The 56,182-nt window shown below is 58.8% G+C and carries 52 protein-coding genes, 4 tRNA genes and 1 pseudogene (2 of these 57 running past the window's edge); 18 read left to right on the top strand and 39 right to left on the bottom strand.

What is annotated here, in order from left to right:
- On the bottom strand, positions 1-665 hold the 5' portion of the coding sequence (locus AC3ISI_RS09625; RefSeq protein WP_489336651.1) for a catalase family peroxidase. It extends 421 nt beyond the left edge of the window; the window shows 665 of its 1,086 coding nt (coding positions 1-665); it begins with the start codon at positions 663-665; its stop codon lies off the left edge, out of view.
- A 158-nt stretch (positions 666-823) separates the two neighbouring features.
- On the opposite strand from AC3ISI_RS09625, the gene AC3ISI_RS09620 reads away from it, so the two are divergent.
- From AC3ISI_RS09620 to AC3ISI_RS09605, 4 genes are all read left to right on the top strand, one after another.
- The gene (locus AC3ISI_RS09620) at positions 824-1,330 is read left to right on the top strand and encodes an RNA polymerase sigma factor (RefSeq protein WP_489336650.1); all 507 of its coding nucleotides are present in this window, start codon (positions 824-826) and stop codon (positions 1,328-1,330) included.
- Positions 1,327-2,079, top strand: coding sequence for an anti-sigma factor family protein (locus AC3ISI_RS09615; RefSeq protein WP_489336649.1), 753 nt, complete (start codon positions 1,327-1,329; stop codon positions 2,077-2,079). Before AC3ISI_RS09620 ends, AC3ISI_RS09615 begins: the two co-directional genes overlap by 4 nt.
- A gap of 278 nt (positions 2,080-2,357) precedes the next feature.
- The gene (gene zapE / locus AC3ISI_RS09610; RefSeq protein WP_489336648.1) at positions 2,358-3,488 is read left to right on the top strand and encodes a cell division protein ZapE; all 1,131 of its coding nucleotides are present in this window, start codon (positions 2,358-2,360) and stop codon (positions 3,486-3,488) included.
- An 80-nt stretch (positions 3,489-3,568) separates the two neighbouring features.
- On the top strand, positions 3,569-4,882 hold the full coding sequence (locus AC3ISI_RS09605) for a leucine-rich repeat-containing protein kinase family protein (RefSeq protein ID WP_489336647.1): 1,314 nt from the start codon (positions 3,569-3,571) through the stop codon (positions 4,880-4,882).
- A 138-nt stretch (positions 4,883-5,020) separates the two neighbouring features.
- Here the strand turns inward: AC3ISI_RS09605 and AC3ISI_RS09600 are convergent, their stop codons facing one another.
- A complete protein-coding gene (locus tag AC3ISI_RS09600) occupies positions 5,021-5,728 on the bottom strand; it encodes a YebC/PmpR family DNA-binding transcriptional regulator (protein WP_489336645.1) in 708 nt (235 codons plus the stop codon).
- A gap of 233 nt (positions 5,729-5,961) precedes the next feature.
- Between AC3ISI_RS09600 and AC3ISI_RS09595 the strand changes: the two genes are divergently transcribed.
- Positions 5,962-7,362, top strand: coding sequence for a type VI secretion system Vgr family protein (locus tag AC3ISI_RS09595; RefSeq protein WP_489336644.1), 1,401 nt, complete (start codon positions 5,962-5,964; stop codon positions 7,360-7,362).
- Here the strand turns inward: AC3ISI_RS09595 and AC3ISI_RS09590 are convergent.
- Complete coding sequence (locus AC3ISI_RS09590; RefSeq protein WP_489336643.1) at positions 7,352-8,215, bottom strand: LysR substrate-binding domain-containing protein; 864 nt, start codon at positions 8,213-8,215, stop codon at positions 7,352-7,354. The two genes, AC3ISI_RS09595 and AC3ISI_RS09590, sit on opposite strands and share 11 nt — an antisense overlap.
- Before the next feature lie 109 nt (positions 8,216-8,324).
- On the opposite strand from AC3ISI_RS09590, the gene AC3ISI_RS09585 reads away from it, so the two are divergent.
- The 3 genes from AC3ISI_RS09585 to AC3ISI_RS09575 all read left to right on the top strand — a co-directional run bounded on the left by AC3ISI_RS09585 (position 8,325) and on the right by AC3ISI_RS09575 (position 11,144).
- Entirely contained in the window at positions 8,325-9,434 is a 1,110-nt protein-coding gene (locus AC3ISI_RS09585; RefSeq protein WP_489336641.1) for a 2-aminoethylphosphonate--pyruvate transaminase, read from the top strand.
- Between the two features lie 145 nt (positions 9,435-9,579).
- A complete protein-coding gene (gene phnX / locus AC3ISI_RS09580) occupies positions 9,580-10,407 on the top strand; it encodes a phosphonoacetaldehyde hydrolase (protein ID WP_489336640.1) in 828 nt (275 codons plus the stop codon).
- Between the two features lie 188 nt (positions 10,408-10,595).
- A complete protein-coding gene (locus tag AC3ISI_RS09575; RefSeq protein ID WP_489336639.1) occupies positions 10,596-11,144 on the top strand; it encodes a cytochrome b in 549 nt (182 codons plus the stop codon).
- 15 nt (positions 11,145-11,159) lie between these two features.
- Here the strand turns inward: AC3ISI_RS09575 and AC3ISI_RS09570 are convergent, their stop codons facing one another.
- The 9 genes from AC3ISI_RS09570 to AC3ISI_RS09530 form a co-directional block, all read right to left on the bottom strand.
- Positions 11,160-12,077 carry a 1-aminocyclopropane-1-carboxylate deaminase/D-cysteine desulfhydrase gene (locus AC3ISI_RS09570; protein WP_489336638.1) on the bottom strand — a complete coding sequence of 306 codons (918 nt, stop codon included), beginning with the start codon at positions 12,075-12,077 and terminating at the stop codon, positions 11,160-11,162.
- A 153-nt stretch (positions 12,078-12,230) separates the two neighbouring features.
- Complete coding sequence (locus AC3ISI_RS09565; protein ID WP_489336637.1) at positions 12,231-14,270, bottom strand: oxidoreductase; 2,040 nt, start codon at positions 14,268-14,270, stop codon at positions 12,231-12,233.
- A 267-nt stretch (positions 14,271-14,537) separates the two neighbouring features.
- Positions 14,538-15,854, bottom strand: a complete 1,317-nt coding sequence (locus AC3ISI_RS09560) for an MFS transporter (protein WP_489336636.1) — start codon at positions 15,852-15,854, stop codon at positions 14,538-14,540.
- Between the two features lie 90 nt (positions 15,855-15,944).
- On the bottom strand, positions 15,945-17,162 hold the full coding sequence (locus tag AC3ISI_RS09555; RefSeq protein WP_489336635.1) for a fumarylacetoacetate hydrolase family protein: 1,218 nt from the start codon (positions 17,160-17,162) through the stop codon (positions 15,945-15,947).
- A gap of 32 nt (positions 17,163-17,194) precedes the next feature.
- Positions 17,195-18,250 (bottom strand): Ldh family oxidoreductase, encoded by a 1,056-nt coding sequence (locus tag AC3ISI_RS09550; RefSeq protein ID WP_489336634.1) that lies wholly within the window; start codon positions 18,248-18,250, stop codon positions 17,195-17,197.
- Between the two features lie 15 nt (positions 18,251-18,265).
- Positions 18,266-19,846 (bottom strand): aldehyde dehydrogenase (NADP(+)), encoded by a 1,581-nt coding sequence (locus tag AC3ISI_RS09545; RefSeq protein WP_489336633.1) that lies wholly within the window; start codon positions 19,844-19,846, stop codon positions 18,266-18,268.
- A 36-nt stretch (positions 19,847-19,882) separates the two neighbouring features.
- Entirely contained in the window at positions 19,883-21,430 is a 1,548-nt protein-coding gene (locus AC3ISI_RS09540; RefSeq protein ID WP_489336631.1) for a UxaA family hydrolase, read from the bottom strand.
- A 164-nt stretch (positions 21,431-21,594) separates the two neighbouring features.
- Complete coding sequence (locus AC3ISI_RS09535; RefSeq protein ID WP_489336630.1) at positions 21,595-22,557, bottom strand: LysR family transcriptional regulator; 963 nt, start codon at positions 22,555-22,557, stop codon at positions 21,595-21,597.
- 71 nt (positions 22,558-22,628) lie between these two features.
- Complete coding sequence (locus AC3ISI_RS09530) at positions 22,629-23,576, bottom strand: LysR family transcriptional regulator (RefSeq protein ID WP_489336629.1); 948 nt, start codon at positions 23,574-23,576, stop codon at positions 22,629-22,631.
- A gap of 101 nt (positions 23,577-23,677) precedes the next feature.
- On the opposite strand from AC3ISI_RS09530, the gene AC3ISI_RS09525 reads away from it, so the two are divergent.
- On the top strand, positions 23,678-24,994 hold the full coding sequence (locus AC3ISI_RS09525; protein ID WP_489336628.1) for an L-fuconate dehydratase: 1,317 nt from the start codon (positions 23,678-23,680) through the stop codon (positions 24,992-24,994).
- Positions 24,995-25,062: 68 nt separating this feature from the next.
- Here AC3ISI_RS09525 and AC3ISI_RS09520 read toward each other — a convergent pair whose 3' ends face one another.
- From AC3ISI_RS09520 to AC3ISI_RS09500, 5 genes are all read right to left on the bottom strand, one after another.
- A complete protein-coding gene (locus tag AC3ISI_RS09520; RefSeq protein WP_489336627.1) occupies positions 25,063-25,830 on the bottom strand; it encodes an ABC transporter ATP-binding protein in 768 nt (255 codons plus the stop codon).
- A gap of 19 nt (positions 25,831-25,849) precedes the next feature.
- Positions 25,850-26,563, bottom strand: a complete 714-nt coding sequence (locus AC3ISI_RS09515) for an ABC transporter permease (RefSeq protein WP_489336626.1) — start codon at positions 26,561-26,563, stop codon at positions 25,850-25,852.
- A complete protein-coding gene (locus AC3ISI_RS09510; RefSeq protein WP_489336625.1) occupies positions 26,560-27,249 on the bottom strand; it encodes an ABC transporter permease in 690 nt (229 codons plus the stop codon). The genes AC3ISI_RS09515 and AC3ISI_RS09510 overlap by 4 nt, the downstream gene beginning before the upstream one ends.
- 93 nt (positions 27,250-27,342) lie before the next feature.
- Positions 27,343-28,131 carry an ABC transporter substrate-binding protein gene (locus AC3ISI_RS09505; protein WP_489336624.1) on the bottom strand — a complete coding sequence of 263 codons (789 nt, stop codon included), beginning with the start codon at positions 28,129-28,131 and terminating at the stop codon, positions 27,343-27,345.
- Between the two features lie 65 nt (positions 28,132-28,196).
- A complete protein-coding gene (locus tag AC3ISI_RS09500) occupies positions 28,197-29,366 on the bottom strand; it encodes a M20 aminoacylase family protein (protein ID WP_489336622.1) in 1,170 nt (389 codons plus the stop codon).
- Positions 29,367-29,487: 121 nt separating this feature from the next.
- Between AC3ISI_RS09500 and AC3ISI_RS09495 the strand changes: the two genes are divergently transcribed.
- The 3 genes from AC3ISI_RS09495 to AC3ISI_RS09485 all read left to right on the top strand — a co-directional run bounded on the left by AC3ISI_RS09495 (position 29,488) and on the right by AC3ISI_RS09485 (position 32,823).
- The gene (locus AC3ISI_RS09495) at positions 29,488-30,441 is read left to right on the top strand and encodes a LysR family transcriptional regulator (protein ID WP_489336620.1); all 954 of its coding nucleotides are present in this window, start codon (positions 29,488-29,490) and stop codon (positions 30,439-30,441) included.
- Between the two features lie 207 nt (positions 30,442-30,648).
- Positions 30,649-31,779 (top strand): carbon-nitrogen hydrolase family protein, encoded by a 1,131-nt coding sequence (locus AC3ISI_RS09490; RefSeq protein ID WP_489336619.1) that lies wholly within the window; start codon positions 30,649-30,651, stop codon positions 31,777-31,779.
- A 3-nt stretch (positions 31,780-31,782) separates the two neighbouring features.
- On the top strand, positions 31,783-32,823 hold the full coding sequence (locus AC3ISI_RS09485) for an AraC family transcriptional regulator (protein WP_489336617.1): 1,041 nt from the start codon (positions 31,783-31,785) through the stop codon (positions 32,821-32,823).
- 3 nt (positions 32,824-32,826) lie between these two features.
- Here AC3ISI_RS09485 and AC3ISI_RS09480 read toward each other — a convergent pair whose 3' ends face one another.
- From AC3ISI_RS09480 to AC3ISI_RS09425, 12 genes are all read right to left on the bottom strand, one after another.
- Positions 32,827-32,973 carry a hypothetical protein gene (locus AC3ISI_RS09480; protein WP_489336616.1) on the bottom strand — a complete coding sequence of 49 codons (147 nt, stop codon included), beginning with the start codon at positions 32,971-32,973 and terminating at the stop codon, positions 32,827-32,829.
- Positions 32,974-33,165: 192 nt separating this feature from the next.
- Positions 33,166-34,005, bottom strand: a complete 840-nt coding sequence (locus tag AC3ISI_RS09475) for a DUF2242 domain-containing protein (protein WP_489336615.1) — start codon at positions 34,003-34,005, stop codon at positions 33,166-33,168.
- A gap of 228 nt (positions 34,006-34,233) precedes the next feature.
- Positions 34,234-36,105, bottom strand: coding sequence for a SurA N-terminal domain-containing protein (locus AC3ISI_RS09470; RefSeq protein WP_489336613.1), 1,872 nt, complete (start codon positions 36,103-36,105; stop codon positions 34,234-34,236).
- A 233-nt stretch (positions 36,106-36,338) separates the two neighbouring features.
- Positions 36,339-36,611, bottom strand: a complete 273-nt coding sequence (locus AC3ISI_RS09465; RefSeq protein WP_002552737.1) for an HU family DNA-binding protein — start codon at positions 36,609-36,611, stop codon at positions 36,339-36,341.
- Between the two features lie 154 nt (positions 36,612-36,765).
- Positions 36,766-39,162 carry an endopeptidase La gene (gene lon, locus AC3ISI_RS09460; protein WP_489336612.1) on the bottom strand — a complete coding sequence of 799 codons (2,397 nt, stop codon included), beginning with the start codon at positions 39,160-39,162 and terminating at the stop codon, positions 36,766-36,768.
- Between the two features lie 161 nt (positions 39,163-39,323).
- Positions 39,324-40,607 carry an ATP-dependent Clp protease ATP-binding subunit ClpX gene (clpX, locus tag AC3ISI_RS09455; RefSeq protein ID WP_007946893.1) on the bottom strand — a complete coding sequence of 428 codons (1,284 nt, stop codon included), beginning with the start codon at positions 40,605-40,607 and terminating at the stop codon, positions 39,324-39,326.
- A gap of 114 nt (positions 40,608-40,721) precedes the next feature.
- Positions 40,722-41,357, bottom strand: a complete 636-nt coding sequence (gene clpP, locus AC3ISI_RS09450) for an ATP-dependent Clp endopeptidase proteolytic subunit ClpP (protein WP_007970761.1) — start codon at positions 41,355-41,357, stop codon at positions 40,722-40,724.
- Positions 41,358-41,450: 93 nt separating this feature from the next.
- Positions 41,451-42,761: a trigger factor gene (gene tig / locus AC3ISI_RS09445; protein ID WP_489336611.1), complete on the bottom strand. Its 1,311-nt coding sequence runs from the start codon at positions 42,759-42,761 to the stop codon at positions 41,451-41,453.
- A gap of 400 nt (positions 42,762-43,161) precedes the next feature.
- Positions 43,162-43,237: transfer RNA gene (locus AC3ISI_RS09440), tRNA-His, on the bottom strand.
- 76 nt (positions 43,238-43,313) lie between these two features.
- A tRNA-Leu gene (locus tag AC3ISI_RS09435) sits at positions 43,314-43,398 on the bottom strand.
- Positions 43,399-43,453: 55 nt separating this feature from the next.
- Positions 43,454-43,529, bottom strand: a tRNA-His gene (locus tag AC3ISI_RS09430).
- Between the two features lie 32 nt (positions 43,530-43,561).
- Positions 43,562-43,638: transfer RNA gene (locus AC3ISI_RS09425), tRNA-Arg, on the bottom strand.
- Positions 43,639-43,912: 274 nt separating this feature from the next.
- On the opposite strand from AC3ISI_RS09425, the gene folD reads away from it, so the two are divergent.
- Together folD and pbpG are read left to right on the top strand one after the other, a co-directional pair.
- The gene (gene folD / locus AC3ISI_RS09420) at positions 43,913-44,767 is read left to right on the top strand and encodes a bifunctional methylenetetrahydrofolate dehydrogenase/methenyltetrahydrofolate cyclohydrolase FolD (protein WP_489336610.1); all 855 of its coding nucleotides are present in this window, start codon (positions 43,913-43,915) and stop codon (positions 44,765-44,767) included.
- 236 nt (positions 44,768-45,003) lie between these two features.
- Entirely contained in the window at positions 45,004-45,945 is a 942-nt protein-coding gene (gene pbpG, locus AC3ISI_RS09415; RefSeq protein ID WP_489336609.1) for a D-alanyl-D-alanine endopeptidase, read from the top strand.
- A gap of 53 nt (positions 45,946-45,998) precedes the next feature.
- Here pbpG and AC3ISI_RS09410 read toward each other — a convergent pair whose 3' ends face one another.
- From AC3ISI_RS09410 to AC3ISI_RS09400, 3 genes and pseudogenes are all read right to left on the bottom strand, one after another.
- Positions 45,999-46,214, bottom strand: a complete 216-nt coding sequence (locus AC3ISI_RS09410) for a hypothetical protein (RefSeq protein WP_489336608.1) — start codon at positions 46,212-46,214, stop codon at positions 45,999-46,001.
- 16 nt (positions 46,215-46,230) lie between these two features.
- Positions 46,231-46,437, bottom strand: a complete 207-nt coding sequence (locus AC3ISI_RS09405; RefSeq protein WP_489336607.1) for a DUF6021 family protein — start codon at positions 46,435-46,437, stop codon at positions 46,231-46,233.
- A 95-nt stretch (positions 46,438-46,532) separates the two neighbouring features.
- Positions 46,533-47,257: pseudogene (locus AC3ISI_RS09400) on the bottom strand (cysteine peptidase family C39 domain-containing protein).
- Positions 47,258-47,423: 166 nt separating this feature from the next.
- Here AC3ISI_RS09400 and AC3ISI_RS09395 point away from each other — a divergent pair.
- A complete protein-coding gene (locus AC3ISI_RS09395) occupies positions 47,424-47,594 on the top strand; it encodes a hypothetical protein (protein ID WP_489336605.1) in 171 nt (56 codons plus the stop codon).
- 74 nt (positions 47,595-47,668) lie between these two features.
- On the opposite strand, the gene AC3ISI_RS09390 is transcribed toward AC3ISI_RS09395, so the two are convergent.
- The gene (locus tag AC3ISI_RS09390) at positions 47,669-48,418 is read right to left on the bottom strand and encodes a TerC family protein (protein WP_489336604.1); all 750 of its coding nucleotides are present in this window, start codon (positions 48,416-48,418) and stop codon (positions 47,669-47,671) included.
- Positions 48,419-48,444: 26 nt separating this feature from the next.
- Complete coding sequence (locus AC3ISI_RS09385; RefSeq protein WP_489336603.1) at positions 48,445-48,687, bottom strand: hypothetical protein; 243 nt, start codon at positions 48,685-48,687, stop codon at positions 48,445-48,447.
- Positions 48,688-48,822: 135 nt separating this feature from the next.
- On the opposite strand from AC3ISI_RS09385, the gene nhaR reads away from it, so the two are divergent.
- Positions 48,823-49,722, top strand: a complete 900-nt coding sequence (nhaR, locus tag AC3ISI_RS09380) for a transcriptional activator NhaR (RefSeq protein ID WP_489336602.1) — start codon at positions 48,823-48,825, stop codon at positions 49,720-49,722.
- Between the two features lie 3 nt (positions 49,723-49,725).
- Here the strand turns inward: nhaR and AC3ISI_RS09375 are convergent, their stop codons facing one another.
- On the bottom strand, positions 49,726-50,880 hold the full coding sequence (locus AC3ISI_RS09375) for an MFS transporter (protein ID WP_489336601.1): 1,155 nt from the start codon (positions 50,878-50,880) through the stop codon (positions 49,726-49,728).
- A gap of 277 nt (positions 50,881-51,157) precedes the next feature.
- Between AC3ISI_RS09375 and sstT the strand changes: the two genes are divergently transcribed.
- Positions 51,158-52,390 (top strand): serine/threonine transporter SstT, encoded by a 1,233-nt coding sequence (sstT, locus tag AC3ISI_RS09370; protein ID WP_489336600.1) that lies wholly within the window; start codon positions 51,158-51,160, stop codon positions 52,388-52,390.
- Between the two features lie 193 nt (positions 52,391-52,583).
- Here the strand turns inward: sstT and AC3ISI_RS09365 are convergent, their stop codons facing one another.
- The 4 genes from AC3ISI_RS09365 to AC3ISI_RS09350 form a co-directional block, all read right to left on the bottom strand.
- Positions 52,584-53,093, bottom strand: a complete 510-nt coding sequence (locus AC3ISI_RS09365; RefSeq protein WP_489336598.1) for a DUF1993 domain-containing protein — start codon at positions 53,091-53,093, stop codon at positions 52,584-52,586.
- Between the two features lie 79 nt (positions 53,094-53,172).
- On the bottom strand, positions 53,173-54,582 hold the full coding sequence (locus tag AC3ISI_RS09360) for an ArnT family glycosyltransferase (protein ID WP_489336597.1): 1,410 nt from the start codon (positions 54,580-54,582) through the stop codon (positions 53,173-53,175).
- 3 nt (positions 54,583-54,585) lie between these two features.
- Positions 54,586-54,864: a lipid-A-disaccharide synthase N-terminal domain-containing protein gene (locus AC3ISI_RS09355; protein WP_489336596.1), complete on the bottom strand. Its 279-nt coding sequence runs from the start codon at positions 54,862-54,864 to the stop codon at positions 54,586-54,588.
- On the bottom strand, positions 54,861-55,601 hold the full coding sequence (locus AC3ISI_RS09350) for a glycosyltransferase family 2 protein (RefSeq protein WP_489336595.1): 741 nt from the start codon (positions 55,599-55,601) through the stop codon (positions 54,861-54,863). The genes AC3ISI_RS09355 and AC3ISI_RS09350 overlap by 4 nt, the downstream gene beginning before the upstream one ends.
- Positions 55,602-55,916: 315 nt before the next feature.
- Between AC3ISI_RS09350 and AC3ISI_RS09345 the strand changes: the two genes are divergently transcribed.
- Positions 55,917-56,182, top strand: the start of a protein-coding gene (locus AC3ISI_RS09345; RefSeq protein WP_489336594.1) for a YceH family protein. 382 nt of this gene lie beyond the right edge of the window; 266 of the gene's 648 nt are visible here — the first part of the coding sequence; the start codon lies at positions 55,917-55,919; its stop codon lies off the right edge, out of view.

The raw sequence follows: 56,182 nt of genomic DNA, 5'->3' as shown, positions 1-56,182 counted from the left end.
TGACCGGCGGCGTTCACCAAGTAAAACGCGTTGACGCTGTTGTAAGTCTCCGTCGCATAGCTGGCCGACGGCTTGGCGGTTTTTATCCAGGCCAGGAACGGCGCAGATTCCGGATGCGAACCGAAGAATGCCGGGACTGCTGCCGGGTTAGGTTTACCGGTGGCAGGATCCGGTGACTGGGCTTGTTGAAATTGATAGAACGCTTCAGGGGTGCCCACCGGGAACACCGGCATGCTGTTCATCCCCGTGCGCCATTGCTGGCCGTTGGCCTGGGTAAAACGCAACGCCATGCTGCGAATCGGCACGGCGCTGTCCGGTGCATAAGGGTTGCCGGCGGGCAACGCGAATCGCCCGACCACCGGGGTCTGGGCTTCGCTGAACACCTGCGCACTGGAATAACTGCGTGCTTCAGCGGTGCTTTCGAAATGCCCAATCACGCACACACCTTTTGCGTGATTACGGCGGAAGCCCGGGTGTACGCCGTTGTTCTTTTCCAGCACATTGATCAGCGCTTTTGGTGTCAGGCGCTGTGGGTCGAGTGTGCCGTTGACGTAGGCAAAGGCACCGGCCAGCGCGGCGACCACCACCGCAATGCCAGTCAAGCGCAGCGTCAGGCTTGCGGCACTCAGCGGTGGCCGGGTGGGCGGTGATGAGCGATCTACCATGAATAACTCCAGGGCCATCGGCCACAAGTGAGAAGAATCAAGCAGACGTACCCCACAGTGCTTTATTCCATCGCCCGGTGTTTATTTTTGCAGGCGTGGAATAACCTCGAATGCCGGGCGTCTTCCTAGTCCAAAGCGTAGTGACTAGTCAGAAACACATGAACGATATCGACGAACAACTCAGAGAAATCATTCCCAGATTGCGGCGTTTCGCCGTTTCGCTGACGCGCAATCCCAGCAGCGCCGACGATCTGGTGCAGTCAAGCCTGGAGCGAGCGCTGTCGAGTTGGGGTGACAAACGCCCCGAGGGCGACTTGCGCGCCTGGTTGTTTTCGATTCTGTACCGGCAGTTTCTGGATGCCCATCGCCGCACCCGGCGTTATGCGCGAATGCTCGAATTTTTTACCGGGCGCGACGACGCACAGCCGTCGGTCGAACGCACGGTGATTGCCCAATCGACGTTGCACGCCTTCGATCAGCTCACCACCGAACAGCGCGCGCTGCTGCTCTGGGTGTCGGTGGAAGGTTTGAGTTATAAAGAGGTCGCCGAGATTCTCGACGTCCCCACCGGCACCGTGATGTCCCGCCTGTCCCGCGCCCGCCAGGCCTTGCGCCAGCTCAGCGACGGCGAAATCACCAGCCCTTCTTTGCGGATACTCAAATGATCAGCATGCCCCCGAGCGAGCGTGACCTGCACGCTTACGTCGATCACCAACTCGACGACGCCGACCGACGCCTGGTCGAGACCTATCTGGCCAGCCACCCGCAAATGGCCGCGCAAGTGCGCGCCTGGCAGCAGGACGCCCAACAACTGCGCGCTGCGCTGAGCGGCGCCCTGCAACAACCCGTCAATCAGGAGCTTGACCCGGCGCTGATTCGCCAGCGCCTTAAACACCAATCCCGTCGCCATCTGGCCAGCGCTGCCGTGCTGTTGATTGCCGTCAGCGTCGGTGGGTTGAGCGGCTGGCAAGCGCGCGAGATGACCCTGCCCGGCGCCCCGCCGCCGATGACCGATGCCATACAGGCTTATCGCCTGATCGCCCAGCAAGGCATCCTGCCGGCCGACTATAAAGTCAGCGCCGACGGCGACATGCAGAGTTGGCTCGATCGGTATTTCACCCGCGCCAATCGCCTGCCAGACCTGTCGGGCGCAGGCTTCAAACCGGTTAGCGGTCGTTTGCTCAGCACCGAACAAGGGCCTGCGGCGATGGTGGTCTACGAGGATCAGGGCGGGCACAAGATCAGCTTCTACGTGCGCCCACCGGGACCGAAAAACAATTTGCTGCCACGAGGCAGTCGCAGCGATGGCGAGTTGCAGGCCGAGTACTGGTCCGGCAGCGGCTACAACTATGCGATGGTCAGCCCGAGCGACACACCGGCGGCTCAGATGCTCAAACAAACTGCACAGTTTTGACCGCCCCCCCCTGTGGGAGCGAGCCTGCTCGCGAAAACGGTCTGCCTGTCGACATCAATGTTGGATGTGCCGGCCTCTTCGCGAGCAGGCTCGCTCCCACAAGGGGTTCGGCGATCATTTCGAGAATGTGTTCAGCCTTGCCCAAACACCTGCGAAGGCCGACACCCCAATCAACCCGCCTCACCCGTCGACAGGACTGGAAGGGAAATTACCCAACTGGTTACACTACGCCGCCGCTGCTCGGGGAGCCGGCCTGACGATTTCTGGATGTTTTGACCATGGCCGCTCGACCGCCCAACCGTTCGCGACTGACACCACGCTTGCCTTCCATTCGCAGCCTTTTGCGTAAAGCGCTTGCGGTGCCGGCCAGCGGCATGACTGCGGGTAAAGTCGTCCATGAATACTTCCGCCAAAAGGCCCATGCCCAGGGCTACACCCTCAGCCACAGCCAGCAGCGAGTGATCGATTGCATGGCACAGCACGCCACAGCGCTGCTTGGCGAGTCCGCGAAAGCCCTCCCCGGTCTTTACCTGCATGGTGCGGTTGGACGCGGCAAGAGCTGGTTGCTCGACGGCTTCTTCCAGGCAATCCCGATCGAGGAAAAACAGCGGCTGCACTTCCACGAGTTCTTTGCCCGACTGCATCAGGGTATGTTCTCCCATCGCGATCAGCCCGATGCGCTGGCAGTCACCCTCGATGAACTGCTGAGCGATTGCCGAGTGCTGTGTTTCGACGAGTTTCACGTCCATGACATCGGCGATGCGATGCTCATCACACGGTTGTTCAAGGCGCTGTTTCGTCGCGGCATTCTGCTATTGGTGACGTCCAATTATCCTCCGGAAGGGTTACTACCCAACCCGCTTTACCATGCGCGCTTCAAACCGGTGATCGAGCTGATCCACGCCCGCATGCGCGTGATGGAGGTCGGCGGCCCGCATGACTACCGCAGTCAGATGAGAACGCATGCACAGCAGGTGTTTACGCAAGGGCGGTATGTCTGGCCGGGTAGCGTGACGCAACGCCAGGCGTTGAGCCTGCCAGAACGCGATGCCCCGCCTTTGCAACTGCCGGTCGGCACCCGGCATTTTCAAGCGAGGCATTGTGAAGAGCGGACCATCGGCTTCACCTTTGGCGATCTGTGCGAACACCCCACGGCGGTCATGGACTATCTGGAGCTGTGTCGGCGCTTCGATCACTGGATCATCGACGAACTGCCCAACCTGGCCGACTGTTCGATCGCCGCGCAGCAGCGTTTTATCAATTTGATCGACGTTTTATACGATCAGGATAAGCACCTGACGCTGCTCGGCCAACAATCGTTGCGTGAAAGCCTGGGGGGCGATGCCATCGATCTGGCGCGTACGCGCAGCCGTTTGGGGCAGTTGCTGGAAGTACGCTTACCGGTCTGACAGGCGAGCCTGCTTTACCGCTATGATGTCGCCCATTTCCAGGCCCCCGCGCCTTCCCTTGATCAATAGCGAACCCGCACATGGATACCCTTGCCCAATTGCGCGCCGGTCAACTGACTGGCATCACCCGCCTGGACCTGGCTTGCGGCCTGACAGAGTTCCCCCAGGAAATCTTCGACCTGGCAGACTCGCTGGAAGTGCTCAACCTCAGCGGCAACGCCTTGCGCAGCCTGCCGGATGACCTGCATCGCCTGACCCGCTTGCGGGTGCTGTTCTGCTCGGACAACCTGTTCACCGAACTGCCGGCGTGCCTGGGCCAATGCACCGCGCTGACGATGATCGGCTTCAAGGCCAATGCCATCGAAACCGTCCCTGCTGCCGCGCTACCACCGTTGCTGCGTTGGTTGATCCTGACCGACAACCGCATCGCTGAACTGCCCACTGAACTGGGCGACCGACCGTACCTGCAAAAACTCATGCTCGCCGGCAACCGCTTGCAGCGTCTGCCCCGCAGCCTGAGTCAGTGCCATCGGCTCGAACTGATTCGCATCGCTGCCAATCAGCTCAGCGAACTGCCCGAATGGCTGCTGGCCTTGCCCAGCCTGACCTGGCTGGCGTACGCCGGTAACCCGCTGGAAAACGAAGCCGATGCGGCTGCGCTGCAAGCCACGGCCCAGATTCCCTGGGATGAACTGCGTCTGGAGCAGCAACTGGGCGAAGGTGCTTCGGGGGTAATTCATCGAGCCACCTGGGAACAACCAGAGCAATCGGCCGTGCCGGTCGCGGTCAAGCTCTACAAGGGCGAAATGACCAGCGATGGCTCCCCCCTGCACGAAATGAACGCCTGCATCACCGCTGGCCTCCACCCGAGCCTGATCCGGGTCGAGGGCCGAATCGTCGATCATCCCGACCAGCAGGCCGGGCTGGTCATGCAACTGATCGATCCGAGTTATCGCAACCTGGCCGCGCTGCCGAGCCTGGCGTCCTGCACCCGCGATATCTACGCCGATGACACTCGGTTCAGCGCCGGCGTGGCCTTGCGCATCGCCCATGGCGTCGCCTCGGCAGCCAAACACTTGCACCGCCAGGGCATCACCCACGGCGACCTCTATGGCCACAATATCCTGTGGAACGAGCACGGTGATTGCCTGCTGGGGGATTTTGGCGCGGCGTCTTTCCACGCAACCGGCGACAGCCCGCAAAGCCGAGCGCTGCAACGGATCGAGGTCCGGGCGTTTGGTGTGTTGCTGGGGGAGCTGCTGGAGCGCATCGACTCGGGATTGAGCGATGTCGCGCGCGAAGAGCTGGAAGTGTTGCAGGAGCGCTGCTGTCACCCAGAAGTGCTGAAGCGACCGGGGTTTGGCGAGATTTTGCGGGAACTGCAAGATCGGTGACCGCTGCGCGGTCATTCGCTGGCAAGTCGAATCGTCGCGCCGCAGCTCCTGCATTCAACTGCAGGAGCTGCGTTGCGACGATTCGACTTGCCAGCGAAGGCGGTCTATCAGACGACAAATTCGTCCCAGCTGGAATGCTTAACCCGCCAGACCCACAAACATATCTTGCACATCATCATGGTTGTCGAGGCCTTCCAGGAACGCTTCAACTTCAGCCATCTGCTCGTCGCTCAAACCGCTGACCGGGTTCTTCGGCTGGTAGCCCAGTTTCGCCGACAACACTGTGAAACCTTGCTCTGGCAGTGCTTTCTGCACCGCATCCAGGTCCGCAGGCTCGGTCAGGAACAGGGTCGTGCCCTCTTCTTCACCTGGCTCGAAATCCTGAGCACCCGCTTCAATGGCGGCCATTTCCGGATCGGCGTCCGGGCTGTCCGGGGACGCCTCGATCATGCCGACATGGTTGAAGTCCCACGACACCGAACCGGAAGCGCCCAATTGGCCCTTGCGGAATGCCACGCGGATTTCAGCCACGGTGCGGTTGATGTTGTCGGTCACGCATTCAACGATCAGCGGCACCTGGTGCGGTGCGAAACCTTCGTAAGTCACGCGATGGTATTGCACGGTTTCGCCGAGCTGGCCGGAGCCTTTCTTGATCGCGCGTTCGAGGGTTTCGCGGGGCATCGAAGCTTTTTTAGCTTGTTCAACCACCAGACGCAGGTGTGCGTTGGTGGCGGTATCGGCGCCGTTGCGCGCAGCAATGGTGATTTCTTTCACCAGTTTGCCGAAAATCTTGCCCTTGGCGTTGGATGCCGCTTCTTTGTGTTTAACCTTCCACTGTGCGCCCATTACTCACTCTCTTGATCTGTGGCGCCGAGACATCTATTGGCCGACGCGTTGCGCAAGTTTATACGGCCTAAAGTTGGCAATCGACCAAAAAATGCCGACTGACTCACCGGCATCCCGGATCGACATTTTCGCCAGCACTCGTAGGGCGATTCTGAAACCCCGATTTACGGTAACCACTGAGGCCTTTGGTTTCGTACCCTTCGCGTCCGTACTCCATGGCAGAAGCGCGCTCGATGCACAACGACAAGGAAAGTCTCTACACCCTGACCCTCCTCGACAGCGAATTGAGCCTGCAGGTCCTGCAGTTCAGTGGCACTGAAGGCCTGAACCAGCCCTATCGATTCGACATTGAAGTGATTGGCCTGGCGCCAGCGATGAACCTCGACCCTCTGCTACAACAACCGGCTTATCTGAGCATGGGCGATGGCACCGGCATTCACGGCATTCTTTACAGCGCTGGCCGTGAACATCGCGGCCCGCATCGCATCGGCTACCACCTGGTACTGGTGCCATACCTTCAAAACCTCGACCACCACCCTTGCCGTCGGGTGTTTCATGGCCTCAGCGTGCCGGAAATTCTGCGTCAATTGTTCCAGGAATATGCGCTGCCCGATGCCAGCTATCGCCTGGAACTTGCCACCGCGCACTACCCGCCCCGAGCGTTTTGCATTCAATACGAAGAGACCGGCCTGATGTTGATGCAGCGACTCTGCGAAGAAGAAGGCATCCACTTTCACTTCGAACATCGGCACGACGGGCATGTGCTGGTGCTGGCTGATGACACTCAGAAATTCCCCCAGGAGCCGCTCCTGCTGCCCTTTCAGGCCGATACGAGTCACGAGACTTTATTGCCGGTCATCCATGAGCTGTTCCAGCGTCATGGCGCGCGCACCCGACCTGAACGCCGAATCGCCCACCATCGCGGTCCTCAAGCCACCGGTGACGGCGCAGCCAACCACACCTTCACCAAAACATTCGCTACGACCACACGCTCTACCCCCGAGCAAGCACACCGCGAGCAGCTCAGTCGTCGGGGACTGGAACGGCTGCGCTGCCAGCATCGGCAGATTGAAGGTCGAAGCAATCAACCTGACTTGCGCAGTGGAAGCATCGTACAAGTGACGGAGCACCCACTGTCAGGCTTCAACGATCAGTGGCTGATCACCGATGTCCAACACCAGGGGCAACAGCCTTCAATCCTCGCCGACCAGCGTCCACGGCGTTACAGCAATCAGTTCACCGCCATTCCATGGTCAACGGAATTCAGGCCCGTGCTCACACAGCCCCGTCTGAGCATTCCGGGCTATCAGAAGGCATTAGTGCTGGGCGCGGCCGGGAAACCGGCAGCGCTGGATGAGCAAAATCGAATACAGGTACGGCTGTGGCCAGCGCTGGAAGACGACGCGGATAACTCCACCGGCCTGTGGCTTCCCGTGGCCCTCGCCACGGCGGACGGTCGGTTTGATCCCTCCTGGCTGCCCATCGCCGGCACTGAGGTGCTCATCAGCTTTCTCGACAGCGACCCGGACCGCCCGGTGTTGTGTGCCGCCGCCGGCAGCCCGCCAAAGCCTCCAGCCGCTTACCCATCACGCGGTGATGGGCGTTTGTTGCTCGATTGGCTGATCAATCGCTAGGCGCCAGATCAAAAAACGCCTGAATCAGGCGCAAATCCCTGCGCCGTTCCATGCACCCGATCATGTGTCGGTTAACCAGCCCCTCGCCAATAATCGGCACCGCCACCACTCGTGGGTCATGGCTGACTTCCACCGACGACACCACACCCACCCCCAGTTCGACCGCCACGGCCTCGGTCACCGCTTCCCGACTGTCCAGCTCCAGCAACACCCGTGGATTGACTAATGCCGCCGTGCAGGCGTCGTCGAAGGTGCGTCGGGTAATCGAACTCGGTTCACGCATCACCATGATCACTTGATCCAGCTCCTTGAGCTTTACGCCTTTTGATGCCTTGGCCCAAGGATGACTGTCAGGCACCAACGCACAAATCCGCGATTCGCTCAGCGCCTGCAAATGCAAGCCTTTGCGCGGCTGAACTTCGGTCAGCACCGCCACGTCGGCATGTTCGGACAATAACGCCGCCAGGGTTTCCTGGGCATTGCCCAGCCGCAGGTTCACAGTGATCCCCGGATAGCGTGCCCGCAAACTGGCCAACATCGGCATCACCAGGTGTGGTCCGTCTGCCGCCACTTCCAGGCGCCCGGTCAGCAACTGCCGGTTCGCTTCGAGCATTACTTGCGCCTCTTCCGCCAGGCCGAACATGGCTCGGGTAATCGCGGCCAGTTGGGTGCCTTCTTCCGTCAGTTCCACTCGTCGTGCGGTACGGCGCAACAAGGTGATTTGGTAATGCTCCTCCAGGGACTTGATATGCCCGGTTACCGCCGGCTGACTGATGAACAACCGCGCAGCGGCGCGGGTGAAGCTGCCTTCGCGGGCCACCGCATCAAAGGCGCGAAGCTGGAACAGGTTCATGAATAACTCTCACTGATGGCTGGCATAACAACAAACAATTTGATTGATAGCACGGCAAATTGCAATTTATGCCCCGTAACTTCATCCCATCGATTGCGAGGACACGAGAATGAGCACTGCCGAACCCATCCTGCTCACCCCCGGCCCACTGACAACATCGGCCCGCACCCGCCAGGCAATGATGGTCGATTGGGGTTCATGGGATGACCGTTTCAACCAACTGACGGCCAGCCTTTGCGAACAGCTGCTGGCCATCCTCAACGGCGGTGACAGCCACCACTGCGTGCCTCTGCAAGGCAGCGGCACTTTCGCGGTCGAAGCGGCCATCGGCACGTTGGTGCCCCGCGACGGCAAAGTGCTCGTTTTAATCAACGGCGCCTACGGCAAACGACTGGCGAAGATCTGCGAAGTGCTCGGTCGCTCTTTCAGCACTTTCGAGACCGCTGAAGACGAACCGACCACCGCTGCCGACGTCGACCGCCTGCTGCACGCCGACCCCTGCCTTACTCACGTCGCACTGATTCACTGCGAAACCAGCACCGGAATCCTTAACCCGCTGCCAGAAATCGCCGACGTCGTTGCGCAACACGGCAAACGCCTGATCATCGACGCCATGAGTTCCTTTGGAGCCCTGCCGATTGATGCGCAACAGGTGCCGTTCGATGCCCTGATCGCTGCGTCGGGCAAATGCCTGGAAGGTGTACCAGGGATGGGGTTCGTCTTCGCCCGCAAAGAGTCCCTGGCCAATGCCGCCGGCAACTCGCACTCCTTGGCGATGGACCTGTTCGACCAGCACACCTACATGGCCAGGACCGGCCAATGGCGCTTCACTCCGCCAACCCACGTGGTCGCGGCGCTGCACGAAGCCTTGCTGCAATACAACGAAGAAGGTGGCTTGCCGGCGCGGTACCAACGCTACGCCGACAACTGCAACGTGCTGCTCGATGAGATGGCCAGGCTCGGCCTGCGCAGCTTTCTGCCCGCCTCGATTCAGGCGCCGATCATCGTCACGTTCCATGCACCGAAAGACCCGCGCTACCAATTCAAAGCGTTCTACGAGCGGGTCAAGGCCAGGGGTTTCATCCTCTACCCCGGCAAATTGACCCAGGTTGAAACCTTCCGCATCGGCTGCATTGGCCACGTCAATCAGGCCGAGATGCGCGCAGCTGTGGCGGCGATCGCCGACGTGCTGCGCGAGATGGAAGTGTTAGCGATCTAAACAACACCAAAAATCCCCTTGTAGGAGTGAGCCTGCTCGCGATGTGGCCATGTCAGTCAACGAAGATGCTGAATGAACAGCCGCCATCGCGAGCAGGCTCACTCCTACATTTGAATGGCATTGCCAACTCAGGAATTTTATCGACATGAACTACGCAAACCCAACCCAACTGCAAGGCGCTATCCTCGACTGGGCCGGCACCGTCGTCGATTTCGGCTCCTTCGCCCCCACCCAGATTTTCGTCGAAGCCTTCGCCGAATTCGACGTCCAGGTCTCCATCGAAGAAGCCCGTGGGCCGATGGGCATGGGCAAGTGGGACCACATACGCACCCTGTGCGACCAGCCACAAGTCGCTGAGCGCTATCGTGCCGTGTTCGGCCGCGCACCGACCGACGATGATGTCACTGCTATCTACAAACGCTTCATGCCGCTACAGATCGAGAAAATCGCCGAACACTCGGCACTGATTCCGGGTGCACTGGACACCATCGCCCACCTGCGCCAACAAGGGATCAAAATCGGCTCCTGCTCCGGCTACCCGAAACAGGTCATGGACAAAGTGGTCGAGCTGGCCGCCACCAACGGTTACGTCGCCGACCACGTAGTCGCCACTGACGAAGTCCCCAACGGCCGCCCATGGCCGGCTCAGGCCCTGGCTAACGTGATTGCGCTGGGCATCGACGACGTCGCCGCCTGCGTGAAGATCGATGACACCGTGCCGGGCATTCTTGAAGGTCGTCGTGCCGGTATGTGGACCGTGGCACTGATCTGCTCGGGCAACGCGCTGGGTCTGGACTACGAAGGCTATCGCGCCCTCGGCAGCGATAAGCTGGACAGCGAACGCAAGCGCATCCACGCGATGTTCGCAGGCTCACGCCCGCACTACATGATCGACACCATCACCGACTTGCCGCCAGTGATCGCAGACATCAACAAGCGCCTGGCCAACGGCGAAATGCCGCAAAGTAGCTGATCACGGTTCTCTGCGCATAAAAAAGCGTCAGCTTACTTAACGAGTTGGCGCTTTTTTGATGTCAATCACCTGAACCAGAGCGTTATACGGCACAATCCCCGAAGGCAAATCCGTCAAAGCGGATTACAGTTAAGGAACACCGTCGGACAAGAACGGTGGCTTCAGACCAGACCTGTGAGGAACACCGTATGCCCTGGAAGAATTCCGAATCACGCTACAGCACCGTATCGATTACGCTGCATTGGTTGATGCTGGTCTTGCTGGCGCTGGTTTACGCCTGTATTGAATTTCGCGGGATCTTTCCCAAAGGCAGTGGCGGTCGCGCGCTGATCGTTGAATCGCACTTCATGCTGGGCCTGACCGTGTTCGTATTGGTATGGCTGCGGCTGTTCGCTCGCAGCCTCGGCCCCGCACCACAAATCTTCCCCGCCTCGCCTCACTGGCAAACCACGCTTGCGAAATTGATGCACTGGGCGTTGTACATTTTCATGATCGCGATGCCGATACTTGGCTGGCTGGTGACCAGCGCCAAGGGCAATCAGGTGATGTTTTACGGCTTTGATCTGCCGTTACTGGTGGCCGAAAACAAGGATTTCGCCAAAGAGCTCCAGGGCTGGCACGTGCTCGGTGGCACCATCGGCTACTGGCTGATCGGCTTGCATGCCGTGGCCGGGATCTATCACCACTATGTGGTGGGGGATAACACCTTACTGCGGATGATGCCTAAACGCGGTTGAGCGCGGATGGTGTGTTTATCGAAATCCCCGGCGCCCCTGCAAGCCGCCGGTGTGGATGAAGATCAAGCGCGTCCCCCTTTTAAAATGCCCAGCCTCGACTTGCTGTTTAAGCATCAGCAACGCTTTGCCGGTGTACAACGGTTCCAGAGGCATACCGCTGGCTTGTTCGGTTTGATCGATGAAGTCGAGTAACGGCTGATCGACTTTGGCAAAGCCACCACGGCTGGCGTCCAGCAGTTCGTAGTTGCGCAGCGCTACACCCGCTTCTTGCAGTATCGATTCGACGTGTTGCGCAATGCCGTGATCGTCGGGCACCGCCATCGCACCGTACACCTTGCGTTCGCCAGCCTCCCCCAGCACAAGGCCGGCCAGGGTGGTGCCGGTTCCGCAGGCCAGCCACCAGCCGTCGTAGTCGCTCCAGCCCAAATGACCCAGTTGATCGTCGACCATTGCCTTCAACGGTATGCAACCGCGCGCACCTCGTAGACCGCCGCCCCCTTCGGGCACTGGATGCAGATCGGGGTATTGCGCCTGCCAGGGTTGCCAGAAACCCGGCTCATGCCGCGCCCGGTAACCGCCATACCCCAACCAATGCAATTGCATGCCCAAAGCCTGCAAGTCCTTCACCGTCGGAGTTTCCTGCGGATGACCGCGCAACAGGCCGACGGTGCTGAATCCGAAGCGTTTGCCGGCGGCGGCCAATGCGTGCAGATGATTGGAGTGGGCACCGCCCAGGCTGATGATGCCATTGGCACCTGCAACGTCAGCGGCGTGAAGGTGTTCGATGAGCTTGAACCACTTGTTTCCACTGATCAGCGGGTCGATCTGGTCGAGGCGCAGAGCGGCGACTTCGATGCCGGCGGTGGTGAGCCAGTCGAGATTGAGGGATTCGAGGGGGGCTTGGGGTAGCCAATCGTTGGAAGGGAGAAGCATCGATGCCGGCTCTGGGTTAAGAGCTGGCATTCTAGTCGCTCATAGGCAGCCATCGCGAGCAAGCTCGCTCCCACAGTTGATCTTCAGTGCGACAGAGATCGAGTGTGGGAGCGAGCCTGCTCGCGATGGCCATTGGCACGCTAAACCTGCAGATTACAACTCAGCAGCCAATCGCGAACCCTGATTGATCGCACGCTTGGCATCCAGCTCCGCCGCCACGTCCGCGCCGCCAATCAAATGCACGTTCTGGCCCGCCGCCACCAACCCGTCCTGCAATTCACGCAGCGGATCCTGCCCGGCGCAAATCACGATGTTGTCCACCGGCAGCACTTGCGGCTCGCCGGCTTCGCCGATACGAATGTGCAGGCCTTCGTCGTCGATCTTCAGGTACTCGACGCTGTTTAGCATCTGGACCTGCTTATTCTTCAGCCCGGCACGGTGAATCCAGCCAGTGGTTTTACCCAGGCCGTCGCCAACCTTGGATTTTTTGCGTTGCAGCAGGAACACCTCACGGGCCGGTGCATGCGGCTCAGCCTTGATGCCCGCGACACCGCCGCGCGCTTCAAGGTGAGTGTCAATGCCCCACTCCTTCCAGAACGCTTCACGGTCCTGACTGGTGGCCACGCCCTGGTGCACCAAAAACTCCGACACGTCGAAACCGATACCGCCAGCGCCGATCACCGCGACACGCTTGCCCACGGGTTTGCGCTCAAGGATCACGTCGAGGTAACTCAACACCTTGGCGTTTTCCACGCCGGGAATCGCCGGGGTTCTGGGCGCGATGCCGGTGGCGAGGATGATCTCGTCGTAACCGCCCTCGACCAATTGCGCCACGTCAACGCGGGTGTTCAGGCACACCTCAACGTTGGTGGTCTGCAATTTGCGGTTGAAATAGCGCAGGGTTTCGAAGAACTCTTCTTTGCCCGGTACGCGCTTGGCAACGTTGAACTGACCGCCGATTTCGCTGGCCGAATCAAACAGCGTCACTTGATGCCCACGCTCGGCGGCCACCGTCGCAGCGGAAAGCCCCGCAGGACCGGCACCGACCACGGCGATTTTTTTGATCTGCTGCACCGGCACGTAGTTGAGCTCGGTTTCATGGCAAGCGCGCGGGTTGACCAGGCAACTGGTCAATTTGCCGCCGAAGGTGTGATCCAGGCACGCCTGGTTGCAACCGATGCAGGTATTGATTTCATCGGCGCGTCCTTCAGCCGCCTTGTTGACGAAGTCCGGGTCGGCGAGGAACGGCCGCGCCATCGACACCATGTCGGCGTCGCCTTCGGCCAGAATTTGTTCGGCCACTTGCGGGGTGTTGATCCGGTTTGTGGTGATCAGCGGAATGCTCACCGAGCCACGCAGTTTGGCGGTGACTTTACTGAACGCCGCACGCGGCACTTTGGTGGCGATGGTCGGAATCCGCGCTTCGTGCCAGCCGATACCAGTGTTGATGATCGTTGCGCCAGCCTGTTCGATGGCCTTGGCCAAGGTGACGATTTCTTCCCAGGTGCTGCCGCCTTCCACGAGGTCGAGCATCGACAGGCGGAAGATAATAATGAAGTTCGGACCCACCGCTTCACGCACACGACGGACGATTTCCACCGGCAGGCGCATACGGTTTTCGTAGCTGCCGCCCCAGCGGTCGGTGCGGTGGTTGGTGTGGGCGGCGAGGAACTGGTTAATGAAATAACCTTCCGAGCCCATGATCTCGACGCCGTCGTATTCGGCGGTTTGCGCCAGTACCGAACAGGTGACGAAATCGCTGATCTGTTTCTCGATGCCTTCCTCGTCCAGCTCTTTGGGCTTGAACGGGTTGATCGGCGCCTGGATGGCGCTCGGCGCGACCTGTTTCGGGCTGTAGGCATAACGCCCGGCGTGGAGTATCTGCATGCAGATCTTGCCGTCCGCCTCATGCACCGCACGGGTGACGATCCGATGTTTGAGTGCTTCCTCCTCGGTGGTCAGCTTGGCCGCTCCGGAATACACCCCGCCCTCATCGTTCGGGCCGATACCGCCGGTGACCATCAGGCCGACACCGCCACGGGCGCGTTCGGCAAAATACGCCGCCATGCGTTCGAAACCGCCGGGTTTCTCCTCAAGACCGGTGTGCATCGAGCCCATCAGGGTGCGATTGCGCAGTGTGGTAAAACCCAGGTCCAGCGGGGCCAACAGGTGCGGGTAATGTGCGGCGGCCATTTGTAACTCCACATCGAACGATCACGAAAAAAGTGCAGGGGCTCTTCGGCTCCTGTCAGTCATGTGGCACAGACTAAGAGTCGCGCCGCTCTCACTCAATGATCGAAACTGACAACTTAATGATCCAAATGTGCATCAGCCTTTGGCAAGCGCCTGAAAAAAAACGGGCGATGAATGCTTCATCGCCCGTTATCTTGTCAGCTGCGTGGGCAGTCAAACACGCCTGCTCGACTGCTTCAACCAGCACAATCGATGGCTTGAGGATTCTTACTCGGTTACCCCAACGATGTGCTCAGGTGCCGGCTCGGCACTGCCGATCGGTGCGTTGAGCAGCAGGTAGTACGCCAGGGCCGAACACAGCGCCACCACCGCACTGATCATGAACGCAGTGTTGAACGAACCCGAGTATTCAATGCTGAAGCCGGTGACGATCGGCGCAACGGAACCGGCGATGTAGCCGCCGAAATTCTGGATCGAACCGAACGAGGCCACCCGGCGGCTGTCGACGATGGTGTTGACGATCATCCAGGCCGTAGCGCTGGCCATGTTGATGCTGAACAGCGCCAGGCATAGCAGGATGATGCAACCGGTAAGACCCGAGACAAACGACAGCGGCAGGGTGAACAGTGCTGCCAGTACCAGGCCCGTGATCACGCCGAACTTGCGGCTGGCCAGGATGCTCATGCCACGGCGCACCAGCCTGTCGCAGAAGCGTCCGGCGACGATGGTTCCCAGCGCGCCGAAGCCATAGGCCAGCGACACCAGCCACGCAGTCTTGTAAAGGTTCATCCCATGCTCGCGCTCGAAGTAACCGGGCAACCAGGTCAGGTGAAGCCACAGCATGTAGATCACGCCCATGAAGCCCAGGACCGCCCCCCAGGTGCTGCGGTGCTTGAACAGGTCGAGCCAGCCGGCGAAGTAAGACACCTTCGGCGCCTGCGAAGTGGCCGCTTGTACCTGAGGCTTTTTCTCGGTTGGCAACGGTTTGCCTTCAGCTGCAAGCTCGGCCAGGTACTGCGCCTTGCTCTTGTAGAAGGTCAGCCAGCTCAAGGCTAGAACGATACCGAGCGCGCCGGTAATGATGAACATTCCGCGCCAGCCGAAGTTGACCATGAACACTGTCAGCAACGGAGGCGCCAGGCATGGACCCAGGCATGTCGATGACCAGACGATCCCGGTCGGCGTACCGCGCTCGTCGGCATCGAACCATTCGGACAGGGCCTTGGCCGCCGAAGGGAACATCGGTGCCTCGCCAATCCCCAGCAGCACGCGCAGGCCCATAAAGCCGGCAAAGCTGTTGACCATGCCGAACGTCGACTGTGCCACCGACCAGGCCAGCAACGAGGCGCCCAAGGCGATCTTGCTGCCCAACCGGTCGATGATCAGGCCCATCGGCAACTGCGCAAAGGCGTAGGCAATGGAGAACGCCGACAACAGAATGCCCATCTGCGAGGGGCCGATCATCATGTCCTTCTGAATCGAGGTATTGGCGATCGACAGTGCGCTACGGTCCAGATAGTTGACGATGCCGATCAACAGCAGGAAAACAACCGTGATGCTTTGATACTTCTTAAGTGTGTTCATCTGATGGCCTTTATTATTTTTGTTACCGCGGTTTCAACGCCGGGGTGATCCTTCATCCGGTGCCACACTCGTCCTTGGGATACGGAAAAATCAGGCCTGGCGCGCCGTCACCGCCGCATCGAGCAGGCCACGACGACTCAGGCTCTCGATCAGCGAGCGCAGGCCGAAATCCCACTGCGGCGCCTGGTCACTGGTAGTCACTCGGTTGCTCAGAGCGCCCAGTTGCACGTTGCTGATGGTCACCACGTCGCCCAGTTTGTGGGTGAAACCGTTGCCAGGCTGGTCGCGATCCTGCTTGGGGGCAAACAGGGTACCGAGAAACAGCACCAGGCCATCCGGATATTGATGATTTTCATTAAGTGTTTGCTGGACCAGGTCGAGCGGGTCGCGGCTGATCTGGCTCATGGAACTGCGGCCCTCAAGGATGAAACCGTCTTGGCCTTCGACGCGCAGATCCACTTGCGCGTTACGCACGTCATCCAGGCTGAAGGTCTCATCGAACAGGCGCAGCAAGGGTCCAAGTGAGGTGGAGGCGTTGTTGTCCTTGGCCTTGCCAAGCAGCAAAGCGCTGCGCCCTTCGAAGTCGCGCAGGTTGACGTCGTTGCCAAGCATGGCGCCCTGAATCGTACCGTTGCTCGACACCGCCAGCACCACTTCCGGCTCCGGGTTGTTCCAGCTCGACTTGGGGTGAATGCCAATGTCGGCGCCGTGGCCAACTGCCGACAGGGGCTGGGCCTTGGTGAAAATTTCGGCGTCCGGGCCGATGCCCACTTCCAGATACTGTGACCACAGGCCCTGCTCCACCAGCACCTTGCGCAAGGCTTCAGCCTGGGTCGAGCCCGGGGCGATTTGCGAAAGGTCGGCGCCAATGCGGCTGGCCAGGGTGTCGCGGATCGCGTCAGCCTTCGCCGGATCACCCTTGGCTTGCTCTTCGACCACACGCTCCAGCAGGCTGGCGGCAAAGGTCACGCCAGCCGCCTTGACCGCTTGCAGGTCAATCGGCGCCAGCAGCCACGGCAGGTTTTCGTCGCGCAGGCTCGGGTCGCTGTTGTCGAGCAACTTGGGTAACTCGATCAAGGCCTCGGCCAAGGGCAATGCACGCAGGTACGCCACCGGGTCAGCCACTTCAAGCAAGGCCGAGACAGTCGCCACGTGGGCGCTGATGTCGTGCACGGCACCGGACTTGACCAGTACCACTGCCGGCCCTTGGCCGGGCAGCCAAACGCGCCCGACCCAACTGCCGTTATTGAACACGGCGGCGTTATTGCTCAACTGCAATGGTGCTTGTGCTTTCGATTCGTTTGTCATGTCTGCACTCTTGTTGTCATTGTGTTGGAGCGTTAGGAAAGTGCTGGCAGCTGCAACTGCCCGGCCGTTCGATTGAGTTCATCAACCACGTTCTGCGCCAGATTCACCCCTTCGTGCAGGGCTTGTTTGCGCAGCTTCAGGCCGGCTTGGCCAGGCAAGCGCACCGGGCGCTCGGGGTCTACCGGACGGCTGTCCAGAATCAGCTTGCTCAGGAATGAACTTTCATCGGTGAAGGCCTCCAGCCCGCCGAAGAAACGCGGGTCAATCACTACGGCCGTGGCCGAGGCGCCCCATTGGTCCGGTGCGTCTTTACGCCCATGGCCGGCCAACCCCGAGGTCAGGGCCTCGACCAGAATCGCCAAGGCAAAACCCTTGTGTCCAAAAGCCTGGCCACCCAAGGGCAGGATGCTGCCCGGCGGAGTGGTGAAGAAGTCCACCGGATCGTCACTCAAGCGGCCCTCGTTGCTCATCAGCACCGGGTGCGGCAGTGTGCTGCCGGCATCGCGACTCTGGCCGATCAAGCCCAGGGTCACGGTGGACATGCTCACATCCAGCAGGATTGGCTCGCCCAGGGTCGGGATTCCGGCGGCAATCGGATTGGGTGTATAGATCGGGTCGATCCCGCCATGGGCGCACACCAGCCCTACCGAAGGGTCAGAGGAATACACCATGGCCACCAGGCCACGGTCAGTGAAGGGTTTCAGGTAAGCGGCCAGGCAACCGATGTGCGAGGCACGGCGCACCACGGCGATACCTATGCCCTGCGCTGTGGCGCCCTTGGCCGCGCAGTCCAGAGCACGGCTGACACAATAAGGGCCAAGCACATAGTGGCCATCGAACAGGGTCGAAATGCCGCTGTCCGAGACTTGCTCCAACAACCTGGCACTGGCCTTGACCTGCCCGGTCAGTATGCCGCCGATATAGCGGCTCACCAGGTTGAGGCCGTGGGTGCGATGGCCCAGCAGCTCGCCTTCGAGCAGTACCCGGGTCACCACTTGGGCGACCTCGGCGTCAGCTCCGGCTTTTTCGAACAGTTGCTCGACGAACTCGATGAGCATTTGAGCGTCGTAGCGTTTAACTTCAGTCATGTTGCTGCTCCGTGATCAATTCAACGCCGCTGTGCTGTGTTTGCCATCGACCAGGCGCTGTATGCCCAGTGGGTTGGCGTTCTTCAAGGCATCAGGCAGCAACGCATCGGGCACGTTCTGGTAACACACCGGGCGCAGGAAACGATCGATTGCCAGCGTGCCGACCGACGTGCCGCGGGCATCGGAAGTGGCCGGGTATGGGCCGCCGTGGACCATGGCATCACACACCTCGACACCGGTCGGGTAGCCGTTGACCAGTACTCGACCGACCTTCACCTCCAACGCATCAAACAGTTGAGCAAAGGTGGCCAGATCATCGTGGTCGGCCAGCAGCGTGGCCGTGAGCTGGCCATGCAAGGCATCGACGGCGCGCAACAGTTGCGCTTCATCCGCCACCTGGATAACCACCGTGCACGGGCCGAAGACCTCTTCCTGAAGCAGGGGATCCTGTTCCAGCAATAGGCTGATGTCGGCCTCGAACAACTGCGGCTGTGCCTGATTGCCCTTTTGCGCCAGGCCGCTCAAGTGTTTGATGCGCGGGTGAGCAAGTAATGCCTGCACGCCTCTGCCGTAGCTGTTCAAGGTGCCGGCATTGAGCATGGTCTGCGGCGCTTGCTCGGCCATGTGCCCGGTCAGGTGCCCAAGGAAGGTGCTGAACGCCGGCGAGCGAATACCCAGTACCAGGCCAGGGTTGGTACAAAACTGGCCACAGCCCTGTACCACCGAGGCGCTCAGTTCCTTGGCTATTTGCCCGCCACGGTTGGCCAGGGCCTCTGGCAGTACCAGCACCGGGTTGATACTCGACATTTCGGCAAACACCGGAATCGGCTGCGGCCTTGCTGCCGCCATGTCGCACAGGGCACGGCCGCCTTTGAGCGATCCGGTAAAGCCCACCGCCTGAATGCCCGGGTGCTTGACCAGCGCCTCGCCGACGCCGGCACCGAAGATCATGTTGAACACGCCAGCCGGCATGCCGGTGCGCTGGGCGGCGCGGATCAGCGCTTCGGCCACCCGCTCGGCCGTCGCCATGTGGCCGCTGTGTGCCTTGAATACCACCGGACAACCGGCGGCCAGGGCAGCAGCGGTATCACCGCCGGCCGTGGAGAACGCCAGTGGGAAGTTGCTGGCGCCGAATACCGCCACCGGCCCCACCCCGATGCGGTACTGGCGCAAGTCAGGCCGTGGCAAAGGGCTGCGTGTCGGCAGCGCCTGGTCGATGCGTGCACCATAGAAGTCACCACGGCGCAGCACTTGGGCAAACAGACGCATCTGGCCACTGGTACGACCGCGTTCACCCTGGATTCGAGCACTCGGCAGCGCCGTTTCCTGGCAGGTCAAGGCGATGAAATCGTCACCGAGCGCGTCGAGCTCGTCAGCGATGGCTTCAAGGAATTCGGCCCGGCGTACCGCTGGCAGGTTTCTAAACAGTGGGAACGCCACGCTCGCTGCTGCCACCGCAGTATCGACCTCTGCCAAGGTTGCCTGGTGGAAAGCGCCTGTCAGGCGTTCGCCGGTGTGGGCGTCGACGCTATAGACCAGGGTATCGCCCAAGGCGCTGCGCTGGCCGGCAATAAAGTTGTATCCGGAAAATTGCATGGGTTTTTCACCTGGTAAATGTTGCAGGGCTGTCAGTCAGGTCACGGCACCGATCTGCCAGGGCACGAACTCGTTCTGCCCATAACCGTGTTGTTCGCTCTTGCTGCGCTCACCGGAAGCGATGCGCAACATGTGTTCGAAGATGTAAGCGCCGCGCTCTTCAATGCTGGTGGAACCATCGGCGATGCCGCCGCAGTTCACGTCCATGTCTTCTTCCTGGTGTTCGAACACCCGGTTGTTGGTGGCCAGCTTGATCGAAGGTGCCGGCGCGCAGCCGTAGGCCGAGCCCCGGCCGGTGGTGAAGGCAATCAGGTTGGCGCCACCGGCGACCTGGCCGGTGGCCGAGACCGGGTCATAACCTGGGGTATCCATGAACACCAGGCCCTTGGCCCGAACCGCTTCGGCGTACTGGTACACATCCACCAGGTTGGTCGAGCCGGCTTTGGCCACTGCGCCCAGGGATTTTTCCAGGATGGTGGTCAGGCCACCGGCCTTGTTACCGGCCGAGGGGTTATTGTTCAATTCGGCGTTCATGCGCCGGCAGTAGTCCTCCCACCAGTGAATGCGCGCGATGAGTTTTTCCCCCACCTCGCGGCTCACCGCGCGGCGCGTCAGCAAATGCTCGGCACCGTAGATTTCCGGAGTTTCCGAGAGAATCGCAGTGCCGCCCGCCGCCACCAGACGGTCAACAGCATTGCCCAGCGCGGGGTTTGCGGTGATGCCCGAGTAACCGTCCGAGCCGCCGCATTGCAGACCGACGATCAAGTGACAAGCGCTGACCGGCTCACGCTGCACTTGGTTCGCCTTGGGCAGCAATGCCCTGACCTGCTCAATGCCACTGGCGATGGTTTTCGACGTGCCGCCTACACCTTGTATGGTGAAGGCGCGCAACTGGTCGCTGGCCTTGAGCCCCTGAGTCTCCAGCAGGCTCTCGATCTGGTTGGTTTCACAGCCCAGGCCGATGATCAGCACCGCCGCAAAATTAGGGTGAACGGCGTAGCCACCGAGTGTGCGGCGCAACAGACCCAGAGCCTCGCCGCTGGGGTCCACTGCACAACCGGCGCCGTGGGTCAGCGCCACGACGCCGTCGATGTTCGGGAAGGCGGCTAGCGCCTCGGGGTGGATATCCCGGCGAAAGTAATCGGCCACGGCCCGGGCCACGGTTGCCGAGCAGTTCACCGAAGTGAGAATGCCTACGTAGTTGCGGGTCGCGACGCGACCATCGGCCCGCACGATGCCCTGGAACACGGCTTCGGTGCCTGGCGTGGCGTGGGCATCGACGCCGAAGGCGTAGTCACGGGCAAAGTCGCCCATCTCCACGTTGTGCACATGCACGTGGTCGCCGGCTTCGATGGGCTGCGAAGCAAAACCGATGATTTGCCCATAACGGCGCAGGGGCTGGCCCTGCTCCACGCGCTGGGTGGCGACTTTATGTCCGGAGGGAATCAGCTGGCGCACGATGACCGCTTCGGCTTCCAGGCTCAGGCCTTCAGGCAGGGCCAGCCGTGCAATCAGTACGTTGTCCAGGGGGTTGAGGCGGATCACGGCTGGGTCGCCGGTCCGTGTACTGGCAATCAGTTGCATGGGACCTCTCAGGGCAGTACGGCTGACTTCTTGTTATGGCGCCGCCCTTTCTGTGAAGGGCGAATCTGCGATAACTGTAGGGAGCCAGCCACAACATTCCCAATGAGATGATCCGATCAATCGATAACCTGGTGTTATCAATTGGCGTTATCGAACGGCTGTAATCAATCGGTCGCCAAGCCCTCCTCCTGACGTTCACGCGCGAAATCGAGCAGAATTTCGACGAATTCCTGCGCAGAACCGGTGAGCGGCTCGTCCTTGCGGGTGATGATGCCGTACTCCAGCGGCGCCAGGCACAACGGCGCCTGTAGCTCTTTGAACTGACCGCTGTCCAACTGCGCTGCCACCATGGATCTGGGCAGCATGGCAATCATAGGCCCCGAGTGCAGCAGTCGCAGGAACATCTGCATAGAGATGGTTTCGACACTGTCAGCCGGAGAGGCGATACCCGCAGCCTTGAACGCCAATTCCAGGCGATCGCGAATCGGTGTACCGACCGGGTACAGCACCCACGGCCACTGGCCCAGCGCTTCAAGTGGCGTGCAGTCCAGTTCATTAAGCGGATGGCTGCTGTTGACCACCAGGCTGAAGGGCTCAGGTTCCAATGGCTCGAAGTCGAAGACCTGGCTGTAACGCTCTTCGGTAAAGCGACCGATGATCAGGTCGAGTTTGTTTTGCTCAAGCATGGCGAGCAGGTGATCACTGGACTGCTCCACCACTTCGATCGACAGCAAAGGGCTGCGCGCCTTGATCGCGGCAATGGCTTGGGGCAGCACTACCGAGGTTGCCGCAAAAATCCCGCCCACCTTGAGAAAGCCATGGCCGCCTTTGCGCAACCGGTTGACCTGGTCGACGAATTTGTGTGAATCGGCCAACGCAGCCTGTGCATAGCGCACCACATACTCGCCAAGCTCCGTGGGCGGCATGCTGCGTGGCAGGCGCTGGAACAGGGCAAAACCGAACTGTTCCTCCAGGTCTCGCAGCATCTTGCTCAAGGCTGGCTGGCTCAGGTTCATCCGTATGGCAGTGGCGTGCATATTGCGCGTGCGTGCCAGGGTGTCGATCAACACCAAGTGCTTGAAGCGCACCCAGTTGCAAAAGCTGGAATGGGTAATGTCCGACGACATCGGGGTCATTTCCTTTTGAAGGTGGTATGCATTGTCTGTCAGGCCATCCGCCCGAACAGACGAAGTCAACGCTATTGGCCCCGTAAATATTGCAGCAACGTATTCAATGCCACCGACCTCGGCCGAGAACGCAAGGTCAACAGGCCAATATTGACCATGGAGATTGGCAGCTCGACCGGCAGGATAGTGACCATGCCATAGCCCGCATAATGCTCGGCCACGTCATTAGGCACCACCGCGATCATGTCCGACGCTTCGAGCATCGCCGTGGTTACCAGGATCGAAGCGGTCTCGATAATGTCCAGTGCCTGCACCAAACCGCCAGCCTGCAAAGCACTTTCCACCCGGCGGCGCATGGGGCTGCCGATGGGGTGCAGGATCCAGGTCAATGTCATCAAGTCGGCCAACTGCAATGGCGAAGTACCCGCCAACAGGTGGCCAGCCCGGGCGATCACACGCATCTGTTCGCCGTTGTCGAACAGCTCGATGTCCAATTCCTGGCTGTCGCACTGGTCTGGCAAGCGCCCCAGCACCACGTCGAAATCGCCGCGCAGCAAGGCAGGCAGCAAGGTATCGCTGGTACCGACTTCAATGGAAATCCGCACCTTGGGGTGGTCACGTTTATACGCCAGCACCGCTTTAGTCAGTAACTTGGGCACCGGCCCCATCACACTGCCAATACGCACCAGTCCCGTGGCCCCGCGGGCCAGTTCCGCGATCTGCGCCTGAGCATGCTCGAACTCATGCAGTGCGCCCTGGGCGTAGCGGATCATCACTTCGCCATAAAGGGTCGGCTGCATACCGCGTGGCAAGCGCTCGAACAGCCGCACACCGAGGCGCTCTTCCAATTGCTGCAATAGCAGGCTGGCGGCCGGTTGTGTGGTATGCATCGCCGTGGCCGCCCGGCGCAGGTTGCCAAACTCACCCAAGGCATTGAGTAAGGTGATCTGCCGGCTGGAAATCTTCAGGGAGCCAAGGTTGCGTGGCGTGAGCGTGTTGAGTTCTGGATGGGGAGACATATCAAATCCGGTATCCCTACTTAGGAAACCGTGATTATGCATGTATCGCTCGGCGACCTACAGTCGAGGCTCCTACTGGCCATCGAACACGAGAGCCCGCCATGAGTATCCGCATCACCCATCTGAGCGTACGCGACATCCGGTTCCCCACTTCCCTGTCGCTGGACGGCTCCGATGCGATGAATAGCGCGCCGGATTATTCCGCGTCCTACGTCGTACTGCACACCGACGCCCCTGCCGGCATTGAAGGACACGGCCTGACGTTCACCATTGGCCGTGGCAACGAAATCTGTGTGGCGGCCGTGCAATCGCTGGCTCCGATGGTGGTCGGCCTGACCCTGGAAGAGATCGTTGCCGACATGGGCGCCTTCTGGCACCAAATCACCGTGGGCGACAGCCAACTGCGCTGGCTGGGCCCGGAAAAAGGCGTGATCCACCTGGCCACCGCGGCCATCGTCAATGCCGTCTGGGATCTGTGGGCCAAACACGAAGGCAAGCCGGTGTGGAAGCTGTTGGCCGACATGACGCCCGAGCAACTGGTGCGTTGCCTGGACTTCAGCTACGTCACTGACGTGCTCACCCCTGAAGAAGCCATCGCCCTGCTACGCCGCCAGGTGCCGGGTAAGGCTCAGCGCGAAGTGCAAATGCTGCGCGAAGGCTACCCCGGCTACACCACCGCGCCGGGCTGGCTGGGCTACAGCGAAGAAAAAATGCGCCAACTGGCCCGAGAAGCGGTCGAGGATGGCTGGACCCACATCAAGCAGAAAATCGGTGCCGATCTGGAAGAAGACATCCGTCGCGCCACAATTCTTCGCGAAGAAATTGGCTGGGATCGTTCCCTGATGATGGACGCCAACCAGGTCTGGGGCGTCGACGAGTCGGTAGCCAACATGCGTCGCCTGGCCGCGTTCGATCCTCTGTGGATCGAAGAGCCCACCAGCCCCGATGACATCCTCGGCCATGCCAGCATCCGCCGGCGCATCGCACCGATTGGCGTCGCCACCGGGGAGCATTGCCACAACAGGGTGATGTTCAAGCAGATGTTCCAGGCCGGCGCTCTGGACTTTTGCCAGCTGGACGCGGCCCGCCTGGGTGGTCTCAATGAGGTGTTGATCGTGCTGTTGATGGCCGCCAAGTTCGACGTGCCGGTCTGCCCCCATGGCGGTGGCGTCGGTTTGTGCGAGTACGTGCAACACATCGCCCTGTTCGACTACATCGCCGTGTCGGCCTCGCTGCACAACCGTGTTCTGGAATACGTCGACCACCTGCACGAGCACTTCCTTGACCCGGTTGTGATCCGCCGCGGCCGCTACATGCCCCCGCGGCGCCCGGGCTATAGCATCGAAATGACTGCTCAATCCCTGGAACGATATCAATATCCCGACGGCCCGGTCTGGCTCGATATTGCCCGCGCCTGATCGCCGGGCCGAGGCAGCCATAGGCGGCTAAAAGATGTAGGCAGAGCCATACCGGCCTCTGCCCCCCATTATTTCAGACTCCCCGCCAAAAACTGCTGCAAACGCTCGCTACGGGGCTGTTCCAGCAACGTGCCTGGTGCCCCCTGCTCCTCCACCCGGCCTTGGTGCAGAAACATAACGTGGTTCGATACCTGTCTGGCAAAAGCCATTTCATGGGTAACGACCACCATCGTCCTGCCTTCTTCGGCAAGCTGCTGCATGACTTTGAGCACCTCGCCCACCAATTCGGGATCCAGGGCAGAGGTCGGTTCATCGAACAACATCACCTGGGGTTCCATCGCCAGAGCGCGGGCGATTGCTACGCGCTGCTGCTGGCCGCCGGACAGGTGGACCGGATACTGGTCCTCGACCTTTGCTGGCAGACCGACCTTGGCGAGGTAATGACGCGCCCGCTCCAATGCTTGCGACCGAGTGATACCCAGCACACTCATCGGGCACTCAATGAGGTTTTCCAGCACCGTCATGTGGCTCCACAGATTGAAATGCTGAAACACCATCGACAACTGGCTGCGCAGGAGTTGCAACTGCCGGGGATCGACCGCAGACAAGTCCCCCCTTGAGTTCTTGCGGGTCAGCAGCTCCTGCGAATTGACGATGATCCGCCCCGCCGAAGGTTGTTCCAGATGATTGATGCAACGCAAAAAAGTACTTTTCCCGGACCCAGAGGAGCCGATGATGCTGATCACATCACCCGCCCTGGCCTTGAGCGAAACACCCTTCAGAACTTCATGGTTGCCGTAGCTTTTATGCACATCTTCAACGATCAATTTATACATGTGAGCAAGTCCGATGGGGTCAGTGCGTACGGGGATTGAGGTAAGCCAGCCAATGCAGCTCGCCTCGCCGGAACAGCCAGATCAGGAAAAAGGCGCTGGCGGCGTACAGCACTCCGGCAATGCCGAACGCGGTGAACGAGGCATAAGTCGCTGAGTTGACGTCCCGGGCTATCTTCAGCAAATCGGGCACTGTGGCGGTAAACGCCACCGAGGTGGAATGCAGCATCAGAATCACTTCATTGCTGAAGAATGGCAGGGCCCGGCGCAATGCTGACGGCAGGACGATCCGGCGATAGAGGGTGAACCGACTCATCCCATAAGCGCGAGCGGCCTCGATTTCGCCGTGGGGCGTCGCTCTGATCGAGCCAGCAAAAATTTCGGTCATGTAGGCACAGGTATTGAGCCCGAACGCCAGCACCGTGCAGTTGAAGCCGTCACGGAAAAACGCGTTGAGAAAATCCTGGGACCGAACCACATGCAAGCTGTACACCCCGGTGTAGAAGAACAGCAGCTGGATGTACAGCGGGGTGCCGCGAAACACATAGGTGTAACACCAGACCGGCAAGCGCAGCAGCGGATTACGGCTGACGCGGGCAATAGACAATGGCACCGCGAGCAAGAAACCACTCACCACTGCCAGAATCAGCAGCCACAAGGTCACCGCCAACCCGGAAAAATGTGGCCCGTCACTCCACAGGTAAGCCTGCCAGTAGTCTTCGAAAATGCCGGTCATAGCGAAGCCTTCCTGACACCCACCGAGTAACGGTGCTCAAGCCACATCAATACCCCGTTGGACACCGTGGTAATGGCCAGATAGATCAGGCCGCCCACCAGCGTGAAATAAAAGAACTGCATCGAGCCCTTGCCCGCGTCCTGGGTGGCCTTGACCACATCGGTCAGGCCGATGATCGAGACCAGTGCAGTGGACTTGATCAGTACCTGCCAGTTGTTGCCAATGCCCGGTAACGCGTGACGCAGCATTTGCGGGAACAGCACCTTGCGGAAAGTCTGCCCGAGCGTCATGCCGTAGGCCCGTGCGGCTTCGAGCTGACCAGCCGGAACGGCCTGGAAGGCACCACGAAACGTCTCGGTGAAGTAAGCCCCGTAAATAAAGGACAAGGTCACGACACCGGCCAGAAACGGGTCAATGTCGATCTGACTGACACCCAGCCAATCGGTCATCCGGTTGAGCAGCATCTGCAGACTGAAGAACAACAGCAACATGATCACCAGGTCCGGCATGCTGCGGATCACCGTCGTATAACCGGTAGCCAGCGATCGCAATAAACGGTTGGAGGACAACTTGGAACTGGCGCCGAACAGCCCTGCCAGTACGGCAATCAACAATGACCACAGCGCCAGTTTGATGGTGGCCAGGGTGCCCAGCAGGATTTGCGGGCCAAAGCCTTCCAGAAGCATTTCACTCTCCTTGTTCTTATTAGGTTGAGGTGAAGGGGATGCTGAAGCAGAGCAGTCTGGTCGACCGCCCTGTACAAGGTCGCGAGGGGGGCGTTACTTAGCGCCGTAGACGTCGAAATCGAAGTATTTTTTATTGATCCGTGCATACGTGCCGTTGGCCAGAATGGTCGCCAGCGCCTTGTTCAAATCTTCGCGCAACTCGACATCGTTCTTGCGCAAGCCGATGCCGTCACCGACGCCGAAAAAGCCTGGATCATCCAGAGTCCCGCCGGCAAATTCATAATCCTTGCCTGCGGCGGTGCCGAGGAAGCCGTAACTGGCCTGAATGGCGCCCTGCAGCGAGGCATCGAGCCGTCCCACCACCAGATCGGCGTACACCTGGTCCTGATTCTGATAGGACAGAACGTCCACACCTTTCGAGCCCCAAACGGCTTTGGCATACGCTTCCTGGGTCGAGCCCTGCTCTACGCCAATGCGTTTGCCCTTGAGCGATTCAAGGGTCGGCAGCAGGCCCGATCCACGCTTGACCACCAGCCGTGCCGGCGCATTGGAGACCTTGTCGGTAAACGCAATCTGCTCCAGACGCTTGGGCGTCACGGTCATCGACGACGCCACCGCATCGAACTTGCGCGCCAGCAGCGCCGGGATCATCCCGTCCCAGCTGCTTTCAACCCAAATACAACGGGCTTTGAGTTCGGCACAAAGCGCTTCGGCGATATCGACTCCAAAGCCGGTCAGGGTGCCGTCCTGGTTTTTGTATTCCAGCGGCGGGTACGTGGGGTCAACCCCCAGCTTCAAGACTTTGCCAGACCAGTCGGCCGCGCCGGCCAAGCTGGATGCCGTCAAGCAAAGCAATGAAACAGCCGCAATCAACTTGTTCATTTTTATTTTCCCTCTCTAGACCGCAGACGTTTTTTGTACAGACTGACGCTCGACAATATGGCGTCTCAACTCAGAAAACCCTCGACCAACTTGACCCAGTAGCTCGCCCCGATTGGCAGGCAGGCGTCATTGAAGTCGTAGCCGGGGTTGTGCAGCAGACAGCCGCTTTCGCCGTCACCATTGCCAATCACCAAGTAACTGCCGGGGCATTTTTCCAGGATGAAGGCGAAGTCTTCACTCGCAGTAAAGGGCCGCAGGTTGTCGATCAATTGCCCTTCGCCCAGCCAGTCCCGTGCAACCTCTCGGGCAAACGCCGTGGGCTCGGGATGGTTGATCAACACCGGATGACAATGCTGATAGTCGATTTCGGCCCGGGCACCAAAACTGGCTGCCTGGCCGTTTACCAGCTCGGTGATTCTGACTTCGAGCAATTGGCGAATTTCGGGGGTCAATGCACGCACGCTTAAGCTCATCTGTGCGCTCGACGGGATGACATTCGAAGCACTTCCCGCATGGAGGGAGCCCACCGTGACAATCGCCATGTCCTGCGGGTTGACGTTGCGCGAGACGATGCTTTGCAGCGCAATCACAATCGACGAACAGACGACCACCGGATCGACCGCTTTGTGCGGCACCGCGCCATGGCCACCGTTGCCGATGATGTTGATCGTCACGGTATCGGCAGACGCCATGAACGGTCCGCTGTAAAACCCCAGGTGCCCGACCGGATAACCCGGCACGTTATGCATGGCAAAAATCGCATCGCAGGGGAACCGTTCGAGCAGGCCGTCCTCCAGCATTTTCCTCGCACCGCCCAGACCTTCTTCGGCCGGTTGGAAAATCAGTTGCAACGTACCGTTGAACGCTCGGGTCTGCGCCAGGTACCTGGCGGCCGTCAACAGGGTGGCCGTATGACCGTCATGGCCGCAGGCATGCATGACTCCATCGATCCGGCTGGCGTAGGGTAAACCGGTGGTCTCCTGAATCGGCAGTGCATCCATGTCGGCGCGCAGGCCGATGGACCGGCCCTCGCCATTTTTCAGGGTACCGACGACGCCAGTCTTGCCGATGCCAGTGCTGACCTGGTAACCCCAGCGGGTCAAACACTCTGCAACCCGCTCACTGGTGGCGAACTCTTCAAAACCCAGTTCGGGATGAGCGTGAAAGCTGTGGCGCAACGCGATCATTTCATCTTGCATCACTGCAATACCAGGCAGGACATGGCCGGCATTCATTGTTGTTCCCCTTCGACAAGAGCTGAGCGGTTGATGGGGTGGATCTTAGGGAACAAGTTCTGGGCTGGGGAGATGCAGTTTGGTTATGATGACAACCATTAGTTGTCACTAGGGTGAGCAGATGAAACTGCATCAATTACAAGCGCTGATTGCCAGCGCCGAAACCGGCAGCATTCGCGCGGCCGCTCGTTCGCTGGAGATTTCCCAGGCCGCCGTGACCAAAGCCCTGCGCGAGCTGGAAACCAGTCAACAGCTACCGCTGTTCACCCGAACCGCCAGCGGCCTGAACTTCACCGAATATGGAAAAGTGCTGCTGACCCACGCTCGGCTGGTGCTCAAGCAACTGGAGCACGCACAGACCGAACTCGATCACATGCGGGGCAAGGCTCAGGGCCGACTCTGTGTCGGGATCACGCCGTGGATCGCCCTGACTTTTTTGCCCGAGGTGGTCCTGGCCTTTCGCGAGCGTATGCCGCAAATCCGCCTGGAGTTGTTCGAAAGTCTCATGGCTGTGGCTCAGCCGCTATTGCGCGATGGCAGCATGGACTTTGCAATCGGTCAGCTTCACCCGACGCAATCAACCCAAGAGTTCGCCTGCGAAACACTGCTCGACTACCAGACCTCGGTGCTGGTCCGTCAGGGCCATGCCCGACAGGATGCGCGATCGATCCATGAGCTGCTGGAGGAAAACTGGACGCTGAACTATGCGCCGGATGGGCACGATGGACTGATGCAGGAGTTGTTCTGGCAACATAACGCGCAGATCGATGAAAACCGCATCGTTCGTGCCCACTCAATGGCGATTTTGCAGATGATGGTCGACCGGGCCGACATGTGCACTTGGGGGCCGTCCATCGTCAGTATTGCCCCTCCCTTCCTCGGTCGGGTGGTTTCCTTGAGGCTGGCTGAACAGTTCGAACCGCGACAGTTGAGCATCGTGACTCGTCGCAATGGTGCACTCAGCAATCCGGCAATGTGCTTCACCGACTGTCTGTTGCAGGTTATTCGGCGCCACGCGCGCTCGGCCAAAAAAGAAGATCGTCAGTTATTCGAAACGTTGCGTCTGATGGTGTGAAACTACATCGAGTCGCGTTCCCAAGGATGTGCCCAATAGGCTCTCGCATACCCGTAGCCGTTGCGATTCAAAGGAAAAACCCAGCCTTTAGCGAAAAAACAAACCACGAAAAAAAGAAATTCAACCACTAACTCATTGATTCGCTTTATCCTCGATCCAAATCCCGATGCAAAGCCATTCCTGCACACGGTCGTTGACTGCTCCCCCATGCGCAAACTTCTGTACCTGACCTTTTCCATGGCGATCATTGCCGCCCTGACAACCTACGCCATGTGGGCGGCAGATCGTCCCGTGGGCCATTACCTGTCGGACCTGCGCATCAACCTGGCCATCGATCAAGGCACTCCCGCCGATCGCGGCAACCTGCTGGGCATCCAGCCCGAGCTGTTCCCGACCGACTATCAAAGCCCCGAGCGCTTGCATCGCAAACTCGCGGCCTATTTGCAGAAAGCCCAGGACCAAGGCTTGCTGAATGACAAGACTATCGTCGTGCTGCCCGAACATGTCGGCACCTGGCTGATGGTCAGCGGCGAGAAAGACGAGCTGTACCAGGCCACGACGATCAAGGAAGCCATGAACTGGCTGGCGGCGAGCAATCCTTTGCAGTTCGTTCGCGCGCTGATCAACGCCGAGGGCGGCAGCCGCCTCGACGATGCCCATTTGCGGATGAAAGCCAAAGCCATGGCCAAGAATTACCAGGCGCTGTTCGGCGGGCTGGCGAAGGAGTTTCACGTGACGCTGGTGGCGGGCACCATCGTGTTGCCGGAACCCAGTGTTATCGACGGCAGGCTGAAAATCGGACGCGGTGCACTGTACAACAGCAGTGTGATCTTTGATCGCGATGGCCTGCCGATTGGCCAGCCTCACCGGCAGATGCATCCAATGTTCGAGAAGCTTGGCGACACCAGGGCCAATGACCAACAGGCACTCAATGTTATCGACACGCCAGCCGGACGCTTGGGCGTGTTGATTGGCAGCGACAGTTGGTACCCGGAGAATTACCGCACGCTCGACGATCAGGGTGTGCAACTGGTGGCGGTGCCGGCGTTCGTCATCGGACGTGACACCTGGGATAAGCCGTGGCGTGGGTATCGGGGATTGCCGACACCCAAATCCGTCAGCCTCAAACCCGGTGAACTCAGTGAAGGTCAGGCCTGGCATCGCCTGACCTTGACCGCGCAACCGCCGAACAGCCAGGCAATCGCCGGTATGAGCGTGTTCCTGCGCGGCCAGTTCTGGGATCAGGGCAGCGCCGGGGAAAGTTTTCTCAGCAATAACGGTCAACAGTTCGCCGATGGCAATGCCCATGGCGCGCGGTTGCTGAACCTCTGGTTGTAACCCATGAAACCGTTGCCGATGCGCCTCGGGGATTTGTCGGTGGGTTTTGTCCACAGCCTGGCCGATGCGGTGCACAGCCACGGCGTAGACCCTCAACCGTTGCTCGATCAATACGGCCTGGATGCGGCACGGTTAGCGGAGCCGGGTGCCCGGCTGTCGATCCCGCGCTACATGCGTCTGGGCCACGGGGCGATTCAACTGACGGGTGATCCGGCACTGGGGTTGCGCATGGGCCAGCTCAGTCGTCTGAGCCAGGCCGGTCTGGCCGGCGTCACCGCCGCCCAGGCGCCGACGGTTCGCGAAGCCGCGCGCTGCCTGATTCGTTTCGAAGCCTTGTACGGCTCCAACTATCGCGGTCAGTCGAGCTTTCATGAAGACGCCCGGGGCGCATGGCTGCGCTTCTACTCCATCAGCCCGTACAACGCCTATAACCGCTTTGTGGTGGACTCGATCATCGCCGGCTGGTTGCAGCAATTGTCCAGCCTGAGCTCTGCCGCGCTGCGCGCTGAGCGCATCGAGATCGAATTCACGGTGCCGGATTACCACGAAGCGTATGCCCTGCTGGGCGATTGCCCGATCCAGTTCGGCGCCGAGCACAACCAACTGCGTCTGAGCCTGACCAGCCTCGCCCAACGCAACCCGGTGCACTGCCCGAGTACCTGGCGGCATTTGCTGCAACTCTGCGAACGGGAACTGGAGCAACTGACACGCACCCGCAGCCTGCGTGAACGCATCACTCAGTTACTGGGGCCGTTGCTTAATGGAGGCCGGGAACCGGACCTGGAAGAAGTGGCGGCACGCCTGAAGCTGCCCACCTGGACCTTGCGCCGCAAACTTGCCGAAGAGGGCACGCAATTTCGCGCGATTCTCAACGACACCCGTCGCGACCTGGCCATGACCTATATCCGCGATACCGAACTGGCGTTCGGAGAAATCGCCTACCTGTTGGGTTTCGCTTCAGCGGAAGCCTTCCAACGGGCCTTCAAACGCTGGAATGGCCAGACACCCGGCGAGTTTCGCCGCAGTCATCGCCAATCCGCTTGACGCTTACAGCTCGGTAGCGTCGTCGGCGGGCTCCAGCGGGTCCAGTTCAAACGCCTGATACTCGAGCAGCTCCTCTTGATAATCGTCCATTTTTGAATCCCCCAGCGCTCGTTTAAAAATGCCTGAATAAATGACCAACGCCCCGAGCATAAAGTGCCCCTGTGAACGAAAAATGACACAGGTGCACCGCTCAACGGCTACTTGATAAAACGTAGCAGGCGGTCAGGAATTTATCACCGATTTTTTTCGATAGAGGCTGTAGGACTACGGCCTGGCTGATGCAGATCAACGTAAAGCGCCTACGGGATCGGTGTCGTCTGACCCGACCCCGTCGGGAATCGATTACTGACCAGAAACCGGCATGGCCGGAATTGGCTCGCTTGGTGGCGGCAAGTCTGACTGCGGTGGCGGTGTGACCGCTTCTGTGGACAGTGCCGGTTCGCTGATTCGCGCAGGGGTGATCGGCGCGGGTTCAGCCGGTGGTGCGACCGGTTCCGAGGCTACTGGGGCGGGGGCAGGCTCGGCAGCCGGGGCTGGAGCTGCGGCTGGCGTTGGTTCTACCGCAGCTGCCGGTGTAGGTGCAGATGCCGCCTTGGCTTCAGGCACGCCCAGGTCGGTGGCCTTCGGCTTCTCGACGATATGCGCGGCCTTCTTCGCTTCCGGTGGCAGGAACAATTCCACCAGGGTGAAAAAACGTTCGTAGAACTTGGCCGAGGAAACGGTTTCGCTGGCGACCTTGACCATCGAATCGTCGGACGAACCAATGGGCATCGATACCGAACCCAACACACCGACGCCCAGACTGGCGGAGTTATTGGTTTTCTTCAGCGCATAACGGTCCTGCAAGGCGTTGGCGAACATGGTCGCGTGGTGCCCGTCGCTGCCGTCATCGGCACAGACCACACTGAAACTGATTTCCATGTGCGTGTCGCCGGTCTGCTGGAAGCTCTTGTGCCCGCTGATCAGCTTGGGGTCGCTGCTGGTAATGATGTAACCCTGACTGAGCAAGGCTCGGCGTGCTGCTTCGCAGGTCTTCGCATCAGTCACGGGGTAATTGCGTGAAAAGGTGCCGGAGTCCGCGAAATTCTCATGCTCATAGATCGCGGCTTTCTTGGACGAGCAGCCAGCAGCGGCGAGCACCAGTGCCAGCCCGACGAGACGCATGGGAATTGATTTAAACATTGAACATCCTGAGGAAAACGGTCCGGGGCGTATTGTGCAACAGATCGATGCTTAGCGGCGCATCGATTAGTGTCTTAAAACAATTACAAGTGTAAAGACTGCCATTGGCACGAAAAGGTCGCTCCCCACCCGCCTCTGGCGACGGATAACCGTTTCCGTTCCCTTAAGACACAAAAAACCCCGGCCTTTCGACCAGGGTCTTTGAGTTGCGAAACGCTCAATCAGGCATCAATAACGCTTGATATCAGCTTCGCTTTCCAGCTGCTTGCGGTAAGCCGCGAAGTCTTGCTGGCCAATGCGCGAGGCGAGGAAGCGACGGTATTGAGCCTTCTCTTCTTCGGTCGGTGCGGCCGCTTCGTTCACGTTGTTCAAACGCACGATCACCAGGCTACCATCGGCCAGGGTCACGTTGCTGAAGGTCGGCTTGTCTTTGGCGGCAGGCTTGGGCATCCGGAACAGCGCTTGCAGCACGGTTGGGTCAACCCCTTCCTGAGAGCGGGTAGCCGCTTCGGTAACTTTCCAGCTCTGGCCATCAATTGCCGTATCCAGCGGGGTCTTGCCGTCACGCAGGCTGGCAATCAACTGTTCAGCCTTGGTCTTGGCGGCAGAGCTGGCATGTTCCTTGGTCAATTGCGTGCGGATCGCGACGTTTACGCTTTCCAGCGGCAGTTGTGCCGGTTTCAGGTGTTCCTTGGCGCGCAACACGATCACGGTTTCCGGATCGAGTTCGATGGCGGTGCTGTTGGCACCCTCATCCAGCACTTCAGGACTGAACGCAGCCGCTATCACCGCGCGGTTGGCCGCAATGCCCTCACCGCCTTCACGACCAAATGGCTTGGAGGTGTGAACGGTCAGTTTCAGGTCTTGCGCCGGCTGGGCCAGATCGGACGCTTCGAACGAGGCGTCCTCCAGCTGCTTGGTCGCTTCGACGAAACGCTGCTCGACCTGTTGGGTTTTCAGCTCGCGGGTCAGCTTGTCTTTGAGGCTGGCAAACGTCGGCACTTCAGGTGCTTCCACACCTAACAACTTGATCAGGTGGAAACCGAAATCGGTACGAACCGGCTCGGAAACTTGATCCTTGGCCAGCGAATACAGGGCTTTTTCGAAGGCCGGGTCGTAGACACCAGGACCTGCATAGCCGAGGTCACCGCCGTTGTTCGCGGAACCCGGATCCTGGGAGAACTCTTTGGCCAGCGCATCGAATTTCTCGCCTTTGGCCAGACGTGCCTGAACTTCTTCGATCTTGGCCTTGGCTTGCGCCTCGGTCATTTTGTCGTTCACTTCGATCAGAATGTGCGCAGCCCGACGTTGTTCGGACAGGTTCGCGATTTCTTTCTGATACGCCGCTTGCAGGTCTTCGTCCTTGACGGCGACTTGATCGAAGAAGGAAGCCTTCTTCAATTCCAGGTAATCAATGATCACCTGATCCGGCGTCATGAATTCCTTGGCGTGCTCGTCGTAGTAGGCTTTGACTTCTTCGTCAGTCAGCTTCACAGACGCAGGGTCAACCTTGACATTCAGGGAAGCGAAATCGCGGGTCTGTTTTTCCAGACGGGCGAAGGCCAACACCTGAGCGTCGGTGACGAAACCGCTACCGGCCAGGCCAGCGCGCAGCTGACCAATCAGCATTTCCTGAGCCAGCATCTGGCGGAACTGCATACGGCTGTAACCGAGTTGGCGGATCACCTGATCGAAACGCTCAGGGCTAAACTTGCCGTCGACCTGGAATTCAGGCGTCTGCAGGATCACCTGGTCCAGAGCGGCTTCGGAGAAAGCGAATTTCGAGTTTTGTGCGCCTTGCAGCAGCAATTTGCGATCGATCAAGCCTTTGAGGGCCGATTCACGCAGCATTTTTTCATCGAGCAAGGAAGCATCGAAATCTTTGCCCAGCTGTTGCATGAGTTGACGGCGTTGCATATCAACCGCCTGGCTCAGCTCGTTCTGGGTGATTTCTTCACCATTGACCTTGGCCGCATCATTGCTGTGCGTAGTGGCCTTGAAAATGGCGTCGAAACCGGTCAAAGCCATCAGTGCAACGATGACCCCGATAATGGTCTTGGCAATCCAGCCTTGTGAATTGTCCCTGATATTCTGCAGCATGCGTCCCCCAGAAACGGTTGAACTTCAAAATTAGGCAACCGTGGAGCGTGGGTAGAATCCGGATAGAAGAAAGGCGCATCCGGGGATGCGCCTTCTCGTAACTGGCGGAGCGGATCGAAGGGTCGAACATGCGACCCTCGGTGTCTCGGACCGGCGACTTGCCGACTGGACTACCGCTCCGCTGCCAGGTCAGGCATGACCCTGACCCGGATAGGCAAAAACCTGAATCGAACTTAGTTGACAGCTTCTTTCAGTGCTTTACCGGCTTTGAAACCTGGTTTTTTGGCTGCTGCGATTTCCAGTGTCTTACCGGTCTGAGGGTTACGACCAATGCGAGCTGGACGATCAGTCACGGAGAAGGTACCGAAACCAACCAGAACAACAGAGTCGCCAGCCTTGAGAGCGCCAGTGACGGATTCGATTACAGCGTCCAGCGCACGGCCAGCAGCAGCTTTCGGGATATCAGCGGATGCAGCGATAGCATCAATCAGTTCCGACTTGTTCACTCTAAGTCCCCTTATATCTATTTGAGTATGATTCTAAGTTTTTTTTGGTGAAAGCAAAAAAACGTGTGTGCTGAATGGCCTACAGACACTTAAGAGCCGCTTTATAACAAGGGCTCTAAAAAACTGTCAAGGAAGCCCCCCAGGCAAATGCGTACTAATGCGTGCTAATTCTTTCCTTAGAGTCAGACTCGCGTTTTTCATCCTTTGCAACGATCTCTGGAACCACATCAGGCAAGGGCTCCGGCGCGTATTGCAGCGCAATTTGCAGGACCTCGTCAATCCATTTAACCGGTTTAATCTGCAGATCTTGCTTGATATTGTCAGGAATTTCTTTGAGATCGCGTACGTTCTCTTCAGGAATGATCACGGTCTTGATTCCGCCACGGTGAGCCGCGAGCAGTTTTTCTTTCAAGCCACCAATCGCCAACACCTGACCACGCAACGTGATTTCACCCGTCATGGCGACGTCCGCACGCACCGGAATCCCGGTCAATGCCGACACCAGGGCCGTGCACATGCCTACACCGGCGCTAGGGCCGTCCTTCGGGGTCGCCCCTTCCGGCATATGGATATGCGTGTCGCGCTTCTCGTGGAAGTCCAGAGGAATCCCCAGACTCTTGGCACGGCTGCGGACAACGGTCAGCGCTGCGGTGATCGATTCGACCATCACATCACCCAGGGAACCAGTCTTGATCAACTGGCCTTTACCCGGTACGACAGCGGCTTCGATGGTCAGCAATTCGCCGCCCACTTGCGTCCAGGCCAGCCCGGTCACCTGACCGATCTGGTCCTGCGATTCGGCCAGGCCGTAGCGGAATTTACGTACGCCCAGGAAGTGCTCAAGCATCTCGGCAGTGACTTTCACCGAGAAGCGTTTTTCCAGCGCATGCTCTTTGACCGCCTTGCGACACACCTTGGCAATCTGGCGTTCCAGCCCACGCACACCGGCTTCACGGGTGTAGTAGCGGATGATGTCGCGGATCGCGTCAGCATCGAATTCCAGCTCGCCCTTCTTCAAGCCGTTGGCAGTAATCTGCTTGGGCGAGAGGTATTTGACGGCGATGTTGATTTTCTCGTCTTCGGTGTAACCCGGCAGGCGAATCACTTCCATCCGGTCCAGCAAGGCCGGCGGGATGTTCATGGAGTTTGAGGTGCACAGGAACATCACATCGGACAGGTCGTAATCGACTTCCAGGTAGTGATCGTTGAAGTTGTGGTTTTGCTCAGGGTCGAGCACTTCCAGCAACGCCGACGCCGGATCGCCACGCATGTCGCTGCCCATTTTGTCGATTTCATCGAGCAGGAACAGCGGATTGCGGACGCCCACCTTTGTCATCTTTTGAATCAATCTTCCTGGCATCGAACCGATGTAAGTACGGCGATGACCACGAATTTCAGCTTCGTCACGCACGCCACCGAGGGCCATACGCACGAATTTGCGGTTGGTGGCGTGAGCAATCGACTCTGCCAGCGAGGTTTTACCCACGCCCGGAGGACCGACCAGGCACAACACCGGGCCACGAATTTTCTTCACGCGTTTTTGCACGGCGAGGTATTCGAGGATCCGTTCTTTGACTTCTTCCAGACCATAGTGGTCTGCATCGAGTATGTCTTCGGCACGCGCAAGGTCCAGACGCACTTTGCTCTGGGCCTTCCACGGCACCTGAACCAGCCAGTCGATGTACGAACGCACCACGGTCGCTTCCGCGGACATTGGCGACATTTGCTTTAGCTTGTTCAATTCGCCCTGGGCTTTGGCCAAGGCATCTTTTGGCAGACCGGCGGCATCGATGCGCTTTTTCAGCTCTTCGATTTCGTTGTGGCCTTCTTCGCTGTCGCCGAGCTCCTTCTGAATGGCCTTCATCTGCTCATTCAGGTAGTACTCGCGCTGACTGCGCTCCATTTGTTTTTTGACGCGACCGCGAATGCGTTTTTCAACTTGCAGCAGGTCGATTTCGGCATCCAGCAGCGCCAGAACGTGCTCGACCCGGGCCGACAAATCGATGATTTCGAGGATTTCCTGCTTCTGCTCGATCTTCAGGGCCATGTGCGCGGCCATGGTGTCGACCAGGCGGCCCGGCTCGTCGATGCTGTTGAGCGACGACAGGACTTCAGCCGGGACTTTTTTGCCCAACTGCACATATTGTTCGAACTGAGCCAGCAGGCTACGCACAAACACTTCCGACTCGCGCTCAGGCGCGTCGACTTCGTCAATCAACGAGACTTCGGCACGGCAGTGGCCATCCACTTCGCTGAAGCGCTCCACGGCGCCTCGCTGCTCGCCTTCGACCAAAACCTTGACCGTGCCATCAGGCAGCTTGAGCAGCTGCAGAACGGTCGCAATAGTACCTACGCGATAAAGTGCATCTTCACCGGGATCGTCGTCAGCAGGGTTTCTCTGAGCCAGCAGAAGAATCTGCTTGTCGCCCGACATCGCAGCCTCGAGGGCTTCGATGGATTTCTCGCGCCCCACGAACAGCGGGATAACCATGTGCGGATAAACCACAACATCACGCAATGGCAGGAGAGGCAATTCGATGGTTGTCTTCATGATTTCGCCTCTACGGCGGCCATAAGGCCGTAAACAGATGGAAGTAAGCTTGAAACCAAGATGGGGGCTGCCTTCAAAAAAAACAAGCGTAAAGACAGGGATAAAAGGCAGTAAAAGCAAAGGGGCCCGAAGGCCCCTTCTTTGTTCCAGCTGCGTGACGCTTAGGCGTCTGGCGCTGCCTTGGCAGCAGGCTCACTGTTTTCGTAGATATACAGTGGCTTGGACTTGCCTTCTATAACGCTTTCGTCGATCACCACTTTACTCACCTCGGACTGCGAGGGAATTTCATACATAGTGTCGAGCAACACGCCTTCGAGAATCGAACGCAGTCCACGGGCACCGGTCTTGCGTTCCAGAGCACGTTTGGCGACCGATTTCAGTGCGTCGGCCCGGAATTCCAGGTCCACGCCTTCCATCTCGAACAACTTGGCATATTGCTTGGTCAGAGCATTTTTCGGCTCGGTGAGAATCTGCATCAGTGCAGCTTCATCAAGCTCGTCCAGCGTCGCAAGTACCGGCAGACGACCAACAAATTCCGGGATCAGACCGAACTTGACCAGATCGTCAGGCTCGACTTCACGCAGGGACTCACCGACTTTCTTGCCTTCTTCCTTGCTGCGTACTTCCGCGTTGAAACCAATGCCACCCTTGGTGGAACGGTTTTGAATAACCTTTTCCAGACCGGAGAACGCACCACCGCAGATGAACAGGATGTTACGGGTGTCGACCTGAAGGAATTCCTGCTGCGGATGTTTACGACCACCTTGAGGTGGAACGGAAGCGACCGTGCCTTCGATCAACTTGAGCAGCGCCTGCTGCACGCCTTCACCGGAAACGTCCCGGGTGATCGACGGGTTGTCAGACTTGCGCGAGATCTTGTCAATCTCATCGATGTAGACAATGCCCATCTGGGCTTTTTCTACGTCGTAGTCGCACTTCTGAAGCAGCTTCTGAATGATGTTCTCGACATCTTCACCTACATAACCCGCCTCGGTGAGGGTGGTTGCGTCGGCAATGGTGAACGGAACGTTCAACAAGCGGGCCAGTGTTTCGGCAAGCAGGGTTTTACCCGAGCCTGTCGGGCCGATCAGCAAGATGTTGCTCTTGCCGAGTTCGACGTCGTCATTCTTTTTGTCACGCTGGTTCAGGCGCTTGTAGTGGTTGTACACCGCTACTGCCAGAACCTTTTTCGCACGCTCCTGACCAATCACGTATTGATCAAGGATGCCGCTGATTTCTTTAGGCGAAGGCAATTTATGCGCGCTGCTTTCGGCCTGGGCTTCCTGCACCTCCTCACGGATGATGTCATTGCACAGGTCGACGCACTCGTCGCAGATAAAGACCGAGGGGCCGGCAATCAATTTGCGTACTTCATGCTGGCTTTTGCCACAGAAGGAGCAATAGAGCAGCTTGCCGTTGTCCTCGCCGTTGCGGGTGTCAGTCATTCGTTCGATCCAAATCCGATAGGCTTGCAACACAAGATGAAGGCTATTGCGGGCTTTTTCAAGCCCGCCGGTGATCAGACAAGCCGACCAACCCTATTTTGAGCTGCTTATTTTTTAAGCCGGGCGCTGGCTGATCACTTCATCGATCAACCCGTACTCACGCGCAGCTTCTGCACTCATGAAATTGTCGCGGTTGGTGTCGCGCTCGATTTCTTCAAGAGTGCGCCCGCTATGCTTGGCCATCAGCGTGTTGAGACGCTCACGGATGAAGAGGATTTCCTTGGCATGGATTTCGATATCCGAGGCCTGGCCCTGGAAACCGCCCAGTGGCTGGTGAATCATCACACGCGAGTTCGGCAGGCAGTAACGCTTGCCCTGGGCACCGGCGGTCAACAGAAACGCACCCATGCTGCACGCTTGACCGATACAGGTGGTCGACACGTTTGGCTTGATGAACTGCATGGTGTCGTAGATCGACATGCCCGCTGTCACCGAACCGCCCGGCGAGTTGATGTAGAGATGGATGTCCTTGTCCGGGTTTTCCGCTTCAAGGAACAGCAGTTGCGCGCAGATCAGGTTGGCCATGTAGTCCTCTACCGGACCAACCAGAAAAATCACTCGTTCCTTGAGAAGGCGCGAGTAGATGTCATAGGCGCGCTCGCCACGAGCAGATTGCTCGACAACCATCGGGACCAGGCCGCCTGCGGCCTGGATATCTGAGTTCTGCTGAATATACGAATTACGGAACATGCTCTGCAGTCACTCCCAAATAGTTATGTCTTGAATACGCATAAGCCAGCACGAAGGCTGGCTTATGGTGATTACTTCTTAGCGCAAAAACGATCAGTCGGCTTTTGGAGCTTCTACCGGCTTGACTGCTTCTTCGTAAGAGACCGATTTGTCGGTCACACTAGCTTTCTGCAGAACAGTATCCACAACTTGTTCTTCCAGCACAACCGAACGGACTTCGTTCAGCTGCTGGTCGTTCTTGTAGTACCAGGACACAACCTGCTCAGGCTCTTGGTAGGCCGAAGCCATTTCCTGAATCATTTCACGAACGCGGGTTTCGTCAGGCTTGAGGTCGAATTGCTTGACCACTTCAGCCACGATCAGACCCAGCACAACGCGGCGCTTGGCTTGTTCTTCGAACAGCTCGGCCGGCAGTTGGTCAGGCTTGATGTTGCCGCCGAACTGCTGAACAGCCTGCACGCGCAGACGATCAATTTCGTTGGACAGCAGAGCCTTAGGCACTTCGATCGGGTTGGTGGCCAGCAGACCGTCCATTACCTGATTCTTGACCTTGGATTTGATCGCCTGACGCAGTTCGCGCTCCATGTTCTTGCGAACTTCGGTGCGGAAGCCTTCCAGACCAGTTTCCTTGATGCCGAATTGAGCAAAGAACTCTTCATTCAGCTCTGGCAGCTTTGGCTCGGAAACAGTGTTCACGGTAACGGTGAACTCGGCAGTTTTGCCGGCCAGATCGAGGTTCTGATAGTCAGCCGGGAAGGTCAGGTTCAGAACACGCTCTTCGCCGGCTTTAGCGCCAACCAGACCGTCTTCGAAGCCAGGGATCATGCGGCCGGAACCCAGCACCAGCTGAGTGCCCTTGGCGGAACCACCAGCGAACACTTCACCGTCAACCTTGCCGACGAAATCGATGTTCAGTTGGTCTTCGTTCTGGGCAGCGCGATCGGCCACCTCGAAACGGGTGTTCTGCTTGCGCAGGATGTCCAGCATTTTGTCCAGATCGGCATCAGCCACGTCAGCGCTCAGGCGCTCTACAGTGATACCTTCGAAACCGGCAACGGTGAACTCAGGGAACACTTCGAAAACTGCGACGTATTCCAGATCCTTGCCAGCTTCCAGGGATTTAGGCTCGATCGAAGGCGAACCAGCCGGGTTCAGCTTCTGCTCAACCACAGCTTCGTAGAAGGAGGACTGGATCACGTCGCCTACAGCTTCCTGACGAGCATCGGCACCGAAACGGCGCTTGATTTCGCTCATTGGCACTTTGCCTGGACGGAAGCCAGCAATCTTGGCCTTTTGGGCGGTCTGCTGCAGACGCTTGTTGACCTGGCTCTCGATGCGCTCAGCCGGCACGGTGACGCTCATGCGGCGCTCAAGAGCAGTAGTATTTTCAACAGAAACTTGCATGGATATTCCTCGTTGCACAGACGTTAGCCGGCCGTTTCCGACCCCAGAATCAAGGGCATGCATTCTAGTGGGTCAAACTCAAGAAGTCACCCTACTGAAAACGGGTAAAAACGCAGCAGGCAATTTATAGATGCGAATGCACGAATGCACCTCGCCCCGATGGCAAATACAGCCAATCACGCCAGGGCCCTGCGCCAACCCTTCTATATAGAAGCGATTGCCAATCATCTCCCTGACAGCCGATCTTGCGAGCAAGGCCGGCGGGCAGCGCGGCATCATCGAGAAACATAAATACGACGAAACGCCCTGCCCCAGCGACCCAAAACCTGCAGCCGCCAATCACTCGAACCGCTGAAACAAAAAAGGCGCCAGACTGTTAAATCTGGCGCCTCTCGAAATATGGGGTGGACGAAGGGGATCGAACCCTCGACAACGGGAGTCACAATCCCGTGCTCTACCAACTGAGCTACGCCCACCATATTGCCTGTCAAAGAAGCCAAACAACCTCTTTGTGAACCCCAACCACGCCAATCGGCACGAGTGAAGCTTATTTGGTGCGGATGAAGAGACTCGAACTCTTACGCCTCGCGGCGCTGGAACCTAAATCCAGTGTGTCTACCAATTCCACCACATCCGCGTTGAAGCCTTTAAAGCAAAGGCGCCAGACTGTTAATCTGGCGCCTTTCGAAATATGGGGTGGACGAAGGGGATCGAACCCTCGACAACGGGAGTCACAATCCCGTGCTCTACCAACTGAGCTACGCCCACCATATTGCGCTACTTGTGCCAAAGCTGCCTAATGGCGCACCCGGCAGGACTCGAACCTGCGACCATCCGCTTAGAAGGCGGATGCTCTATCCAGCTGAGCTACGGGCGCCTTTTTAATTTGTACTCTTGGAGGACTACAAACTAAGTGCTTTCCAGCCTTGCAGAACCGTAATCCTGCTTGACCTTCTAACCAGTGCTAGGCTGTGCCCGACAAGTGCGACGAATAGTATAGAGCCCCCTGAAGGTCGTCAAATCCTTTTTATAAAAAATTCATTTAATTAAAGGAGTTAGGGGAATTTGCAGACCAAGCGCCTTTGCCCTCACCTCATGACATGCGAGAATGCGTTCTCTTTTTTTCCCCTCTCGATGGTTAATCACGCGCAATGACTGCACAACTAATCGACGGCAAATCGATCGCCGCCAGCCTGCGCCAGCAGATCGCCAAACGAGTCGCCGAGCGTCGCGAGCAAGGCTTGCGCACACCCGGCCTCGCAGTGATCCTGGTCGGCAGCGATCCCGCCTCTCAGGTTTATGTCTCGCACAAGCGTAAAGACTGTGAAGAGGTCGGCTTTATATCCCAAGCTTACGACCTGCCTTCCGAAACCACTCAAGAAACGCTGACCGATCTGATCGATCGCCTGAACGACGACCCGGCAATCGACGGCGTTCTGCTTCAGCTTCCTTTACCTGAACACCTGGACGCCTCTAAATTGCTGGAGCGCATCCGTCCGGACAAAGACGTCGACGGCTTCCATCCTTACAACGTCGGTCGTCTGGCCCAGCGCATTCCCCTGCTGCGTCCATGCACTCCAAAAGGCATCATGACCTTACTGGAAAGCACCGGTGTCGATCTTTACGGGATGGATGCAGTGGTTGTGGGCGCGTCCAACATCGTTGGCCGCCCGATGGCGATGGAATTGCTGTTGGCCGGCTGCACCGTGACCGTCACCCATCGCTTCACCAAGGACCTGGCTGGCCACGTAGGTCGTGCCGATCTGGTAGTGGTTGCCGCTGGCAAGCCCGGCCTGGTCAAGGGTGAATGGATCAAGGAAGGCGCAATCGTGATCGACGTCGGCATCAACCGCCAGGACGATGGCAAACTCGTCGGCGACGTGATTTACGAAACCGCCCTGCCCCGCGCCGGCTGGATCACACCAGTACCGGGTGGCGTCGGCCCGATGACCCGCGCCTGCCTGTTGGAAAACACGTTGTACGCAGCGGAAACCCTGCACAGCTAAGCGCTAAAGCAGACGCAAACAACAAATTGAACAACCCCGCCCCTCGGCGGGGTTCTTTTTGCCTGAAAAAAGTACGAGCACCCGCTGGAAAATGACTTTTTTTTCATATTCCAGAAGACTTTCATTACTTCCTGGAACAACCATCGACAGTTATTCAGCCATACTCCAGAATGTCGCGCTTTTTACGAAATAGCCCGTTACAAAACGGCTTAACAACACATAATGAGTCTGCCAGCGTGAAAATCCGTCTATCCATCCTGAGCCTATTTTTTGCAGTTACAGGGACTTTCATCACGCCGATCGCCAGCGCTGGCGATACCACCGCCGCGCCTCGAGATACGACACATCTCAAGCTCGCTTCGGGCAGCTCATTAGTCATGGATATGCAGACCAACAAAATCATCTACGCCAGCAACCCTGACGTGGTGGTACCGATTGCGTCTGTCAGCAAACTGATGACTGGCCTGGTCGTGGTTGAAGCCCGGCAGAACATGGACGAATACATCAACATCAACATCAGTGACACCCCGGAAATGAAGGGTGTGTTCTCCAGGGTCAAACTCAACAGCGAAATGCCCCGCCGGGAAATGCTGCTGATTGCGCTGATGTCTTCGGAAAATCGCGCAGCGGCGAGCCTGGCCCACCATTATCCCGGTGGCTATGCGGCCTTCATCGCCGCGATGAACGCCAAGGCCAAGGCGCTGGGTATGACCAACACCCACTTTGTTGAGCCAACCGGTCTCTCCCCGCGAAACGTGTCCACTGCCCGTGACCTGAGCAAACTGCTGGTCGCTGCGCATAAACAGCCGCTATTGACCGAGCTGAGTACTACCAAAGAAAAAATCGTGTCGTTCCGCAAGCCCAATTACAACCTGGCGTTCCGCAATACCGACCATTTGATCCGCAATCAGAGTTGGGACATCCAACTGACGAAAACCGGCTTTACCAACGATGCAGGTCACTGCCTGGTGCTGGTCACGAGCATGGGTAATCGCCAGGTTGCGCTGGTCATCCTGGATGCCTACGGCAAGTACACCCACTTTGCCGACGCTACCCGTATTCGTAACTGGGTAGAATCTGGCAAGGGGGGCGCAGACGTGCCTTCGGTCGCCTTGCAGTACAAATCTGACAAGAACCTCAAAAGCCGTCAGCCTGGGGTGATTGAAGCCTCCAAATAGACAAACGCGCCCACCAAAGCCCCGAACTTTCGGGGCTTTTTATTGGGCGGATGTCAGTCGTTGGGCAGCGGCATCTGATCGTCATCCGGAATACCGTCCCCAGTGCTCGGGTCCCGCATGCCTCTGGGATGCTGCGTCGGCACCACCACCGGTCTGGCCAAAGGATCGCGCAGCGGACTGTCCGGATCCATCACCGGGTCCAGGTCCTCTTCAGGGGTTGTCGGAACACTGTCCGGACGCTTGTCATCAAAACTCGAATCGGTAGACATACGCACCTCATCAGGCTCAGGGTTTCAGATCAGCGAGGGGGTCATAAGGCTTCGCTGGCGCCTTTGGGTTGTCGCCCGGTTTCACGTCCCTTGGCGCCTTGGCGGGGCCGATGGGATCGACCTGAGGATCAGCGAGGTCCGGCGAATCGGGATCGAACCCCAACTCATCGCCCGAAGAATGCTCGGACGAGTGCGGGCCCTCGGGGGTAATGGAATGTGCCATGGGAGCCTCCTTGGGAGCGGCCCGGACAAATCCGGGCACTTTCCTTTAGAGAGCGAGTGCGCACGGCAGTGCCATGCAGAATGACGAACGGACGTTTACTGCGCGGTCAGGGCCTTCTTGGCCCGCGTGGCCGCTTGCTCCTGACCAGCCTGACCCAGATCATTCGCCGCCTTGAGCCAACGCTGCTGATCGACATTGGCCGGAATCTGATTCGGCTTCTGGATCAGCACGGCCCAGCCGCCAGCGCCCTTGAACGAGGACTCAAACGAGCTGAAGCTCATCATATTCCGACGATCCATCCCCGCGCGAAGCAGCACGGTCTGCTTCTTACGGTTGTAACCGGCGAGAATGGCGTAGCGCGGCTCAGACCAGAGTGTGCCTTCGGTAAAACGCAGCATCACCGGATAGCCGGCGGCGACCTGAGTCAGCAGCGCTGGCAAAGTGCTGTCGAGGGGGTAAACCACCATCCCGTATTCGCGGGCCAGATCCTGCATATTCTGCTGCAACTTGCCTTCGGCGCCCGGCAAATGCAGCGGTTTTTCGAGCAGGCCCGGGGTAATCACGATGCCCTGTTGCGCCAACATGCTGGCCAGCACTTGGGGTCCGCTTTGATAGGCTTGCCCGCGGTAGAACGTACCGCTAAGTTCCACCCGCTCCGGCAGACGCTGGATTTCAGGCGCAACGCTCCCGGCGCAACCTGCCAACCCGGCAACGCAGCCAACAATCAGCGCCGCCGTTCGAATTCGAGACAATACCCGCTCCATGTTCACGCTCTTGTTCAGACGCCAGGTAACAGACTCCCGGCTTGGCCGTCGATCATAAGACGCCGCGCGACGGCGGTATAGCCTTAACCGGCAGTTACATGCTTTCGATAGAGCGAACTGGTTAGTGACAGACGACCTTTGGTCAATTGCCTGACACAGAGCACCGGCTAGACTGGTAATTGCAAAACGTGTGTGCCCGATGCAGGGCAAAGAGGAGGCACGATGAGCCTGACAATGACGATCGTGATGTTGATTTCTGGCTGGCTGGCCGTCGCCGCTGCCATGTTATGGGGAGTCCTGCGCATTACCCGGCGACACTATCATCACCCGATTCAATCAACGGCTGTGGCCGAAAACGAAAAACCGGCTGAACACCACGCCACCGCGCACTGAATAGCCATTTCAGTTTTCAAAAAAAGGCCGCCTGAACACGTTCGTATTCAGGCGGCCTTTTCATTTATCGCCAATCAAGCTTCAGCGCCAATGCGCTTCTGCCGGGCCCGACGCGACATCATGTTCAAGCACTCGATCGTTGCCGAGAACGCCATGGCCGCATAGACGTAGCCTTTCGGTACGTGGGCGCCGAAGCCTTCGGCGATCAGCGTCATGCCGATCATGATCAGGAAGCCCAGCGCCAGCATTACCACCGTCGGGTTGTCGTTGATGAACTTGGCTAACGGATCAGCCGCCAGCAACATCACCAATACCGACACCACCACCGCGATGATCATGATCGGCAAATGCTCGGTCATGCCGACCGCAGTGATGATGCTGTCAATGGAGAACACCATGTCCAGCATCAGGATCTGCCCGATAGCAGCGGCAAAGCCCAGGGTCACGGTCGACGTCGCCGACTTCGGATCTTCCGGTGCCGGGTCCATGCTGTGATGGATCTCGGTGGTGGCTTTCCACAACAGGAACAGGCCGCCAGCAATCAGGATCATGTCCTTCCAGGAGAACGCATGGCCGAGGATTTCGATCACAGGCGCCGTCAACTGGACGATAAACGCTATGGTGCTCAGCAGACCCAGACGCAGGATCAGCGCCATGCCGATACCAATGCGGCGGGCCTTCTGCCGATGTTGCTCGGGCAGTTTATTGGTCAGGATCGAGATGAAGATCAGGTTATCGATGCCAAGCACGATCTCCATGACAATCAACGTGGCCAGGGCGACCCAGGCGGTAGGGCTTGCAGCAAGTTCTAAAAGGTATTCCATGGGTCAATCCTGACTCGTATTAGACGTTAGATTTCCTGGGACGTAGCTTCGGTTTTGTCTTTGTCTTCGCCCGCTGATTCTTTCTTGCTGATCAGGCCGCCGGTGGCATCGCTGAGTGCTTGTTCGGCAGCTTTGTGGGTGTCGTCAATTGCCTGTTTAGCGCTTTCCGCAGCCTTGCCCATCAGTTGCTGAGCACTTTTTTCGGCCTGGTCGCAACCGGCCAATACCAGTAAAGACGCGAACAGCACTGCTGTGGTTTTGAACTTCATGATGCTTCCCTCGTTAGAACAAACGGCACCAAAACCATGGCCCGTTGATAGCGACGCATTCTAGGGAGGCAAACACTTCAGGAAAATTCGTATTTTTAGCGGTTATACTTCGGTTTTTACGAACTGTAGACCGTCATGCTCAACTATCGGCAATTGCATTATTTCTGGGTGGTGGCCAAAACCGGCAGCATCGTGCGTGCCTGCGAGCAGTTGAACCTGACACCGCAGACCATCAGCGGGCAGATTTCCCTGCTCGAGCAAACCTACGGCATCGAATTGTTTCGACGGGTGGGCCGGCAACTTGAACTCACCGAGGCGGGCCGTCAGGCCCTGCCCTACGCCGAGCAGATGTTTCAGCTGGGGGGCGAACTGGAATTGATGCTGCGAGCGCAGCCCAATGAGCAGCAGATTCAGTTTCGGGTGGGTGTCGCGGACGTCGTGCCCAAGTCCATCGTTTATCGGTTGATCGCGCCGACGATGGAATTGAGCGAGCCCCTGCGCATCACCTGTCGCGAAGACAAACTCGAACGGTTGCTCGCTGACCTGGCGATCCAGCGTCTGGACATGGTGATTTCCGACAGCCCGATGCCCTCGCACTTGGACATCAAGGGCTATAGCCAGAAACTCGGGGAATGCGGAATCAGCTTCTTTGCCACGGCTGAATTGGCCGCGCGCTATGGCCTGGATTTCCCCCGCAGCCTGAACGGCGCACCGCTGTTGATTCCGGGGCCGGAAACCGTGGTGCGCAATCGCTTGCAGCGTTGGTTCGCCGAGCAGCAGATCCAGCCGCGCATTGTCGGCGAGTTCGACGACAGTGCGTTGATGCAGGCGTTTGGTCAGTCCGGCAGCGGGATCTTCATCGGCCCGAGCGTGATTGCCGACGAAGTGAAACGTCAATATGGCGTCGAGGTGATTGGCCAGACTGACGCCGTGACTGAATCGTTCTACGCCATTTCAGTGGAGCGCAAGGTCAAGCACCCCGGCATTGTCGCCATTACCGAAGGTGCCCGACGTCAGTTGTTCACCGAACTGTGAGCGTCAAGCGCAGACTTCACGCGGCTTGAAGGTCATCAGCGCAATCGCCAGCAGAATCGAGGCGAGGATAAAAGCGGCAGCCGCGAACCCAAGGCCTTGCAGACCGAAGTTGTCAATCACCCGTCCACCGACCATGGCGCCCAGACCGATGCCGAGGTTGGCCCCGGCGATGTTCAACGATGCAGCGAATGCCGGCGCCTCGGGCGCCGCCTTCATCAGTCGCACATGGCTGACCAGGAATAACGCTGCCTGCGTCACGCCCCAGATGCCCATCGCTGCCGCCAGACCAAGGGGTGAGTGAATGTTCGGCACCAGCGCCACCAGGCCGGCAATCATGAACGCGCAGAACATCACCGACGCAATCAGCGGATGACGATCCACCGCGCGGCCACCCAGCGAGTTACCGATTAGCCCGACCGCGCCAAAGCCCATCAGGCACCAGCCGACCACCGTGCCGTCGAAACCGGCCAGGCGTTCAAGAATGTCCGCCAGGTAGGTGTAAGCAGTAAACATGCCGCTGAAGACCACAATCGATAGCAGCACATGACCGACCATCAACGGGCTGCGCAGGATCTTGAATTGCGAACGAAAACTCACCTGATGCTGGTGCAGGTTGGTTTTCGGCAGGTAGATAAACAGCAACAAGGCTTTGGCAAAGGCGATCACCGCCAGAATGCCGAAGGCGCTGCGCCAGCCGAACGCGTCGGAAATCAGCGTGCCCACCGGAATACCGAACACCGTGGCGCAGACAATGCCGAAGCCGATCTTGGCAATGGCGCGCCCCGCGTAGTCGGGGCCGACAATGTCCACCGCCGTTTCACTGGCCAATGCCCAGAACACCGGCAAGCCGAGTGCGGGAATCAACCGGGCAAACGCCATCACCCAGATATTGGGCGCAAACGCCGCAAGGGTGTTGGCCAGACCGAACATGATCAGCACCGAGATGAACAGCTTGCGCCGCTCAAACCGAGCGAAGTACGCGGTCAGGAACGGCCCGAAGGCCGCGACAGTAAAAGCGAACAAGGTCACCAGCAAACCCGCTTGCGGGATGCTGACGTCAAGGTCACGGGCAATCGCCGGCAACAGGCCGACGATGACGAACTCCGTGGTCAGCACCGTGAAACCGGCGGCAGACAACAGAAGAATGGGCAACAGCATGCACAACTCCAGAAAACGACAACACCAGCGAATAGCCCGAAGGCCCACTGGCAGATTTGAAAATGAGGATGGCGAATCTTAACAGAGTGTTTCCAAACCGGGTTGCACGAACCTGTTTATCTCGTTGTTTGCACAGGTGACAGATCGTCACAGGCCCGAAAGATCGGTCCGACGCTGTGATAAAATCCGCGCCCTGCAATACGCACACCTTATTCATCGGCCATTGATTGGCATTGATGTCGCGATACCCCGCACTTAAAAACAGAGATGCCGTTTTATGACCGCTTCCTCCCCTTCGCTATTGCAATGCCTGAAACGCTTGAGTCTGGTCACGCAAATCATCATCGGCCTGATCGCTGGGATTGCCCTGGCGCTGTTCGCGCCGGACGTGGCCAAATCCTGCGCCTTCATCGGCAAGGTGTTCGTCTCGGCACTGAAAGCCGTCGCGCCGATTCTGGTGTTCGTGCTGGTCATGGCGTCGATCGCCAACCATAAGCATGGTCAGGAAACCCATATCCGACCGATTCTGTTTTTGTATTTACTGGGGACGTTTGCCGCGGCGGTGGTCGCGGTGGTGGCCAGCATGATATTCCCGTCGAGCCTGGTACTCGCCACCCACGACGTCGCGGTCACTGCGCCGGGCGGTATCGGCGAAGTGCTGCAAAGCCTGCTGCTGAGCGTGGTCGATAACCCGGTCAGCGCGTTGATGAACGCCAACTTCATCGGCATCCTGGCCTGGGCCATCGGTATGGGCATCGCCATTCGCCATGCCGGCGACACCACCCGTGAAGTGCTGGGCGACCTGTCCAACGGCGTCACTGTGATCGTGCGGCTGGTGATTCGCTTTGCACCGCTGGGGATCTTTGGCCTGGTGGCCTCGACCCTCGCCACCTCTGGCTTCGGCGCCTTGATCGGCTACGCGCATTTACTGGCGGTGCTGCTCGGTTGCATGCTGTTCGTGGCACTGGTGATGAACCCGGTCATCGTGTTCTGGAAGCTGCGCCGCAACCCGTATCCGCTGGTGCTGACCTGCTTGCGCGAGAGCGGCATTACTGCGTTCTTCACCCGCAGTTCGGCGGCAAACATTCCGGTGAACCTGGAGTTGAGCAAGCGCCTGGGCCTGCATGAAGATACCTACTCGGTGTCGATCCCGCTGGGCGCGACCATCAACATGGCCGGCGCAGCAATCACTATCACCGTGCTGACCCTGGCGGCGGTGCATACCCTGGGCATCGCCGTGGACATTCCAACCGCGATTCTGCTGAGCGTCGTCGCGGCGATCTGCGCCTGCGGTGCTTCGGGTGTGGCGGGTGGTTCGTTGTTGCTGATTCCACTGGCGTGCAGCCTGTTTGGCATCCCGAGCGAGATTGCCATGCAGGTCGTAGCGGTCGGTTTCATCATTGGGGTGTTGCAGGACTCGGCGGAAACGGCGCTGAACTCCTCCACCGATGTGCTGTTCACCGCGGCGGCTTGCCTGGGTGAAGAACAGAAAGCAGAACGCCTGGCCTGACCAACACCGCAAAACCTGTGGGAGCGAGCCTGCTCGCGAAGGGGCCGTCAGCCTCAATGTAACCGTTGACTGATACACCGCTTTCGCGAGCAGGCTCGCTCCCACAGGGGATTGTGGTGTTGGTGAGGAATGCGTACTTATAAAAAAGCCCCCACAACCTCAGGCTGCGGGGGCTTTTTTGTACCCGGACGGTTTAGAACGCGCCCATGAAGTCGCGCTTGCCCACTTCCACACCGTTGTGACGCAGCAGTGCGTACGCAGTGGTGACGTGGAAGAAGAACTGCGGCAGGCCGTAGCTCAGCAGGTAAGCCTGGCCACTGAAGCGCTTCTCTTTAGGCGTGCCCGGACGGGTAACGATTTCGATGCCTTCCTTGCCATTGATCTGCTCTGGCTTGATCTCGGCGATGTAAGCCAGAACCTTGGTCAGCAGCGCTTGCAGCTCGGCGAAGGTGGTTTCAGTGTCTTCGTACTTCGGCAATTCAACTTCGGCCAGACGCGAGGAAACGCCTTTGGCGAAATCAACGGCGATCTGCACTTGGCGCACCAGCGGGAACATGTCCGGGTACAGGCGGGCTTGCAGGAACGCGTTCGGGTCGATGTTCTTTTCGGTAGCGTGCGCTTCGGCTTTTTTCAGCACGTCACTCAGGGCGGTGAGCATTTGCTTGAAAACAGGGACAGAAGCGTCGTAGAGGGAAATGGTCATGGCAGTCTCGTGTGGTGACAGGAGGGGAAAACGTCGGCCGATTATAGCCATGCTCGCCCCTCCTGCGACGGGTCTTTTTTCAGTGGCAGTCCCCACCCATGCGCACGAGCAGCGCGCCGCGGTGCGGTTTCAGATAGGAGTCGACTTCACCGACTTTGCACGACGCCAGGTTCTGCAATTGCGGATCGAGAGGCTCTTGCAGGAACAGCAGCCCAGCCGGGCGCTTATCATCTTGCAACTGCTCAAGCGTCAGCGGCGCAACCGGTCGGCCCATGTAATAAACCAGGCGGATATCCGGCTCACCAACGCTGTAGGCCTTCTGACCCGGCTGCCCGGCGGCCAGTGTGGCGACCTGTTCCAGACCGCCGACGCGGTGAGACAACACGCGCGCTTCGATAAACGCATAAAACACCACAAACCCGGCCAACATCACATAGGGAACCGTGGCCAGACAGGTTCGCCAGCGCCCCTTCATGTCTTCGAGCACTGCCGTCCAGTGCATGGCCAGCAGCAAGGCCATGGACGGGTAAACCGGCAACAGGTACTTGCCGTGTTTTTCGGTGAACATGGAAAAGACCAGCAGCGGCAGCAACGTGCAACACAGCAGCATGGCCGCCTCGCGGCGCGATCGGATCATTGCCCAAAACGTGCGTGGCTGTACAAACACAATCAGCCAGAACGGGAAGAAATCACCGGCCAGATACAACAGATAGGCGTACCAGGCCTCGGCGCCCTGCCCGTCGATCTTCCTCACAATGTCTTCGCTGATGATCGACGCCCAGATCCCCCAACCCTGACTCAACGACACCGCCACATACCATGAACTGCCCAGCACCACGGCCATCAGCCAGCCCCAACCGTCACACAGGTAGGCTTTGGCCCGTGCATCACGGTAGATCAAGGCGTAAGTCAGAATCGGCGCCGTCACCCACAGCAGGCAAACCGGCCCTTTGGTCAGCAGCGCACAGCCTAAAAGGAGGTAGCTGAGCCGGCTCCACAGCACCCGGCCCTGCTGGAAGATGAACTGCCACGCCGCCAGCAACGCGCCGAAACACAGCAGGGTCAGCAGCATCTCGATTTCCGAGCGGCGGGCGAACAGGCTGAAGGCGCCGTTCGCGGCCAGAAACACCACCGCGAACAAGCCGACCTGACGCCCGGCTTGTCGGACGCCGTACCAATACGTACCGAGGCAGCACAAAATCGCCGCCACCGCCGAAGGCAGGCGTACGCTCCACTCGGACACATTGCCCAGCACGGCCGTCGATACCAGGCCGGCCCAATAGAAAAACGGCGGTTTGGACAGGTACAAATCGCCGTTCATGTACGGCAGCAGCCAGCTCCCGGCTTCGTGCATTTCACGCACGGTGACGGCGCGGCGTGCTTCGTTGACGCTGAGAAACGGTACGCTGCCCAATCCCCAGAAAAACAGCAGCGCGATGGCGACCGCCGCCAACATCGTGATGTTTCGGGTCGATAACGATCCGCGCATGACCTACTCCTTTAGGTTTTTGCTTTTAGCGATCAGTTGCAAGTTGCGAAAATAAACAATAGAGCCAAAGGCCTGGCCGACGATGAATACCGGGTCTTCCCGGTAAATGGCGTACGCGAGCAAAAGCGTGCTGCCGACGATACTCAGGTACCAGAAACTCACCGGGATCACGCTGCGTTTTTTGTATTCGCTGTACAACCACTGCAGGATAAAGCGGCCGGTAAAGGCGATCTGGCCGACAAAACCGATCCCCAGCCACAAGGCTTCGCGAGAAAAATTCATCCTTCGATCTCCTGCGCATGGGTGTTCAGACGCGTGCGCTTGATCAGCCACCACACCCCGACCAGGTCGAGGATGCCTACCAGGGCGCGGTCGAGATTGCCGTACTTGGACACCCCCGCTGTGCGCGGGCGGTGGTTGACCGGATGGACGATCATTCGGCCGTTATGACGCTGGATCAGCGCCGGAATAAAACGATGCATGTGATCGAAGTACGGCAGACGCAAGAATGCGGCGCGCTCGATCAGTTTCAAGCCGCAACCGGTATCCGGGGTGGAGTCCTTGAGCAAGCGGCGGCGCAGACCATTGGCGAAACGCGAAGCCCAACGTTTGCTCGCGGTATCGCGGCGATTGACCCGGTGCCCGGCCACCAATTGCACGTCGCCCGCCCCCGGGTTACCGCGCACCAGCGCCAGCATGCCGGGTATGTCCGCCGGATCGTTTTGCCCGTCGCCATCGAGGGTCGCCAACCAGTGTCCGCGCGCCTCGAGCGCTGCATGGTAGAGCGACGTGCTCTGCCCCAGCGAGCGCTCATGGTGCAGGATGCGCAAAGCGCTCAGGCCGTTGTTCCGGATCTGCCGCAGTTCATGCAGGGTGGCATCGGTGCTGCCATCGTCGACGACGATGATTTCGTAGGGCTCGTCAGCCAAGGCCACGCGAATTTCCTCAAGCAGGGGCTTGAGGTTGTTGGCTTCGTTTTTGGCGGGAATCAGTACGGATACAAAAATGTCTTGGCTCATGGAGTCTCTCTCGCCCTTTTTGATTTTCAGTTATCGGAGGCGAATAAAGGTGGCGTACACCGAGTGACTCGATGCAGGGGTCAAATGTTCGGAACGATGCAGCCCAACGGCCACAGCGACTTGCACGGGTACACGCACGAGGTCGCGCGGGCACGCATACGGTGCCCGTGAGTTTGTAAAAATGTCGTTAATATTTCATTGGGATTTCGTCATCGCCAACTTCGGGGCACAACGAATTCTGTTGCCATTGGCGCTCGCCAAACTAAAGTGCATTCACGCAAGTGAAAAACATGAACCGGGTAAGGATGCGCCACCATGAGCACTGAGCAAGAGACGACCTTCGACGAGCCGCGGCTTAACAGCACGGAAATCCGCATTTTGGGCTCGCTGATCGAAAAGCAGGCCACCAGCCCGGAAACCTATCCGCTGACCCTTAACGCCCTGGTGATCGCCTGCAACCAGAAAACCAGCCGCGAACCGGTGATGAACCTGACTCAAGGCCAGGTCGGCCAGAGCCTGCGGGCACTGGAAGGACGCGGCTTCACCAAACTGGTGATGGGCAGCCGCGCGGATCGCTGGGA

The organism is Pseudomonas sp. GL_139_B (genome assembly GCF_057834475.1).
This window is presented reverse-complemented; position numbering and strand designations above follow the sequence as displayed.

Excerpts from the sequence above, each read along its gene's own strand:
- AC3ISI_RS09500 (WP_489336622.1), bottom strand. The coding sequence starts at position 29,366 with ATGAATGCCGGCCATGTCCTGCCTGGTATTGCAGTGATGCAAGATGAA.
- AC3ISI_RS09535 (WP_489336630.1), bottom strand. The coding sequence starts at position 22,557 with ATGTCGTCGGACATTACCCATTCCAGCTTTTGCAACTGGGTGCGCTTC.
- AC3ISI_RS09490 (WP_489336619.1), top strand. The coding sequence starts at position 30,649 with ATGCGCAAACTTCTGTACCTGACCTTTTCCATGGCGATCATTGCCGCC.
- AC3ISI_RS09485 (WP_489336617.1), top strand. The coding sequence starts at position 31,783 with ATGAAACCGTTGCCGATGCGCCTCGGGGATTTGTCGGTGGGTTTTGTC.
- AC3ISI_RS09385 (WP_489336603.1), bottom strand. The coding sequence starts at position 48,687 with ATGAAGTTCAAAACCACAGCAGTGCTGTTCGCGTCTTTACTGGTATTG.
- clpX (WP_007946893.1), bottom strand. The coding sequence starts at position 40,607 with ATGACTGACACCCGCAACGGCGAGGACAACGGCAAGCTGCTCTATTGC.
- nhaR (WP_489336602.1), top strand. The coding sequence starts at position 48,823 with ATGCTCAACTATCGGCAATTGCATTATTTCTGGGTGGTGGCCAAAACC.
- AC3ISI_RS09600 (WP_489336645.1), bottom strand. The coding sequence starts at position 5,728 with ATGGGCGCACAGTGGAAGGTTAAACACAAAGAAGCGGCATCCAACGCC.
- zapE (WP_489336648.1), top strand. The coding sequence starts at position 2,358 with ATGGCCGCTCGACCGCCCAACCGTTCGCGACTGACACCACGCTTGCCT.
- AC3ISI_RS09480 (WP_489336616.1), bottom strand. The coding sequence starts at position 32,973 with ATGCTCGGGGCGTTGGTCATTTATTCAGGCATTTTTAAACGAGCGCTG.
- AC3ISI_RS09595 (WP_489336644.1), top strand. The coding sequence starts at position 5,962 with ATGCACAACGACAAGGAAAGTCTCTACACCCTGACCCTCCTCGACAGC.
- AC3ISI_RS09615 (WP_489336649.1), top strand. The coding sequence starts at position 1,327 with ATGATCAGCATGCCCCCGAGCGAGCGTGACCTGCACGCTTACGTCGAT.
- AC3ISI_RS09395 (WP_489336605.1), top strand. The coding sequence starts at position 47,424 with ATGAGCCTGACAATGACGATCGTGATGTTGATTTCTGGCTGGCTGGCC.
- clpP (WP_007970761.1), bottom strand. The coding sequence starts at position 41,357 with ATGTTCCGTAATTCGTATATTCAGCAGAACTCAGATATCCAGGCCGCA.
- AC3ISI_RS09560 (WP_489336636.1), bottom strand. The coding sequence starts at position 15,854 with ATGAACACACTTAAGAAGTATCAAAGCATCACGGTTGTTTTCCTGCTG.
- AC3ISI_RS09545 (WP_489336633.1), bottom strand. The coding sequence starts at position 19,846 with ATGCAATTTTCCGGATACAACTTTATTGCCGGCCAGCGCAGCGCCTTG.
- AC3ISI_RS09360 (WP_489336597.1), bottom strand. The coding sequence starts at position 54,582 with ATGCGCGGATCGTTATCGACCCGAAACATCACGATGTTGGCGGCGGTC.
- AC3ISI_RS09605 (WP_489336647.1), top strand. The coding sequence starts at position 3,569 with ATGGATACCCTTGCCCAATTGCGCGCCGGTCAACTGACTGGCATCACC.
- tig (WP_489336611.1), bottom strand. The coding sequence starts at position 42,761 with ATGCAAGTTTCTGTTGAAAATACTACTGCTCTTGAGCGCCGCATGAGC.
- AC3ISI_RS09405 (WP_489336607.1), bottom strand. The coding sequence starts at position 46,437 with ATGGCACATTCCATTACCCCCGAGGGCCCGCACTCGTCCGAGCATTCT.
- AC3ISI_RS09565 (WP_489336637.1), bottom strand. The coding sequence starts at position 14,270 with ATGGCCGCCGCACATTACCCGCACCTGTTGGCCCCGCTGGACCTGGGT.
- AC3ISI_RS09555 (WP_489336635.1), bottom strand. The coding sequence starts at position 17,162 with ATGACAAACGAATCGAAAGCACAAGCACCATTGCAGTTGAGCAATAAC.
- AC3ISI_RS09585 (WP_489336641.1), top strand. The coding sequence starts at position 8,325 with ATGAGCACTGCCGAACCCATCCTGCTCACCCCCGGCCCACTGACAACA.
- lon (WP_489336612.1), bottom strand. The coding sequence starts at position 39,162 with ATGAAGACAACCATCGAATTGCCTCTCCTGCCATTGCGTGATGTTGTG.
- sstT (WP_489336600.1), top strand. The coding sequence starts at position 51,158 with ATGACCGCTTCCTCCCCTTCGCTATTGCAATGCCTGAAACGCTTGAGT.
- AC3ISI_RS09470 (WP_489336613.1), bottom strand. The coding sequence starts at position 36,105 with ATGCTGCAGAATATCAGGGACAATTCACAAGGCTGGATTGCCAAGACC.
- AC3ISI_RS09620 (WP_489336650.1), top strand. The coding sequence starts at position 824 with ATGAACGATATCGACGAACAACTCAGAGAAATCATTCCCAGATTGCGG.
- AC3ISI_RS09515 (WP_489336626.1), bottom strand. The coding sequence starts at position 26,563 with ATGACCGGCATTTTCGAAGACTACTGGCAGGCTTACCTGTGGAGTGAC.
- AC3ISI_RS09530 (WP_489336629.1), bottom strand. The coding sequence starts at position 23,576 with ATGTCTCCCCATCCAGAACTCAACACGCTCACGCCACGCAACCTTGGC.
- AC3ISI_RS09590 (WP_489336643.1), bottom strand. The coding sequence starts at position 8,215 with ATGAACCTGTTCCAGCTTCGCGCCTTTGATGCGGTGGCCCGCGAAGGC.
- phnX (WP_489336640.1), top strand. The coding sequence starts at position 9,580 with ATGAACTACGCAAACCCAACCCAACTGCAAGGCGCTATCCTCGACTGG.
- AC3ISI_RS09390 (WP_489336604.1), bottom strand. The coding sequence starts at position 48,418 with ATGGAATACCTTTTAGAACTTGCTGCAAGCCCTACCGCCTGGGTCGCC.
- AC3ISI_RS09525 (WP_489336628.1), top strand. The coding sequence starts at position 23,678 with ATGAGTATCCGCATCACCCATCTGAGCGTACGCGACATCCGGTTCCCC.
- AC3ISI_RS09495 (WP_489336620.1), top strand. The coding sequence starts at position 29,488 with ATGAAACTGCATCAATTACAAGCGCTGATTGCCAGCGCCGAAACCGGC.
- AC3ISI_RS09355 (WP_489336596.1), bottom strand. The coding sequence starts at position 54,864 with ATGAATTTTTCTCGCGAAGCCTTGTGGCTGGGGATCGGTTTTGTCGGC.
- AC3ISI_RS09570 (WP_489336638.1), bottom strand. The coding sequence starts at position 12,077 with ATGCTTCTCCCTTCCAACGATTGGCTACCCCAAGCCCCCCTCGAATCC.
- folD (WP_489336610.1), top strand. The coding sequence starts at position 43,913 with ATGACTGCACAACTAATCGACGGCAAATCGATCGCCGCCAGCCTGCGC.
- AC3ISI_RS09540 (WP_489336631.1), bottom strand. The coding sequence starts at position 21,430 with ATGCAACTGATTGCCAGTACACGGACCGGCGACCCAGCCGTGATCCGC.
- AC3ISI_RS09375 (WP_489336601.1), bottom strand. The coding sequence starts at position 50,880 with ATGCTGTTGCCCATTCTTCTGTTGTCTGCCGCCGGTTTCACGGTGCTG.
- AC3ISI_RS09410 (WP_489336608.1), bottom strand. The coding sequence starts at position 46,214 with ATGTCTACCGATTCGAGTTTTGATGACAAGCGTCCGGACAGTGTTCCG.
- AC3ISI_RS09550 (WP_489336634.1), bottom strand. The coding sequence starts at position 18,250 with ATGACTGAAGTTAAACGCTACGACGCTCAAATGCTCATCGAGTTCGTC.
- AC3ISI_RS09505 (WP_489336624.1), bottom strand. The coding sequence starts at position 28,131 with ATGAACAAGTTGATTGCGGCTGTTTCATTGCTTTGCTTGACGGCATCC.
- AC3ISI_RS09350 (WP_489336595.1), bottom strand. The coding sequence starts at position 55,601 with ATGAGCCAAGACATTTTTGTATCCGTACTGATTCCCGCCAAAAACGAA.
- AC3ISI_RS09365 (WP_489336598.1), bottom strand. The coding sequence starts at position 53,093 with ATGACCATTTCCCTCTACGACGCTTCTGTCCCTGTTTTCAAGCAAATG.
- AC3ISI_RS09475 (WP_489336615.1), bottom strand. The coding sequence starts at position 34,005 with ATGTTTAAATCAATTCCCATGCGTCTCGTCGGGCTGGCACTGGTGCTC.
- AC3ISI_RS09575 (WP_489336639.1), top strand. The coding sequence starts at position 10,596 with ATGCCCTGGAAGAATTCCGAATCACGCTACAGCACCGTATCGATTACG.
- AC3ISI_RS09520 (WP_489336627.1), bottom strand. The coding sequence starts at position 25,830 with ATGTATAAATTGATCGTTGAAGATGTGCATAAAAGCTACGGCAACCAT.
- AC3ISI_RS09510 (WP_489336625.1), bottom strand. The coding sequence starts at position 27,249 with ATGCTTCTGGAAGGCTTTGGCCCGCAAATCCTGCTGGGCACCCTGGCC.